Below are 57,671 nucleotides of genomic sequence, written 5' to 3'. Positions count from 1 at the left end.
CGACTCCATCGACGCCGCGCACTGCGCCGAGCGGACCGTGGACGAGGACGTCGTCGCGGTGGTCGGCTCCTACAGCCAGCACAGCACCTCCTTCTTCTCGCCGCTGGAGAGCGCGGGCATCCCGTACATCGGCGGCTACGGCGTCACCGACGACGAGTTCACCAGTCCGCTCTCCTATCCGGTCAACGGCGGCCAGCCCGCCCTGCTGGCCGGCCTCGGCGAGCAGCTCGCCGGGAACTGCGGTCCCGTCTCGCTGATCCGCCCCGACACCACGGCCGGTGACCAGCTCCCGGTGCTGCTCGACTCGGGCCTGAAGGCGCAGGGCCACCCGCAGGCCGCCGACCAGCGGGCCGCCGAGGACGCCACCGAGTACTCCCGCCCCACGCAGCAGGCGCTCCGGCACGCGACCTCCGACCAGGCCAGGCGCGGCTGCGTGGTGCCCGCCCTCGGCGACCGCACCGACACCTTCATGGACTCCTTCCGGCGTGACAGCACGAACTACCCGAGGGTCCGCACCGGCACGGTCGTCGGCAGCATCGACCAGTCGCGGATCGACGCCACCGGCGGCAGGTCGGGCCCCTACGAGGGTTCGTACGTCACCGGCTGGTACCCGGCCGCGGACGACGCGCGCTGGAACGAGATGCGCTCGGTGATCAAGGAGCAGGCGTTCGGCGACAACCGGATCGACCCGGCCGACGTCGGGGTGCAGACCACCTGGATCGCCTACACCGTGCTGAAGAAGGCCGTCGAGTCGCTCGGTTCGGGCGACGTCACCCCGCTGGCCATCCGGCGGGCGCTCGACAACGGCCTCAAGGTGAGCACGGACGGCCTCACGCCGACGCTGCGCTGGCGCTTCGAGGACCTGATCGGTGCCATCGACTTCCCGCGCCTGGTCAACGGGGACGTCACCTTCCAGGTCGTCCGCGACGGCCGGCTGACGCCCGCGCGCCGCGGGTTCGTGAACATGTCGAAGACGCTGGAGAGCGCCGAGTAGGAACCTCCCGTCCCGTCACGACGAACGCCGGCCCGGCCCCCTGAACGGGGGGCCGGGCCGGCGTCTCGGTCGCGGGGGCCGGTCCCGCGGCGCCGCCGGAGCGGGGGCCGCGGGCCGTCAGAACCGGGTGCGGGCCGTCAGAGCTGGGTGCGGGTGCGCTGGGTCAGCCCGTACTTCGAGGCGATGGAGTTCCAGAGCCGCGCGGCCTTCTCCTTCTGGGCGGAGGCCGTGCCACTGGCCTGGTTGCCCGCCAGGGTCTGGCCGGTGGTGCGGGCCTGGCCCTTGTGGCAGCCCTTGCCGCCCTTGGCCTGGTCGGCCCAGGCCGCGTAGTGGTTGTCGGCCGACGCGGAGGCCTTCCAGCCGCTGGTGAGCGCGGCGGTCAGCTGGGCGTTGTTCGGCAGCTTGTCGACGGTGAGGGCGGAGAGCCGGGTGACCAGCTCGCCGCGCTGCTTGGCGGCGTCGCGCAGACTGCCCGCCGCCTGGTCGAGGTTCTGGCACGCCTTCACGTCGCCCACGGCCTTGATCACGGAGTCGCGGCTGCTGGTGCTGTCGGCGAGGAGCTTGTCCAGCTCGACGGCCTGCGCCTTCACCGGGTCGGCCGCGGCGGCCGAGGAACCCTCCGTCGCGGGCGCCGTCGCGGACACCGTCTTGCTGGTGTCGCCCTTCGCGTCGTCGTCCCCGCCGCCGCTGAGCAGGGCGCCCGCGCCGATACCGAGGACGACGATGCCGACGCCGACCGCGGCGATCAGCGGGACGCGCGAACGGCCCCTGCCGCCGCCCTGGCCGTCGTGGTCCGAGGGGCCGGCACGACGGGCGGCGGCCCTGCCCGCGGGGGCGTACGCGCCCGGCGCGTCCGGCGCGGACTGGGTGCCGTACGGGTCGTGCGCGCCGCGCGGGGCCGGTGCGGCGGGATCGAAGCGCGGCAGCTGCTGCGTCGAGGGGGGCGCGTCCGGCTCGCTGCGGAAGAGGTTGTCGAACTCCGCCGGGGGCTGCCGCTCCTCCGGTGCGCCGGGGCGTACCCCGTAGGAGTCGGCGGGCTGGGCCGGCACGGGAGCCATGAACTGGGTGGGGTCGGCGTCGGAGCCGCCGGCCGGGGGCAGCGATCCGGGCCCGTCCTGCGGAGTGTGCCCGAGATAGGGCGTCGGGCCGGCGCCCTGGACCTCGGGCGGCAATGCGCCCGGTCCGACGGGCGGTATGTACTGCGTGGCGCCCTCGTCCGGCGCCGCGGGGACGGGCGGGATGAACTGGGTCGCCCCTTCGTCACCACCGGGTCCGGCCGGTATGTACGGAATGTACTGCGTGGCACCCTCGTCCGCGGCGGGCGGCAGCGGCGCGGGCTGCGCGTCGGACCGGCCGTGCCGGGCGTGGGAGCCCTGCTGCCGGCCCGCGTCCCCGTATCCGTCGTACCCGTCGTAACCGCCGGCCGCCCGGGCGCCGTGCGTGCCGTGGCCGTAGCCGTTCTGCTCGCCGTAGCCGTTCTGCTCGCCGTACGAGGACTGGGCGCCCTCGGGCGGCAGCGGGCCCGCGCCGGACGGCTGCTGCCAGCTCTGCGCTCCGTGGGAGTCCGCGGAGGTGGCGGTGTCCCACTGCTGGGCGGAGGGTGCGGGTCCCGGCTGCTCGGGGGCGGACCACGTCTGGCCGCCGTTGCCCTGCGCTCCCCAGCCGTCACCGGGCTGCGGGGGCGGACCGGCCGGCTGGTCGGGGCCCCACGGGCGGCCCCAGGCCTGACCGCCCGCCGGGGTGGCACGGTCACCCGTGGTGCCCGGCAGCAGCGGTTCGCCACCGTCCGAGGGCAGCACGATGCCTTCGCGCGCGGGCCGCGCCGAGGGCTCCTCGCCCTGTCCACTCTGCGTCACCGGGACTCCTACGAATGGGGGACCTTCGGAATCGTCGGCTCACGCTACCGGGTCCCAACAGGCCGGTGCCACGCAGCACGGGACGCGACCCGGGCACCCTGTGACACGGGTAACGAAACCGCCCCCGAATGCGCTGTATCTCACTCGCTTCCCCCACGACGCCCGCGTTCTCCCGGTGTTCACGCGGACACGGCCCGAAAGTTCACGCACGGGGCCCGCGCGCCGCGGCGTGACGCACACCGCACCGGACCGGGGGCGCACACACCGTGCGCCCCCACCGCGTCCCCCGCGGCACCGGCCCTTCGGGACGCCTCCCCCAACCCACCTGCCCCAACCGTCCGTTCAGGCCGCCGACTGCAACTCCATGCGCGCCCCGAACTCCCGCACCACCGCCTCGTCCCGGAACGGCTCCAGGCGCTGCTGGAGGTCGTCCAGGTACTCGGCGCCCCGGTTGGAGCGGAGGGTGCCGAGGAGTTCGACGGCGCGCAGTCCGGTGGTGCAGGCCTGCTCGATCTCACGCTGCTGGACCTGTGCCGTGGCCAGCAGGACGTAGCCGATGGCACGGCGGCGGGCGCGCGACTCGGGGTGCCCGGCCAGGGACTGCTCGGCGCACCGCGCGGCGGCCTCGGCCTGGCCGAGGTCGCGGTGGCAGTGAGCCAACTCGTCGGCCAGGTAGGCCTCGTCGAAGTGCGCGATCCACGTCGGGTCGTCCCCGGAGGCCGCGTCGGCGCCCTCCAGCGCGGTGACGGCCCGTCCGGACGCCGCCTGCGCGGCCCGCGCGTCGCCCATCAGCGCGTGCCCGCGTGCCTCGGCGGCGAGGAACATCGCCTCGGCGCGCGGGGTCACCCGCCCCCGCGCTCCCTCCTGGGCCGCGCGCGCCAACTGCGCGATCTCCCGCGGGTTGCCGAGCTGGGCGGCCAGGTGGCTCATGGACGCGGCCAGTACGTAACCGCCGTATCCGCGGTCGCCGGCGGCCTGCGCGAGCCGCAGGGCCTGGATGTAGTACCGCTGGGCGAGACCGGGTTGGCCGGTGTCGACCGCCATGTAGCCGGCGAGTTCCGTCAACCGGGAGACCGCGGCGAACAGTTCGCGGCCGACCGCCTCCCGGTAGGAGCCGGCCAGCAGCCCGGAGACGACGCTGTTCAGGTAGTGCACGACGACCGGGCGCACATGCCCGCTGCCGTACTGGTGGTCGAGTTCGACGAGGGCCTGGGTCATCGCGCGGACCGCCGCCACGTCGGAGTGCCCGACGCGCGGGCCCGCCGAGCGCGCCACCTGCGCGTCCGGCCCGGAGATCAGCCAGTCGCGGCTCGGCTCGACGAGCGCGGACGCGGCGACGGACGACCCGGACAGGAAGTCGCGCCGCCCGACGTCGCTGCGCCACAGCTCACAGACCTGCTCGATGGCGCCCAGCACGGTCGGCGAGAACTGGAGGCCGACCCCGGACGCCAGGTTCTTGCCGTTGGCCATGCCGATCTCGTCGATCGTGACCGTCCGGCCGAGTTTGCGGCCGAGGGCCTCGGCGATGATCGCCGGAGCCCGCCCCCGCGGCTGCTGGCCGCGCAGCCAGCGCGCGACCGACGTCTTGTCGTACCGCAGGTCGAGCCCGTGTTCCGCGCCGCACATGTTGACGCGGCGGGCCAGCCCCGCGTTCGAGCAGCCCGCCTCCTGGATGAGCGCCTGGAGCCGTTCGTTCGGCTGCCTGGCGATGAGCGGCCTTGCGGCCATGGCGTACCCCCTGTGGCTGCGGTGCCTGCCCACGCACCGAGTTGACGTGTCTTCGCCGGCCCACCCACCGAAAGAAGTCGGCCAGGAAGATCAATGCCCCGCAGACATACCGAAGATGCGGGACATGTGAGGATTGCCGGGGTAAGGGCGGTTGCCCCGACCCCACCCCTGGTTACCCACTCCCGGCTGCCGTTCCTCCCGCGCGCCCCCGCACGTGCATCCATGCGCCCCGGGCGGGGAATCGATGCCCCGCCCCCGCGCGCGTGTCCCCCGTAACCCGAGGTGGGCCGGGGAGTTGAGTTCCACGTGGAAGAGACCATCGCAGGCACCGAGACCGCACAGATCCCCCAGCAGCGCGGCGAGTCGCTGCAGGAAACCGCCGTGCGCTATGCCGAGGAGCGCCACTGGGACGTGTTCCCCGGCACTTGGCTGGAAGCAGTCGACGGGGTGCAGCGCTGCTCCTGCGGCGAGCCGGCCTGTGCCGTACCCGGGGCGCATCCGGCGCGCGACGACTGGGCGACCCAGGCGACGGGCAGCGCGACCGTGGCGCGGCGGCTGTGGTCGAAGCAGCCGACGGCGTCGATCCTGCTGCCCACGGGGCGTACGTTCGACGCGATCGACGTGCCCGAGTCCGCCGGGTTCCTGGCGCTCGCGCGGATGGAGCGGATGGAGCTCACCCTCGGACCCGTGACGTGCACCCCGGACCGGCGGATGCACTTCTTCGTCCTTCCCGGTGCCACGGCGAAGGTCCCCGACCTCGTCCGCCGGCTGGGCTGGCCGCCCGCCTCCCTGGACCTGGTCGCGCTCGGCGAGGGCGCGTACGTGGCGGCGCCGCCCACCCGCTTCGGCTCCCGGGGCGCCGTGCAGTGGGCGTGCCGCCCGACGCCGGCGAACCGGTGGCTGCCGGACGCGGAGGAACTGATCTCCCCCCTCGCCTACGCCTGCGGCCGGGACCGCTAGGTCCCCGTCCCCGCCCCGGGCACGGGGTCCGGCCGCCGGGGCGGGTGTCCCGGCGGCTTCGGCGCGGCATCTCCACCTTCTCGGCCGGCCGCCCTGCTCTCGTGAGCCCCGGCTGGGGCGGATGGGCCCTAGGGTGCGTGTATGAGCGAGGGAGCGAAGGACGACGGGGTGCCCGCCGTGCGGGTGCGCGGGCTCTGGAAGCGGTTCGGGGAGCAGATCGCCGTCGCCGGCATCGATCTCGACCTGCCCGCCGGTCAGTTCATCGGGCTCGTCGGACCGAACGGGGCGGGCAAGACGACCACCCTGTCGATGGTGACCGGGCTGCTGCGGCCCGATCAGGGCGTCGTCGAGGTCGTCGGGCACGACGTGTGGCGCGACCCGGTGGCGGTGAAGGCGCGGATCGGGGTGCTGCCGGAGGGGCTGCGGCTCTTCGAACGGCTCTCCGGACGCGAACTCCTCGCGTACACGGGCCGGTTGCGGGGGCTGCCGGGCCCCGAGGTCGACAAGCGCGCGGGGCAGCTCCTCGACGTCCTCGACCTGGCGGGCGCCCAGCACAAACTCGTCGTCGACTACTCGACCGGCATGCGCAAGAAGATCGGCCTCGCCTGCGCCCTGCTGCACAATCCCGAAGTCCTCTTCCTGGACGAGCCGTTCGAGGGGGTGGACCCGGTCTCCGCGCAGACCATCCGCGGCGTCCTGGAGCGGTACACCGCCTCCGGCGCGACCGTCGTCTTCTCCTCCCACGTGATGGAACTCGTCGAGTCGCTGTGCGACTGGGTCGCCGTCCTGGCCGCCGGACGCATCCGCGCGCACGGACCCCTCGCGCAGGTCCGCGGCGACGCGCCCTCGCTCCAGCAGGCGTTCCTGGAGCTGGTCGGCGCCCACGGCCGCGACACGGTGGCCGACCTGGACTGGCTCGGCGGCGGGGCCGCGCGATGAGCACCGTCCCGGACGTCTCCGCCGCGTCGATCACCCCGGTCGTCGTCCGTCTGAAGCTCTCCCTGCTGCGCAACGGGCTGCGCCAGTCGGGCGGGCGGCGGGCCGCCTACATCGTCTCCGTCGTCGTCGCCCTGCTCTTCGCCGCGCTCCAGCTGATCGGCCTGATCGCGCTGCGCGGCAACACGCACGCCATCGCCGTCTCGCTGCTGCTGGTCGCGGTGCTGGCCCTCGGCTGGGCGGTGATGCCGCTGTTCTTCCCGAGCGGCGACGAGACCCTCGACCCGACGCGCCTGGTGATGCTGCCGCTGCGCCCGCAGCCGCTGGTCCGCGCGCTGCTGGCCGCGTCCCTGGTCGGCGTCGGACCGCTCTTCACACTGTGCCTGCTGACCGGTTCGGTGATCTCGGTCGCGCACGGGGCCACGGCCTGGGTGACGGCGGTCGTCGCCGTCGCCCTCGCGCTGCTGGTCTGCGTGGCCCTCGCTCGGGCGGTCGCGGCCGCCAACATCCGGCTGCTGTCCAGCCGCAAGGGCCGCGACCTGGCGGTCCTCAGCGGCCTGGTCGTCGCGGTCGGCGCGCAACTGGTCAACTTCGGTGCGCAGCGCCTCGGTTCGTCGGGCGGACTGTCGACCCTCGATCCGGCGGCGGACGTGCTGCGCTGGGTGCCGCCGGCCTCGGCGATCGGCGCGGTGGACTCCGTGAGCGACGGTGCGTACGGGAGCGCGGTCGTGCAGCTGGCGCTGTGCGGGGCCGCCCTGGCGGGGCTGCTGGCCCTGTGGTCCCGTCATCTGACGCGGCTGATGACCTCTCCGGACGGGTCGACGCTCCAGGCCGCGGAGCCCGCCGCGCGGGAGCGGGGTTCGTCGGGGCTCGGGCGGCTGCTGCCGGCCGGCCGGACCGGCACGGTCATGGAACGCAGCCTCAGATACGTGTGGCGCGACCCGAAGACCAAGGCGGCCTGGGTGACGTCGCTGGCCATCGGGCTGATCGTGCCGGTGTTCAACGCCCTTCAGGGCACCGGCTCGGCCTATTTCGCGTGCTTCGCGGCGGGCATGCTCGGGATCCAGATGTACAACCAGTTCGGGCAGGACACGTCCGCGTTCTGGATCGTCGCGATGACGATCTCCTCGACCCGGGACGCCTACGTCGAACTGCGCGGGCGGGCCCTGGCCCTGCTGGTGATCACCCTGCCGTACGCGACGCTGGTGACCGTCCTGACGACCGCGCTGCTCGGCGCCTGGCGGCAGCTGCCGGAGGTGCTCGGCCTGTCGTTCGCGCTGCTCGGGGCGATGCTGGCGACCGGGGCCTGGTCCTCGGCCCGTTTCCCGTACTCCATCCCGCAGGAGGGCTACAAGAACGTGGCTCCCGGGCAGGCCGGTCTCGCCTGGATCGCCATCTTCGGCGGGATGGTCTCGGCCGCCCTGCTGTCCGCCCCCGTCATCGCCCTCACGATCTGGCTGAACGTGAGCGCGGACGGGGACCGGTGGAGCTGGCTGCTGCTGCCTCTGGGCGCCCTGTACGGCGCCCTGGTCACCCTGCTGGGGCTGCGCCTGGCGGCGCCCCGGACGGCCCGCCGGCTGCCGGAGGTCCTGGCCGCGGTCAGCAAGGGGTAGCCGACGGTCCGGACGCGCGGGCCCGGTCCGGTGAGGACGTGAGGTCTAGCTGGTGAGGACGCCGTCCAGAAACGGCTCGATCGCGCCGCGCCACGCCTCGGGCTGGTCGTAGTGCACGAGGTGCCCGGCGTCGGCGACCTCCGCGTACTGGCCGCGGGGCAGGACGCGGACCATCTCCTGGGCCTCGGCCCGGCCCAGCTCGCCGTCGAGGCCGCGCACGACCAGTGCGGGGCACCGGACCTGGGCGAGCTCCTCCCAGTGCGCGTCGTACACCCACGTCTGGCGGGACTTGAGCATCTGGCGGGGTTCGAAGACCGGGCGCCAGCCGTCCGGGGACTCGTGCATCACCTCGGCGTAGAACTCGCCGCGGGAGGGGGTGCGGCGCTCCACCCAGGGGTCGTCCTCGCCGAACCACTTCCGGACGTCGGCGAGGGTGGCGAAGGGGGCGGGCCAGGCTCTGAACCAGTCCTCCCACTCGCGCTGCGAGGCGGCACCCAGTGCCGAGGCCCGCATGTCGCAGATGATCAGGGCGCGGACGAGGTCGGGGCGCTTGGCGGCGAGCTGCCAGCCGGTCAGGGCGCCCATCGCGTGGCCGATGACGACGGCCGGTCCGAGACCGAGCTGGTCGAGGGCGGCCTCGGCGTCCTCCACGTAGGCCTCACGGGTGTACTCGGCCTCCGGGGCCTTGTCGCTCTGGCCGTGTCCGCGCTGGTCGAGCGCGACGGCGCGGTGCCGCTCGGAGAGCCAGCGGGCGGTGGACGCCCAGTGCGAGGCGCGGCCCATCAGGCCGTGCAGTAACAGCACGCCGGGCGCCTCGGAGGCCCTCGGCTGGTCGGTCTTGGGAGGATCGGCGAACTCCCAGGCAGCGAGGCGTACTCCGCCCGCTCCCGTCACGTCGATGCGCCGCACCATCGGTAATGGCACCCCCCTAGCTCGCTCGGACCCGCCCGCTCCCGCTCGACCCGGCCGGTCCACTCGTACCGCTTCCTGCCGCTGCTCCTGCTGGTCTGCTGCTCGGTGTGTCCCTGGGGTCTCTCCCGGTCCTCCCGCCACGACGCCACGTTATCGAATGGGGTTTCGAAACTGGCCTTTCCGGCCACAACACCCCTCGTTCGAGTGACCACCCCGGGGGATTGGCCGCCGCCCTCGCGGGGAGATCTTCAGCGGGGGGCGGACCGCTCGGGGAAACCGGTCCGAAGGAACCGACCCTGGGAGCTCGGGGCTCCGGGTCGGTACGGGGGAGGACAGGCCCCGGCGCCATGCGGCGCCGGGGCCCTCTCCACGTCTGCGGCACATCCTTGCGCCCCCTCCCCGACCGCACACCGTCGCTCTCGGACACGGTCAAGAGCCCTCAGGTCATATGCCTCACGCGACAGCCTCGCACGCAAACGGTCCCGGCGCTGCGATTCCGCACACTGAATCTTGGTTTCGGCCGGCCCACCCAGGCGTCACAACTACCCCTGCCGTCCCAGCAGTTGGCATCTCCGGTGGCTGCCCGGGCGGAGGGGCGGCAGGTCGCGCGGCGGGCACCCGGGCACCGGCGTCGAGACCGGCGCACGCCGGTCCCTCGGCCGGTACCCGGGACCTGCCCCTCGCGGGTACCGGAAGCCCGGGAGCGCCGAAGGGAACGGCGCGGCCGGGACGGCGGTGGGCCGGCCCGGGGGCCGGCGCCTGCGCGGGCGGGGTGTCAGCGCTTGGCGACGAACACGTGGGAGGCGACCTCGGCCTCCAGCTCCGCCGCCTCACCGCCGCTGCCCACCAGCACACCGCCCGCCGACTCGGTCACGCTGACCACGGAACCGGGCTGCACGCCCGCCCGTCGCAGCGTGTACATCAACTGCGCGTCCGTCTGGATCGGCTCACCGATCCGCCGGACGACGACCGTCTTGCCGTCCAGACCCGGGTCCAGCTCGGCCAGGGAGACCATGCCGGCGTCCAGGAACGGGTCCGCGCCGTCCTTCTCGCCCAGCTCCTCCAGGCCCGGGATCGGGTTCCCGTACGGCGACTCGGTCGGGTGACGCAGCAGCTCCAGGACGCGGCGCTCCACCGCCTCGCTCATCACGTGCTCCCAGCGGCAGGCCTCGGCGTGCACCTGCTCCCACTCCAGACCGATCACGTCGACGAGGAGACACTCGGCGAGCCGGTGCTTGCGCATCACGCGCGTGGCCAGCCGCCGGCCCTCGTCGGTGAACTCCAGGTGCCGGTCGCTGGCGACCGCCACCAGGCCGTCGCGCTCCATGCGCGCCACCGTCTGGCTCACCGTCGGGCCGCTCTGGTCGAGCCGCTCCGCGATGCGGGCGCGCATGGGGACCACACCTTCCTCCTCCAGCTCGAGGATGGTGCGGAGATACATCTCCGTGGTGTCGATCAGTCCGGACATTCATGCCCCTTGATTAGCTCTGCCGGAGACTCGACATCCACCGGCGTGTGCGCTGGCCCTGAACTCAATTCTGACGCATAGCACTGACAAGCGTGCCTCGCCGTCGCAACCGCACGCTGCCGGATGCCCCGCGAGGGCCGCCGTCCCGGCATCCGGACGCCCCTACGCACCCCGGCCGCAGCGCCCCGGCCCGCCCCGCAGGCCGTATTGACAGGGCACTGGTCCAGACCGCAACGTGATCCGCGACACGACGGGAGTACGGCCGCACCGGCGCACCGGTTCAGCCGCGCGACCGCCCGGTGCCGACACCGCCCGGCACCGAACCGCCGCCGGCGGGACGTCCGGGACTTCCGAGCCGACGAGACTTCTAAGGGGCTTCGCCGATGAGCGACAGCAAGCTGGCCGGGCAGTTCTTCGACGCCGCGATCGGTCTGCTGCAGCGGGTGCGCGACGAGGGCGCCGCGGACATCGAGGCGGCCGGAACGCTCGTCGCCGACACCGTCACCGAGGGCGGCCGGCTCTTCGCGTTCGGCGCGGGCCACTCCTCGCTCGCCGCCCAGGACATCGTCTACCGGGCCGGCGGGCTCGCCCTGATGAACCTGCTGACCGTGCCGGGCGTCGTCGGCGTCGACGTCATGCCCGCCACGCTGGGCTCCGCCCTGGAGCGGGTCGACGGTCTGGCGAGCGCCGTCCTCGACTCCAGCCCGCTGCGCTCCGGCGACCTGCTGGTGATCATCTCGCTGTCCGGCCGCAACGCGCTGCCCGTGGAGATGGCCATGAACGCCCGCGCCCTCGGCGTCCGGGTCATCGGCGTCACCTCCGTCGCCTACGCCACCGAGACGAAGTCACGGCACGTCTCGGGCACCTACCTCAAGGACCACTGCGACATCGTCCTCGACTCGCGGATCCCCGTCGGGGACGCGGAGCTGACCGTGGACGCCATCGAGGCACCCTTCGCGCCCGCCTCCACCGTCGTCACCACCGCACTCCTCCAGGCCGTCATGGCCACCGCCGCCGGCGCGCTCGCCGACCGCGGCATCGAGCCGCCGCTGCTGCGCTCGGGCAACGTCGACGGCGGCCACGAGTGGAACGGCCGGGTCATGACCGAGTACGGCGACCGGATCTTCTACCGCCGCTGACCCGGCGCCACCGGCCCGCGCGGGCCCGGCCCCGAGGGGTCGGGGCCGCCCGGTCCCGCTCATCGAGGTCGGGGTTGGTCAGGGCCGTGCGATCCGGTCCGCCAGATCCAGGGCGGCCGCGATCCGTACGGCCACGTCCTCCGCGTACCGCGCGTCGGCGCGCTCGAAGCGGCCGCGGCCCTCGCTGCGCAGGAACGTCACGACACCCAGCGTCCGCCCGCGGCTGCGCAGCACCGTGCACAGGGAGTGGACCGCGTCCGGCGGCCACTGCCGGGCGAGCGCCCAGCCACGCGCCTGCTCGGCGTCGGCGGTGCCCGCGCTGGCCCGCACCGAGCCGGCGCGCTCCGCGCACTGCAGCGCCGGGTGCCCGTCCGCGTACCTGACCGGCAGTCCGGCCTTGCCGGTCAGCAGGCTCGGCCCGGGCGCCCCGGCGGGGGTGGCGGCGGCGCGGACGAGCCGCACCGGCACGTCGTCGTCCTGGAGCCACCCGCCGGCCACCCGGTCGACCAGGGCGTGGTCGGCGAAGCCGGCGAGGGAGAAGTCGAGGTGGACGGTGGCGGCCTCGCCGGGGTCCTCGCACTCGGCGGCGGCGCGCGCGGCGCGGTGCAGCTGGTTGGCGCGGAAGCGCAGCAGCGCCGCCTCCTGCTCGGTCTGCTTGGCCTCCGTCACGTCCTGGAAGAGCCAGCCGACGCCGAGCGGTACGGGTTCTTCCGCGAGCGGGGAGGAGAGCCGCAGGAAGCCGCTGCGCCAGCACCGCCGACTGTCGCCCTCCGGGGACCGCACGCTCACCCACATCTCCGCGGGGGCCGGGGGCGCGCCCTCGGCCAGCACGTGCGTGAGGGCGCTCTCCAGCTCTTCCACACCCTGGGAGAGCAGCTCTCCCAGGGGACGGCCGAGGACGGAGGTGCGTCCGGTGCCGAGGGCCTGCGCGGCGTGCGCGTTGACCACGGCGGGCCGCAGGTCGGCGTCGACGAGGACGACGCCCCAGCTGGCGTTCTCGAACAGGGCCTCGCTCAGGGCTATGGACCGTTCCAGGTCGATCTGCGCGTGGACCTCGCTGAAGGCGCAGTACACCCCGGCTGGCTTGCCGTCCGGGCCGCGGACGGCGGCGGACTGGGTGCGCACGAGGACGCGGCCGCCGTCCTTGGTGAGCAGCGCGAACTCGTGGACCTGCCGGCCCGGGGCCTCCATCGCGGACAGCAGCCGGGCCTCGACCTCCTCGGCGTCCGCGGTCCGCACGGCCCAGCCGGCGAACCCGTGCCGCCCCACCGCCTCCGCGGCGGTCCAGCCCAGGATGCGTTCGGCCTCGCGGTTCCAGTGCGTCACGACTCCGTCGGCGTCGAACGCGCACAGCGCCGCGTCCATGCCGTCCAGCAGCGCGGCCAGGAGATCCGAACCGTCCCGCTCGGGCTCGTCGGGCCCCAGCTCGTCGGTGGTCCCACTACGCCGGGAAGCACTCACCTGGACCCCCTGCAGGCTGCGTCCGCGTGTACGGCTCGACAGTTCGCTCGCCGACTCTCATTCAACTCGAACGTGACCCAGCCCACATCGACTTCCCCGAAGATTGGACGAAATCGTTGCACCCCGGATTCCCGCCCCGCCCGCCCCAACAGCCCCCGGCCCACCCCTCCGGACAACCCCTGCCCACCCGGCTCACGACCCTGAACACGCAGCTCACCACGTTGCACAGCACGCTCTGTCACAACCGTCCCCTCCTCGACGTCCCCGGCGCCTACCCACCGCGTCCGGGACCAACGGGCGCCGTCCCGGCCCCTCTTCGAATAAATCGCTTGAGCCCGTCCCGATGTGTTCCTAAAGTGATCTGCACGTAGGAGAGGAGGTGGTTCGGCTCATGACGGAAACCCGGACAGACGAGGTGGCTGCGGGCTAGCGGCCCGTTGTCGGACTCGGTTCGGCGCCGGACCCGCATGTGTGTTGTGCATGCAGCCGGCCCAATCCAACGCAGTCACCCGACCCGCGAACTCGCCGGTACGTCCGGCCCGGCTCCCCCGCCGTCAGGCGCAGGGAACCCGAGTTCGCGGGTCGTTCGCGTTCACGGGGTCGCCGCTTTCCGCGTAGGGACCGGTGAAGTGACGCGGGCCACTGGTGGATCGGGTGGGGCGCAGTAGGCTGTGGCCATGCTTCCGATGCTCGTCCGACGCCGCCACGTGGACTACGTGCGCGTCACGAGCATGGGCTGTCGGCCTTCCGCCTGACCCAGCCCCCGTATGTCTCGCGCTGCTCGCGAGTCCCGCACTGCTCGCACCGCCTCTTCCTCCACCTGGCACCCGTGGCCCCCGCCCCACCCCCGGCGGCCCGCCCGGGCACCCGTACACCCCGCGGACGCATCCCATGACGACGAACACGTCTCTGCCGAACCCGAACCCGAACCCGACGCCCCGCCTCAGCCGGCCGGCGTTCCCCTCCTACCAGCAGCTCCCGATCATCGACCTGTCCGCCGCCGACCGCGGCCCGCAGGCCCGGGCCCTGCTGCACGCACAGCTCCACAGCGCCGCCCACGACGTGGGCTTCTTCCAGCTCACCGGGCACGGCGTCACCGACGCCGAGACGCATGCGCTGCTCGACGCCATGCACCGCTTCTTCGCCCTGCCCGAAGCCGACCGGCTCGCCCTGGACAACACCGGCTCCCCGCACTTCCGCGGCTACACCCGCACCGGCGACGAACGCACCGGCGGCAGCCGCGACTGGCGCGACCAGCTCGACATCGGCGCCGAGCGGCCCGCCCGCGCACCCGGCCCCGGCGAGCCCGCGTACTGGTGGCTGGAGGGCCCCAACCAGTGGCCCGGCGCCCTGCCCGAGCTGCGCACCGCAGCCCTCGCCTGGATCGACCGCCTCAGCGCCGTCGCCGAACGCCTGCTGCGCGAACTCCTCACCGCGATCGGCGCCCCCGCCGGCTTCTACGACCCGGTGTTCGGCGAGCACGCACACCCGCACCTCAAGCTCGTCCGCTACCCCGGCAGCGCCTCCGACGGCGCCGACCAGGGCGTCGGCGCGCACAAGGACTACGGATTCCTGACGCTGCTCCTCCAGGACCAGGTCGGCGGCCTCCAGGTGCAGCGCGCGGACGGCCTCTTCCACGACGTGCCGCCCCTGCCGGGCGCCTTCGTCGTCAACCTCGGCGAACTCCTCGAGGTCGCCACCGACGGCTATCTGCTCGCCACCAACCACCGCGTGGTCAGCCCGCCCGGCGCCACCGAACGGTTCTCCGTGCCGTTCTTCTACAACCCGCGCCTCGACGCCCGCGTCGAACCGCTGCCCTTCCCGCACGCCTCCACCGCCCCCGGCATCACCGACGACCCCTCGAACCCGCTCTTCGCCGAGTACGGCTTCAACGAACTCAAGGGCAAGCTGCGCGCGCACCCGCTGGCCGCCGCCCGCCATCACGCGGAGCTCCTCACCCCCGCGTGACGGCCGACGGCACCCATCGACCGACGCCCCTACGAGCGGGTCAGCGCGCGATGTTCCCGTAGCCCTCGATCTCCTGCGGGCCGCGCGTGCCGGGGCCCACGTAGGTGGCGGAGGGCCGCACCAGGCGGCCGGTGCGCTTCTGCTCCAGGATGTGCGCCGACCAGCCGGCGGTACGGGCGCACGTGAACATCGACGTGAACATGTGCGCCGGGACCTCCGCGAAGTCCAGGACGATGGCCGCCCAGAACTCCACGTTCGTCGCCAGGACCCGGTCCGGACGGCGCGCGTGCAGCTCGGCCAGGGCGGCCTTCTCCAGCGCCTCGGCCACCTCGAAGCGGGGCGCGCCCAGCTCACGGGCCGTACGGCGCAGGACACGGGCCCGCGGGTCCTCCGCCCGGTACACGCGGTGCCCGAAGCCCATCAGGCGCTCCCCCTTGTCGAGGGCCTGCCGGACGTACGCCTCGGCGTCACCGGTGCGCTCGATCTCCTCGATCATGCCGAGGACCCGGGAGGGCGCGCCACCGTGCAGCGGACCCGACATGGCCCCCACCGCACCGGACAGCGCCGCCGCCACGTCCGCGCCCGTCGAGGCGATCACCCGCGCGGTGAACGTCGACGCGTTCATGCCGTGCTCGGCTGCCGACGTCCAGTAGGCGTCGACCGCGGCCACGTGCTTCGGGTCGGGCTCGCCGCGCCAGCGGATCATGAACCGCTCGACGACGGACTGCGCCTTGTCGATCTCGCTCTGCGGAACCATCGCGTGGCCCTGCCCGCGAGCGGACTGGGCGACGTACGACAGCGCCATGACGGCGGCGCGCGCGAGGTCCTCACGGGCCTGCCGCTCGTCGATGTCGAGGAGCGGTTTGAGGCCCCAGACGGGCGCGAGCATGGCGAGCGCGGACTGCACGTCGACACGGATGTCGCCGGAGTGGACGGGGATCGGGAACGGCTCGGCGGGCGGCAGGCCGGGATTGAAGGCGCCGTCGACGAGGAGCCCCCACACGTTCCCGAAGGAGACGTGTCCGACCAGGTCCTCGATGTCGACGCCCCGGTACCGGAGTGCGCCGCCCTCCTTGTCCGGTTCGGCGATCTCCGTCTCGAACGCGACGACTCCTTCGAGTCCGGGTACGAAGTCGGACATCAGGCGGCTCCTCGTGACGTGTTCGGCAGATGGTGTTGTCGGGGCGCGCACGCCCCGGTCCCACCGGGTGGGTGCCGGTCGGCGGTCGTGCGGTCCGCGCAACGGATCCACGGTCGTCCCCGAAGACTCTCGAATGCGCTTCGAAGAGCCCTCGCCGACTCGCGGTCCGCGGCGGACACCCCGGTCATGCCCCGTGCGGCCGGTCATCCAACCGGAACGGCCCCAGCACGATATCCCCGGGTGCCGGCTTTGGGGAGAGTCCGCGGCACTCAGTGCCACCACGTGACGAAGCACACCCACCCCCGGGGGCGGCCCCGCATACGGCAGGATGGCCGCGTGAACGATCGTTTCCCGGACGACTCCGCAGCCGAACCCCTCATCCGCCACGCCGCCGAGACGGCCGAGGACGCCATCGCCGCCCCCGACCCCGCCGCGATGCGCGCCCACTACCGCGCCGAGGGCCTCGACGAGAGCGACCTCGCCCCGCACCCCATGGAGCAGTTCGCCCGCTGGTTCCGGCAGGCCGCCCAGGCAGCCCTGCACGGCTTCGTCCACGAACCCAACGCGATGGTCGTCTCCACCGCCGACGCCGAGGGCCGCCCCAGCTCCCGCACCGTCCTGCTCAAGCAGTACGACGAACACGGCTTCGTCTTCTACACCAACTACGGCTCCCGCAAGGCCCGCGAGCTGGCCCAGAACCCGTACATCTCGCTGCTGTTCCCCTGGCACCCGCTCGCCCGGCAGGTCATCGTCACCGGTACCGCCCGCCGCACCGGACGCGACGAGACCGCCGCCTACTTCCGCACCCGCCCGCACGGCTCCCAGCTCGGCGCCTGGGCCAGCACCCAGTCCACCGTCATCGCCTCACGCACCGAACTCGACGCCACCTACGAGGAGTTGAGCGCCCGCTACCCCGAGGGCGAACAGGTGCCGGTGCCGCCGCACTGGGGCGGCTTCCGCATCGCCCCACAGAGCGTCGAGTTCTGGCAGGGCCGCGAGAACCGCCTCCACGACCGGCTCCGCTACGTCGCCGAGCCCGACGGCAGCTGGCGCCGCGAACGCCTCAGCCCCTGAATCCGGACGACCGGACGAGCCCCTACGAGCGGACGGGACCGGACGACGGACGAGCCCCCCTGCGACCGGGCGGGGCCGGACGACGGACGGGGCCGGATCGACGGACGGGTCTGACGACCGGCACGCCGGCTCCGGCCGACAGGGGTGGCGCAAGGCCGCGTGCCGTCAGCCCAGTGCCTCGTCCACGATCACGCCCCACTGCGCCACCACCCGCTCCCGACGCGCCCCGTCGTCCGTGAGCAGGTTCGCCAGGCCGAGACCCCGCGCCATGTCCAGCAGACCCTGCACCGTCTCCCGCACCCCCGGCCGCGACTCGTCCGCGCCCAGCAGATCCACCGCGATCCGGTGACTCTCCCGGCCGACCCGCGCCTCCAGCTCGGTGACCCGCGACCGCAACTGGTCCTCGTCGGACGCCGCCACCCACAGATGCAGCGCCGCCCGGAACAACGGCCCCGTGTACAGGCCGACCAGCGCGGCGACCACGACCCTGCGATCGGCCGCGCCCTCCGGGAACAGGGCGCGCAACGCCGTCGACCGCTCCTCCGCGACGTACTCCACCGCCGCCGTGAACAAGTCCTCCCGCGTCGGGAAGTGATGCTGCGCGGCGCCCCGTGACACACCGGCCCGCTCCGCGACGACGGACACCGTGGAACCCGCCCAGCCGTACTCGGCCAGACACGCCACCGCCGCCGCCAGCAGCCGCTGCCGGGTGGCCCGGCTGCGGTCCTGCTTCGGCTCGTGCGGCACCCGTGCCGCGGGCTCCGCCGCGCTCACACCACCCATGCGGGATCCCGTCGTTCGAGGAAGGCCGACATCCCCTCGCGCGCCTCACCCGAGGAGAACAGCCGGGCCGAGAGCGCGGTCAGATCCGCCGCGTCCCGGTCGAAGGCCTCCAGCACCTTAGCCGTGAGCAGCGCCTTCGTCTCCGCGAGACCCTGCGGCGACGACCGCCGCAGCCCGTCCAGCAGCGGCGCCAGCACCACGTCCACCTCGTCACCGGCCGCCGTCAGCAGCCCCGCACGGACCGCCTCCGCCCCGTCGAACCGCTCACCCGTCAGGTAGTAGCGGGCCAGCGCCCGCGGATCGCAGCGCGGCAGCAACGGCAACGAGATGACCGCCGGAGCGACCCCGATCCGCACCTCCGTGAACGCGAACGTCGCCGCCCCGCCCGCCACCGCCAGATCACACGCCCCGAGCAGCCCCAGACCACCCGCCCGCACATGCCCCGCCACCCGCGCCACCACCGGCTTGCGCAGCGCCACGATCTGCCGCAGCAGCCCCACCAGGGCGCCCGGATCCGGCGGATCCCGCAGATCGGCGCCCGCACAGAACGTGTTCCCGGTGTGCGTCAGCACCACCGCGCGCACCGCGTCGTCCTTCTCGCAGCCCGCGAGCGCCTCCGCCAGCTCACCCACCAGCACCGCGGACAACGCGTTCCGGTTCGCCGGCGCGTCCAGCGTCAGCGTCGCCACCGCCCGCTCGTACCCCACCGCGACCACCGTCATGACCGGCCCCGCAGCTCACGGCGCAGGATCTTCCCCGACGCCGCCCGCGGCACCCCGTCGACGAACGTCACCCGACGCACCCGCTTGTACGGCGCCACCTGCTCCGCCACGTACATCATCACCTCGCCCTCCGACAGGTCCGGCGCCGACGGCTGCCGCACCACGAACGCGTGCGGCACCTCGTTGTGCTCCTCGTTGTACGCACCCACCACCGCCGCGTCCGCTATCCCCGGATGCGTCAGCAACAGGGCCTCCAGCTCCGCCGGAGCGACCTGGAAACCCTTGTACTTGATCAGTTCCTTCACCCGGTCCACCACGAACAGCCAGCCGTCCGCGTCCACATGACCGACATCCCCCGTGTGCAGCCAGCCGTCCGCGTCGATCATCGCCGCCGTCGCGTCCGGCCGCCCCAGATAGCCCTTCATCACCTGCGGACCCCGGATGACGATCTCCCCCGCCTCACCGACCCCCAGATCCCTGCCCGGGTCCTCCAGCGACACGATCCGCATCTCCGTGCCCGCGATCAGCTTCCCCACCGTCCCCGCCGGAGGATCCACCGGGTCCAGCGGAACGACATGCGTCCCCGGCGACAACTCCGTCATCCCGTACGCCTGACCCACCGGCGGCAGACCCAACCGCGCCGAACACGCCGCCGCCAGACCCGCGTCCAGCGGAGCCGCCGAACAGATGATGTACCGCAACGACGACAGGTCGTACTCCGCGACCGCCGGATGCTTCGCCAACGCCAGCACGATCGGCGGCGCCACGTACAACGCCGTGATCCGATGCTCCTGGATCGCCCGCAGGAACTGGTCCAGCTCGAACCGCGGCAGCACCACCACCGTCGCGCCCTGCCGCAGCGGCGCGTTCATCAACGCCGTCAGACCGTAGATGTGGAAGAACGGCAGCACCGCCAGAACGCGCTCCCCCGCCTCCATCGGGATCAGCGGCGACAACTGCGCCAGGTTCGTCCCGATCGAACGGTGCGTGAGCATCACCCCCTTCGGCACACCCGTCGTCCCCGACGAGTACGGCAACGCCGCCACGTCCACCGCCGGATCGATCGCCACCTCCGGCTCCGGTGCCGAACCACCCAGCAGCTCCGCCAGCGACCGCACCCCCGGCGCCCGGTCGCACACGAAGATCTCCCGCACACCACCCGCCAGTTCGGCCGCCCGCCGCGCCACCTCCAGCAACGGCGACACCGTCACCACCCAGCGCGCCGAACAGTCCCGCAACTGCTTCGCGAACTCCTCCGGCGTCGCCAGCGGATGCACCGTCGTCACCGACGCGCCCGCCCGCGTCGCCCCGTAGAACACCGTCGGGAACGCGATCGTGTTCGGACTGTGCAGAGCCAGCACATCGCCCTTGCGCAGCCCCGCCTCCACCAGCGCGGCCGCCAACCTGCGGTGGAACAGATCCAGTTGCCCGTACGTGAGCGTGGTGCCGTCGACACCGTCGACCAGCGCCGGCACCTCGCCCCACTCACCCGCACGGCCCAGGACCGCCTCGTGGATCGGCTCCTCGACAGCCGGAACATCTGCGTACTCGCTGCGGAACACAGTTCCTCCTAAGACGCTCAGTACGACTTGGGCAGACCCAGGGTCTGATGGGAGACGTAGTTGAGAATCATCTCCCTGCTGACCGGTGCGATACGAGACACACGCGCCGCCGTAATCAGCGACGCCAGACCGAACTCCCGCGTCAGGCCGTTCCCGCCCAGCGTGTGCACCGCCTGGTCCACCGCCCGCACACACGCCTCACCCGCCGCGTACTTCGCCATGTTCGCCGCCTCACCCGCCCCCACGTCGTCCCCCTCGTCGTACAGGAACGCCGCCTTCTGCATCATCAGCCGCGCCAGCTCCAGCTCGATGTGCGCCTGCGCCAACGGATGAGCGATCGCCTGATGCGCACCGATCGGCGCCTTCCACACCGTGCGCTCCCGCGCGTACTCCACCGCCCGCGCCAGCGCGTGCCGCCCCATGCCGATCGCGAACGCCGCCGTCATCACCCGCTCCGGATTCAGCCCCGCGAACAACTGCAGCAGCCCCGCGTCCTCATGACCCACCAACGCGTCCGAAGGCAGCCGCACTTCGTCCAGTGTCAGCTCGAACTGCTTCTCCGCACCGTGCAGTTCCATGTCGATCCGCCGCCGCCCGAACCCCTCCGTGTCCCGCGGCACGATGAACAGACACGGCTTCAGACTCCCCGTCCGCGCATCCTCCGTACGGCCCACGATCAGCGTCGCGTCCGCGATGTCCACCCCCGAGATGAACACCTTCCGCCCGTTCAGCACCCAGTCCGTACCGTCCCGGCGGGCCGTCGTCGTGATCCGGTGCGAGTTCGACCCCGCGTCCGGCTCCGTGATCCCGAACGCCATCGTCCGCGAACCGTCCGACAACCCCGGCAGCCACTCCCGCTTCTGCTCCTCCGTACCGAACCGGGCGATCACCGTCCCGCAGATCGCCGGCGACACCACCAGCATCAGCAGCGGACACCCCGCCGCCCCCAGCTCCTCCAGGACGATCGACAGCTCCGCTATGCCACCACCCCCACCGCCGTACTCCTCCGGCAGGTTCACCCCCAGATAGCCGAGCTTGCCCGCCTCCGACCACAGCTCGTCCGGATGACCCCCCTCCGCGACGACCTTCGCCAGATACTCCCGGCCGTACCGCCTGCCCAGCGCGGCGACCGCCGAGCGAAGCGCCTTGTGTTCATCGGTCTCGGTGACAGCACTCATGAGGGCTCCTCAGAACGATCGGTACGGAAAACGCAGCCTGTACGTGCCTGAAAACACTTGAACGTGCCTGCCCGGCAACCGGCTTACGAGGCCGGCTCCTGCTCCGACGAATACCTACGAGGCCGTCTCCGGCGAGGCCGCGTCCTCCGCCGCCCCCTCCTGCACCACGGCCAGCAGGGCACCCACCTCCACCTGCTGCCCCACCACCACCCGCAACGCGGTCAACGTCCCCGCCGCCGGCGCCGAGATCCGGTGCTCCATCTTCATCGCCTCCAGCCACAACAACGGCTCGCCCGCGCGGACTTCGGACCCCACCGCGAGACCCTCCGCCACCCGGACCACCGTCCCCGGCATCGGCGCCAGCAACGACCCCGGCACCCGGTCCGCCACCGCGTCCGGGAAACGCGGCACCACCGTCAGCACCACGCCGTTCACGAACACCCGGCCGTCCCCGTAGGACGACACCGCGAACGCCCGCCGCACACCGTCCACTTCGAGCACCACACGCCCCGCGTCGACATGCAGCACCCGCACCCCGTCCGCCTCCGGCCCCCGACGCGAATACCGGTACGCCGCCTCGTGCTCGACACCCGCCATCCGGAACCGCTTCACCAACGGCTGCGACGCCACGTTCCGCCAGCCACCGAACCGCGACCGGCCGAACCCGTCCGCCAACGCCGCCGCCAGCGGCGCCAGCGGATCCACCACCGGCTCCGTCAACGCCCCCAGATGACGGTCGTAGAACCCCGTGTCCATCCGGGCCCCCACGAACTCCTCGTGCCGCAACGACCCCACCAGCAGATCCCGGTTCGTCACCGGCCCGTGCACCACCGCCCGCTCCAGCGCACCCGCCAGCTTCCGCACCGCCTCCGCCCGCGACCCCGCATGCGCCACGACCTTCGCCAGCATCGGGTCGTAATGCACCCCCACCACGTCACCGTCGGCGAAACCCGTGTCCAGCCGCACCCCCTCCGCAACCGCGAACCGGTGCAGCCGCCCCGTCTGCGGAGCCCAACCCGCCGCCGGATCCTCCGCGTACAACCGGGCCTCCACCGCATGACCCCGCGCCACCGGAGGATCACCCTCCAACCGCTCCCCCTCCGCCACCCGCAACTGCAGCGCCACCAGATCGACCCCGAACACCGCCTCCGTCACCGGATGCTCCACCTGGAGCCGCGTGTTCATCTCCAGAAAATGCGCCCGCCCGTCCGCGACCAGGAACTCCACCGTGCCCGCACCCACGTAGTCCACCGCACGCGCCGCCCGCACCGCCAAGTCGTACAACGTCTCCGTCAGACCACCCAGACCCGGCGCCGGCGCCTCCTCGATCACCTTCTGATGCCGCCGCTGCAACGAACAGTCCCGCGTCCCCAACGGCCACACCGTCCCGTGCGCATCCGCCAGAACCTGCACCTCCACATGCCGGCCGCCCTCCACGAACGGCTCGACGAACACCTCGCCGTCCCCGAACGCGCTCAGCGCCTCCGCCCGCGCCCCCTCCAACGCCCCGTCCAGCTCCGCCAGCTCACGGACGACCCGCATCCCCCGCCCGCCACCCCCGGCGGCAGCCTTCACCAGCACCGGCAGATCCCCCGCCGTCACCCGTTCCAACGGCGCGAGACCCATCAGCTTCTTCGCCCGCGTCTTCGACGCCATCGACTCGATCGCCTCCGGCGACGGACCCACCCACACCAGACCCGCGTCAAGCACCGCCCGCGCGAAATCCGCGTTCTCCGACAGGAACCCGTACCCCGGATGCACCGCGTCCGCCCCCGCACGCAACGCCGCCGCCACGATCAGATCCCCCCGCAGATACGTCTCCGCGGGCGAAGCACCCGGCAACCGCACCACCACATCCGCCTCACGGGCGTGCAACGCACCCTCATCGGCGTCCGAACACACCGCCACCGTCCGCACCCCCAACGCACGGCACGTACGGAACACCCGACAGGCGATCTCGCCCCGGTTCGCCACCAACAGACTCGAAATCACGGGAACCCTCACATCCGGAAGACGCCGAAACCACCCCGCGCACCCTCGAAAGGCGCCGAGTGGATCGCGGACAGACACAGACCCAGCACCGTGCGGGTGTCCCGCGGATCGATCACCCCGTCGTCGTACAACCGCCCCGACAAGAACATCGGCAACGACTCCGACTCGATCTGCTGCTCCACCATCGCCCGCAACGCGGCGTCCGCGTCGTCGTCGTACGGACGCCCCTTCGCCACCGCCGACTGCCGCGCCACGATCGACAGCACACCCGCCAACTGCTGCGGACCCATCACCGCCGACTTCGCACTCGGCCACGCGAACAGGAACCGCGGATCATAGGCACGCCCGCACATCCCGTAATGCCCCGCCCCGTACGACGCGCCCATCAGCACCGACAGATGCGGAACCCGCGAATTGCTCACCGCGTTGATCATCATCGCGCCGTGCTTGATGATCCCGCCCTGCTCGTACTCCCGGCCCACCATGTAGCCCGTCGTGTTGTGCAGGAACACCAGCGGAATGTCCCGCTGATTCGCCAACTGGATGAACTGCGCCGCCTTCTGCGACTCCGCGCTGAACAACACCCCCCGGGCGTTCGCCAGCACCCCCACCGGATAACCGTGCAACGACGCCCACCCGGTCACCAGACTCGTCCCGTACAGCGGCTTGAACTCGTCGAAGTCCGAACCGTCCACCACCCGCGCGATCACCTCCCGCGGATCGAACGGATGCCGAAGATCCCCCGGAACGATCCCCAGCAACTCCTCCACGTCGTACTTCGGAGGCTCCACCACACCCGGATCCGCGTACGCCTTCCGGTGGTTGAGCCGCGCCACCACCCGCCGCGCCTGCCGCAGCGCGTCCCGCTCGTCGACGGCGAAATAGTCCGCCAGACCCGACACCCGCGCGTGCATCTCGGCACCGCCCAGCGACTCGTCGTCGCTCTCCTCGCCCGTCGCCATCTTCACCAGCGGCGGCCCGCCCAGAAAGACCTTCGCCCGGTCCTTGACCATGATCACGTGATCCGACATCCCGGGAACGTACGCACCCCCGGCCGTCGAGTTCCCGAACACCACCGCCACCGTCGGAATCCCCGCCGCCGACAACCGCGTGATGTCACGGAAGATCGCACCCCCGGGAATGAAGATCTCCTTCTGCGACGGCAGATCCGCACCCCCCGACTCCACCAGACTGATACAGGGCAGCCGGTTCGCGAGCGCGATGTCGTTCGCCCGCAGCGCCTTCTTCAGACTCCACGGATTGCTCGCACCGCCCCGCACCGTCGGATCGTTCGCGGTGATCAGGCACTCGACGCCCTCCACCACCCCGATACCCGTGACGAGCGAAGCCCCCACCGCGTATTCGCTGCCCCATGCGGCAAGCGGCGACAATTCGAGGAAGGGGGTGTCATCATCGAGAAGGAGCTCGATCCGCTCACGGGCGGTCAGCTTCCCCCGCTTCCGATGCCGCTCCACATACTTCTCACCACCCCCCGCCAACGCCTTGCCATGCTCGGCGTCCAACTCCGCGAGCTTGCCGAGCATGCTCGCCCGGTACTCCGCGTACTCGGCACTCTTCGGATCGAGCACGGAGGAAAGCACGGTCACAGCAGGGCCTCCGGGATATCCATGTGACGGGAACGAAGCCATTCGCCGAGAGCCTTGGCCTGAGGATCGAAACGAGCCTGGGAGGCAACGCCCTCGCCGAGGATGCCCTCGACGACGAAGTTGAGGGCGCGGAGGTTGGGCAGCACATGTCTGACAACTGACAAATGACGGCTTTCAGATATCAGAGTCTGAAATCTGTCAGTTGTCAGTTCGTGGACCAGCCATCGCCAGGCGTCGTCCGTGCGGGCCCAGACGCCAACGTTCGCGTTCCCGCCCTTGTCCCCGCTGCGCGCTCCCGCGACCCGTCCCAACGGTGCCCGCCGGGTGGGCCCTTCGGGCAGCGGCAAGGGGAGGGACGGTTCTTCCGCTGGCTCCAGTACGCGCGTGTCGCCCGGCGGCGTCACCGGGATGCGGCGTCCGTCGTCGAGGACGGCGACGTGGTCGACCGCGTCCTGCGGGATGTACGTGTCCTCGAAAACACCGTACGGCGCCCCCGCCCCCGGAGGTGCCAGAACATGGAATCCCGGATAGCTGGCGAGCGCCAGTTCGATGGCGGCGCCGCTGAGGGTACGGCCGACGGCTGCCTGGTCCTGGTCGCGGACGACGAGGCGGAGCAGGGCGCTGGCGGTCTCCTCGGTGGGGGCGTCGGGGTGGTCGGTGCGGGCGAGGTCCCAGCGGATGTCGGCGGGGCGGGTCTTGGCGGCGTCGAGGGCGGTTTCCATCTGGGCGCGGACGAGGTCGGCCTTGCGTTCGATGTCGAGGCCGGTGAGGACGAAGGCGACCTCGTTGCGGAAGCCGCCGAGTTTGTTGAGGCCGACTTTGAGGGTGGGGGGTGGGGGCTCGCCGCGGGTGCCGGTGACGCGGACGCGGTCGGGGCCGTCCGGGGTGAGGGTGACGGTGTCGAGGCGGGCGGTGACGTCGGGTCCTGCGTAGCGGGCGCCCTGGGTCTCGTAGAGGAGTTGGGCGGTGACGGTGCCGAGGTCGATGATGCCGCCGGTGCCGTCGTGTTTGGTGATGACGCTGGTGCCGTCCTCGTGGAGTTCGGCGAGCGGGAAGCCGGGGCGGTGCAGGCGGGCGGGGTCGTGGTCGGTGAAGAAGGCGTAGTTGCCGCCGGTGGCCTGGGTGCCGCATTCGAGGATGTGTCCGGCGACGACGGCTCCGGCGAGGCGGTCGTGGTCGTGGTCGTGGGGTGTCCAGCCGAAGTGGGCGACGGCGGGTCCGGTGACGAGGGCGGCGTCGGTGACGCGTCCGGTGATGACGATGTGGGCGCCTTCGCGGAGGCAGGTGGCGATGCCGGCGCCGCCGAGGTAGGCGTGGGCGGCGAGGCTGCCGGGGTGGTGCGGGGTGCGGTCGTCGCCTTCGACGTGGGCGACGCGGGTGGGGATGCCGAGGCGGTCGGCGAGTTCGCGGACGGCGTCGGCGAGGGCTGCGGGGTTGATGCCGCCGGCGTTGGTGACGATGCGTACGCCGTGGTCGTGGGCGAGGCCGAGGCATTCCTCGAGTTGGCGCAGGAAGGTCTTGGCGTAGCCGCGGCGGGGGTCTTTGAGGCGGTCGCGGCCGAGGATGAGCATGGTGAGTTCGGCGAGGTAGTCGCCGGTGAGGATGTCGAGGGGGCCGCCGGTGAGCATGTCGCGCAGGGCGTCGAAGCGGTCGCCGTAGAAGCCGGAGGCGTTGCCGATGCGCAGGGGGCTTCGGGCTGCGGTCGGTGCGGCGGGGGTCACCGGTGGGTTTCCTCGGGTCGGCGACCGGGTCCGGGTGGGCCTGCGAAGGCTTGGGCGATGTCGAGCCAGTGGTCGGCGTCGGGGCCTTGGGCGTGGACGGCGAGGTCGGTGCGGTGGGCTCGTTGGGTGACGAGGAGGCAGAAGTCGAGGGCGGGTCCGGTGACGCGTTGGGGGGCGTCGGCGGGTCCGTGGGTCCAGAGGTCGCCGGTGGGGCTCTGGAGTTCGACGCGGAATTCTTCGGTGGGTGCGGGGAGGCCATGGACGGCGAAGGCGAAGTCGCGGGCGCGTACGCCGATGCGGGCGATGTGGCGGAGGCGGTCGGTGGGTTGCCGTCGTACGCCGAGGGTGTCGGCGATGTCCTGTCCGTGGGCCCAGGTTTCCATGAGGCGGGCGGTGGCCATGGAGGCGACGGACATGGGTGGTCCGTACCAGGGGAGGCGGGTGCCGGGCGGGGCTGCGCGGAGGGCGGTTTCGAGGGCGGTGCGTCCGGTGCGCCAGGTGGTGAGGAGCTGTGCGGGGGGTTGGGTGGCGCCTTCGTCGGCGCCTTGGTCGACGAAGGTGTCGGGGGCGGCGAGTGCTTTTTTGACTTCGTCGGCGAAGGCGTCGGTGTCGGTGAGGGCGAGGTGGGCGGCCCGGTCGGTCCAGGTGAGGTGGGCGATCTGGTGGGCGATCGTCCAGCGGGGTGCGGGGGTGTCGCGGGCCCAGTGGGTGTCGTCGAGTTCGGCGACGAGTCGGTCGAGTTCTTCGCTCTCGTGGTGCAGGTCGTCGATGACGGCGGCCACGGGCGTCGGGTCGGACACGGTGCGCTCCCCTCGGGACACGGCGGTGTGTGGCTGGGAGCATGGCAGCGTCCGAAGAAACAAGCAAGCATGCTTGCATTAATTGAGCCGTTGTCGCCGTTGCCGTGTTGCCGGTCCGTGGGCGGAGGGTGCGCGGGGTGGCGCGACGAGGAGCCGGGCCGCCGGGATGTGCGCGTCGGGATGTGCGCGTGGGGATGTGCTCGCCGGTCCGTGCCTACGTCGGGGCCGCGCCCTCGCCGGGTTCGTGCCGCGCGTCGGGGTCGCGGGTCGTCGGCCCGTGGTGGCGTCCGGAGGGGGTTACGCGTCCGGGGCCGGCTGGAGGGTCTTGGCTTTGCCTCGGCCGATCTGGGTGCGGACGGCGCCCATGCTCGCGGCGATGACGAGGGCGATGGCGAGGGATTCGGTGAGGGAGAGGGCCTGGTCGAGGACGAGGAAGCCGGCGGTGGCGGCGACGGCGGGTTCGAGGCTCATGAGGATGGCGAAGGTGGAGGCGGGGAGGCGGCGCAGGGCGAGGAGTTCGAGGGTGTAGGGGAGGACGGAGGAGAGGACGGCGACGGCGGCGCCGAGGGCGACGGTGGTGGGGACGAGGAGGCGGGTGCCGGATTCGGCGATGCCGAGGGGGAGGAAGGCGACGGCGGCGACGACCATGGCGAGGGCGAGGCCGTCGGCCTGGGGGAAGCGGCGGCCGGTGCGGGCGCTGAAGACGATGTAGGCGGCCCACATGGCTCCGGCGCCGAGGGCGAAGGCGATGCCCGCGGGGTCGAGGCTGGTGAAGCCTCCGCCGCCGAGGAGGAAGACGCCGCCGAGGGCGAGGCCGGCCCAGAGGAGGTTGACGGCGCGGCGGGAGGTGGCGACGGAGAGGGCGAGGGGGCCGAGGACTTCGAGGGTGACGGCGGGGCCGAGGGGGATGCGGGCGACGGCTTGGTAGAAGAGGCCGTTCATGGCGGCCATGGTGAGGCCGAAGACGATGACGGTGTTCCAGTCGGCGCGGGAGTGCCCGCGGACGGTGGGGCGGCAGATGGCGATCAGCACGATGGCGGCGACGAGCAGGCGCAGGGTGACGACGCCGAGGGCGCCGACGCGGGGCATGAGGCTGACGGCGAGGGCGCCGCCGAACTGGACGGAGATGCCGCCTGCGAGGACGAGGCCGACGGGTCCGAGGGCGCCGCGCCGGCCGGGTCCGGTGGTGGGTGCGCCGGCCGCGGGTGCGGTGGCCGGGGCGGCCGGGGCCGGGGTGGTGGGGGCGGCGCTGGGGGTGTTCACGGGGCCTTCCAGGGGTTCGACGCAGGTTCGTTCATCGTGCTGTACCTGTTGGTCCAGAGTAATGGACCGGGTCAGGCGTGTGAACCTGTTATGCAACTGTCGCAGAAGTGTCCGGGGAGTGCTTGCCGGGGGCGGTGTCGCGCGGTGGGGCCGGGGTACTGCCGCGCGGCACCGTTCGGGGCGGGCCGGCTCGGGGTCAGCGGCGGGTCATGTAGAGGTCGAGGGCCTTGTGGAGGAGGCGGTTGAGGGAGAAGTCCCATTCGCCGAGGTATTCGGCGGCCTCGCCGCCGGCGCCCGCCTTGAAGCGGAGGAGGCCGACGAGGTGGTCGGTCTCGTCGAGGGTGTCGGTGATGCCGCGGAAGTCGTAGACGGTGGCGCCGAGTTCGTGGGCGTCGGTCATCATGCGCCACTGGATGGCGTTGTTGGGCTGGACCTCGCGGCGGCGGCTGGTGGAGGCGCCGTAGGAGTACCAGACGTGGGTGCCGACGGTGAGCATGGTGGCGGCGGCGAGGATGTCGCCGTCGTGGTGGGCGAGGTAGAGGCGCATGCGGTCGGGGTCCTCGGTGGTGAGGGCGGTCCACATGCGCTGGAAGTAGGGCAGGGGGCGCGGGATGAAGCGGTCGCGTTCGGCGGTCTCCGCGTACAGCTCGTAGAAGGCGGGGAGGTCGTCGTAGCCGCCGCGGACGACTTTGACGCCGGCTTTGTCGGCCTTCTTGATGTTGCGCCGCCACTGCTGGTTGAGGCCCTTGTGGAGGTCGTCGAGGGTGCGGCCGGCGAAGGGGACCTGGAAGACGTAGCGGGGCTGGCCGGCGGCGAAGCCGTCCTCGCCGCCGGGTTCGGTCCGCTGCCAGCCCATGGCGCGCAGCCGGCCGGCGATGTCGGCGGCCGCGGGTTCCTCGGAGGTGGGGGGTACGTCGGCGAGGCGTCGTGCGGCGGGGTCGGCGATGGCGGTCTTGACGGTGTCGGCGCTCCAGCGGCGGGCGACGACGGGCGGTCCCATCTTGACGGTGAACGCGCCGCGTGACTTGAGGTGGGTGAGCAGGGGGCGGAGCCAGCGTTCGGCGAGGTCGGGGGCGTGCCAGTCGATGACGGGGCCCTCGGGAAGGTAGGCGAGGTAGCGCTTGATCCTGGGCAGGGGGCGCAGGAGGACGAGTCCGACGCCCTGGAGGTGTCCGTGTTCGTCGAACCAGCCGAGGCTCTCGGTCTGCCAGTCGGGTTTCACGTCGCCCCAGGACGGGACCTGCATGTGGCTGGCCGAGGGGCGGGAGCGGACGAAGGCGAGGTGTTCGTCGCGGGTGATCGTCTGGAGGCGGAGGGTCATGCGGGGTGCTCCTCGTGGTCCTCGGTCCGGCGGGGCCCGGTGGCGTGAGACGGCCGTGGTCGGCCGTGGTCAGCGTACTGATCAGGGGGTGCCGGAGCCGGTGTCCTGGGCGCGGGTCCGCAGGGCCTCGGCGAGGACCTCCGCCAGGTGGCGGCCGGTGCGGTCGCTGTGGTGGGCCAGTTGGGTGCGGCAGGAGTAGCCGTCGGTGAGGATCACGGCGTCGGGGGCCGCGGCGCGTACGGCGGGGAGGAGTTGTTCTTCGGCGCAGGCTGTCGAGACGTCTTCGTGGCCTTTTTCGAAGCCGAAGTTTCCGGCGAGGCCGCAGCAGCCGCCGGAGAGGGTGCCGGTGAGGCCGGCGGCGGCGCGCAGGCGTTGTTCGGCGTCGTCGCCGAGGACGGCGTGCTGGTGGCAGTGGGTCTGGCCGGCGACGGGGCGGTCGAGGCGGGGTGGTGTCCAGTGGGGGGCGTGGCGTTCGAGTGCCGCGGCGAAGGTGACGACGTTGGTGGCGAGTCGGTGGGCGCGGGGGTCGTCGGGGAGGAGTTCGGGGAGGTCGGTGCGCAGGGTGGCGGCGCAGCTGGGTTCGAGGACGACGACGGGGAGGCCGTCGATGGCGAGGTAGGGCTCGACGAGGTCGAGGGTGTGGCGCAGGACGGTGCGGGCGTGGTCGAGCTGGCCGGTGCTGATGTAGGTGAGTCCGCAGCAGGTGCGTCGGGTGGGGTGGGGCAGGAGGTGGCGGGGGTGGAGGGGGCCTCGGGTGGTGCCGTCGCCGACGGGTCCGTGGCGTTGGGGGGTGCGTGGGGGGAGGAGGACGGTGAGTCCGGCGGTTTCCAGGACGTGGACGGCGGCGCGTCCGACGGAGGGGGTGAGGTGTTCGGTGAAGGTGTCGGGCCAGAGGAGGACGGTGGGGCCGGCGGAGCCGGGGAAGAGGCCGTCGGAGCCGGGCCGGCCGGGCGGGGGTGTGGTGCGGCGGCGTTGTTCGTGGGCGCGGGCCCGGTCGCGGAAGCGTCGGGTCCACCACTGGGTGAAGGTCTGGGGTGCGAGGCGGGGGATGGTGCGGTCGGGGGCGATGCCGGCGAGGTGTTTGGCGAGGGCGGCGGCGGGGGGCAGGGCGGCGAGGGTGTTGATGATGCGGGTGGTGCGGGTGCGGGTGACGGCGGCGAGCCAGAGGGGGAGCCGTCCGAGGGTGTAGTGGGTGCGGGGGCGGGGGCGGCCCGCGTAGTGGTGGTGGAGGAATTCGGCTTTGTAGGTGGCCATGTCGACGCCGACGGGGCAGTCGGTGCGGCAGCCCTTGCAGGAGAGGCACAGGTCGAGTGCGTCGCGGACCTCGGTGGAGCGCCATCCGTCGGTGATGATCTCGCCGGCGAGCATTTCGTGGAGGAGGCGGGCGCGGCCTCGGGTGGAGTGGGTGTCGTCGCCGGTGGCGCGGTAGGAGGGGCACATGACGTCGTGGCCGGGTGGGGTGGTGGTGCGGCATTTGGCGACGCCGACGCAGCGGCGGACGGCGGCGGTGAAGTCTCCGGCGTCGGCGGGGTAGCCGAAGGTGACGTCGATGGGGCGGTGTGGGAGGGGGGCGAAGCGGAGGTTCTCGTCGAGGCGGTGGGGGCGGACGAGGATGCCGGGGTTGAGGAGGTTGTGGGGGTCCCAGAGGTCTTTGGCGCGTTCGAAGAGGTGGACGAGGTCGGGGCCGTACATGGCGGGGAGGAGTTCGGCGCGGGCCTGTCCGTCGCCGTGTTCGCCGGAGAGGGAGCCGCCGTGGGAGACGACGAGGTGGGCGACGTCCTGGGAGAAGCGGCGGAAGCGGGCGATGCCGGGGGTGGTGAGGAGGTCGAAGTCGATGCGGACGTGGATGCAGCCGTCGCCGAAGTGTCCGTAGGGGGTGCCGCGGAGGTGGTGGTCGGCGAGGAGGGCGCGGAAGTCGCGGAGGTAGGCGCCGAGGCGGGCGGCGGGTACGGCGCAGTCCTCCCAGCCGGGCCAGGCTTCGCCTGCGGGGCCGGTGGTGGCGGGGATGCGGGTGGCGGTGCCGGAGGCGTCCTCGCGCAGTCGCCACAGGGCGCGTTGGGCGGTGGGGTCGGTGACGACGAGGGCGTCGGTGACGTCGGCGGCGCGGATAACGGTGTCGGCGTGGGCGCGGGCTTCGGCGGGGGTGGTGCCGCCGGTCTCGACGAACAGCCAGGCTCCGCCGCGGGGCAGGGCGGTGTGGTCGGGGACGAGGTCGGCGGCCATGCCTTCGACGGTGAGGGGCCGGTGTGGGAGGAGGCCGGCGGCTGCGTCGGCGGCGGCGCTCTCGTCGGGGTAGCCGAGGACGGCGAGGGCGCGGGCGGGGGGTGTCTCGACGAGGCGGATCTCGGCTTCGGTGAGGATGCCCCAGGTGCCTTCGGTGCCGCAGTAGGCGCGGGCGACGTCGGTGCCGCGTTCGGGCAGGAGGGCGTCGAGGGCGTAGCCGGAGATGCGGCGGGGGAGGTCGGGGTATCCGGTGCGCAGCAGGGCGAGTTCGCCGGTGACGAGGTCGAGGAGGCCGTCGGGGGCGCCGGCTCCGTCGCGGCCGAGGTGGGCGGTGCGGCCGGTGGAGTCGATGACGGTGAGGGTGTCGACGTTGTCGGCGGTGGTGCCCCAGGCGACGGAGTGGGTGCCGCAGGAGTTGTTGCCGATCATGCCGCCGAGGGTGCAGCGGCTGTGGGTTGAGGGGTCGGGGCCGAAGCGCAGGCCGTGCGGGGCGGCGGCTTCCTGGAGGCGGTCGAGGACGGTGCCGGGCTGGACGCGGGCGGTGCGGGTGGCGGGGTCGAGGTCGAGGACGCGGTTCATGTGGCGGGTGAGGTCGAGGACGATGCCGGTGCCGGTGGCCTGTCCGGCGATGGAGGTGCCGCCGCCGCGGGGGACGACGGGGATGCGGTGTTCGCGGCAGACGGCGAGGGTGGCGGCGATGTCGTCGGCGTCGCGGGGGGAGACGACGCCGAGGGGGACGCGCCGGTAGTTGGAGGCGTCCATGGTGGTGAGGGCGCGGGCGGTGGTGTCGAAGGCGACGTCGCCGCGGACGGCACGGGTGAGGGCGGCCCGCAGGTCGGGGGTGGCTTCGTGCGCGTCCGGGGGTGTGCCGGGCGGTTGTGTGGGGTGTGGCCGGGGGTGTCGTTCCGGTCGTCGTTCGGGCTGTCCGTCGGGCCGTCCGCCGAGATCCGTCATGGGTCCAGGATGCCGCCGGGTGGCCGCGGGGGCTGCCCGGCGGGTATCCGAAAGGCCCCGTTTTGCCGGGCCGATCATGAGACCGCTTTCCGAACCTTCCCAATCCGATCACGAACTCTCATATAGTGACCGCCAGTTGAGCACCAGGTGTCGCTTCTCGCCCAGGACCCGACCGAGGACACGACCGAGGACACGTTCTTCCCCCAGGAACACGACCGAGGACCGATTGATGACCCCGCCCCTGCCCTCCGGCGAACGACCCGCCCTGCGCGCCGTCGCACCCCCCGTGCTGGCAGCCGCCGCACTGGCCGCGATCGCCGTGGTGGCCGCCGTCCTGCTCGCCCCCGCAGCCGCCCGCACCCCTCTCGCCTGGGGACTCGGCAGCGCCGCCGTGCTGCTGTGCGCGGCCGTCGCGGTGGCCGCCCGAGCCGTCCGGGCCGCGAGACTTCTGCGCGGCCGGCTCGACTCGGTGACCCAGGACGCCGGCCGGCTGCTGCACGAACGGGCCCGACAGGCCGAGGAGTTCGGCCAGGAACGGGCCCGGCTGGCCGACGAGGCCGCCCGCGACCGCGCGCACGCCGCCGAGACGGCCGGCCGGGAACGGACGCGGCTGACCGAGGACGCCGCGCGCGAACGCGACCGCCTCACCGGGGAGTTCACCGCCGAACGCGACCGCCTCGCCGCGGAGTCCGCCGCGGAGCGCGACCGGTTCGCCGCCGACCGCGCCCGCCTGACCGCCCGCAACACCGAACTCGACGCCCGCGCCCGGCAGGCCGTCGGTGAGCGTGCCGCCGCGATCTCCGCGACCGCCAACGCCGCCGGACGCATGCAGGCGCTGTCCACCGGCATGCTCGCCGACCTGCGGGCCATGGAGGAGAAGCACTCCGACGAGGACGTCCTCGCCGACCTCCTCCACCTCGACCACCGCACCGCGCAGGCCGGCCGACTCGCCGACTCCGTCGCCGTCCTGGCGGGCGCCCGCTCCGGACGCCGCTGGGCCCGCCCCATCGTCATGGAGTCGATCCTGCGCGGCGCCATGGGCCGCATCGGCGGCTACCAGCGGGTGCGCGTGCACTCCGCGAGCGAGGCCGCCGTCGCCGGACACGCCGCCGAGGGCGTCATGCACGCGCTCGCCGAACTCCTCGACAACGCCGCCACGTTCTCCCCGCCGACCGCCGAGGTCCACGTGTACGTGGAGGAGGTCCCCGCCGGCGTCATCGTCTCCGTCGAGGACAGCGGCCTGGTGATGGGCGACGTCCAGCTGCGCCGCGCGGAGCGCGCCGTCTCCGGCGAGGCCGCGGACACCGGCGGCCTCGGCGGCCTCACCGGCACCCGCCTCGGCCTCGCGGTGGTCGGCAGGCTCGCCCGCAAGCACGGCCTGAAGGTGTCGTTCCGGCCCTCCGCGCGCGGCGGCACCGGCGTCCTCGTCCTGATCCCGCAGGACCTCCTCACCCCGCCGAGCGCCGCGCCCGACGCCACACCCGGCACGGCCCCCGCGGCCACCGGAGCGGCCGCACCCGCGCCCGCCGCCGTCGACGGTCACAGCTCCGCGCCCGGCACCCGCGACCACCGGGAACCCGAGGCACGGCACAGCCCCGACGAGCAGCGGGAGACGGCCGGGCCGGCCGAGGGCCACGACGCCCACGCCTCCCGGCCCGCCCAGGACTCCGCCACCGCCCCCGTGTCGTACGCGGCGGGCCGCGCGGCCGGGGACCTCGACCCCGATCCCGTCCCGGCGCACGACTCGCCCCGGCACGAGCAGGGGCCCTCGGCCACCGGCGGCCTGCCCAAACGGCGCCGCGGCCGCACCCTCGCCCACGCCGAGCGCAGCCGATCCCACACGACACCGCAGCCCGCCCCCGAGGCCCGGGGCGGGGAGGACCCGAGGACCCGGTCCGCGGCCCGCTTCGGCAGCTTCCGGCAGGCGGTGCGCGGCACCGCGCCGGACGCCCCCGACGCCGTACGGGCCGAGGAGCCGCGGGGCGATGAGCCCGCGCGGGCCCGCGGCGAGGACCAGGTCCCCGGACAGCGGCCCGCACCCGGCGCGGACCGCGCCCGCGGCACGGACGGCACGAACGGCACCCGCGACGAGGCCGACGCACGGGCCGCCGCCCCCGCCGCTCCCCTCTTGACGAACACCCCCACCCAGCACGCGCTCCCGGAAGGCGACACCACCTCATGACCGGCACCATCACCGCCGACGAGAAGCTCTCCTGGCTCATCGAGGGCCTTCTTGAGCGCACTCCGGGCGCCCGGCACGCGCTCGTGCTCTCCCGCGACGGCCTGAAGCTGTGCCGCACCCCCGAACTGTCGGTCGACCAGGCCGACCAGCTCGCCGCGATCGCCGCCGGTATCCAGTCGCTCTCCCACGGAGCGTCCGTCGAGTTCGGCGACGGCTCCGGAGGCGTGCGCTCGGCGATGGCCGAGTTCTACGGCGGAGTGCTGTTCATCGTGGAGGCGGGCGACGGCGCGCACCTCGCCGTGGTCACCGCCGAGGACGCGGACGCCGGGCTCGTCGGGCACAACATGAGCGAACTCGTGGAACAGCTGGGCGAGTACCTGAGTGCGCCGCCGCGGACGTCATGAGCCGTCCCGGCAGGGACGACGCGCCCGACCGGCTGTACACGCTCACGGGCGGGCGCAGCCGGTCCGGGCCCGACACCCCCTTCGACCTGGTGACCCTGGTGGTCGCCGAGTGCGAGCCGGCGACGGGAATGCAGTCCGAGCACACCGCGATCCTGCGGATGTGCGAACGGCCCACCGCCGTCGTGGAGATCGCGGCGGAGCTCGGGCTGCCGGTGTCGATCACCCGCATCCTGCTGTCCGACCTGCTCGCCGCGGGCCGGGTCAGCGCCCGCCACCCGCACACCACCGTTCCCTCCGGTCTTCCCGATCCCGACATCCTGGAGCAGGTGCTCGTTGGACTCCGTAACCTCTGACGCTCGTGCGCCCCTGTCGGCGTCGGCCGACAACGGCCTGAAGATCGTGGTCGTGGGCGGCTTCGGCGTCGGCAAGACGACCCTGGTCCGCTCGGTCAGCGAGATACGTCCCCTCAACACCGAGGAGACGATGACGCAGGCCGGCGAGGCCGTCGACGACATCAGCGAGGTGCGCGGCAAGTCCGCGACCACCGTCGCCTTCGACTTCGGCCGCATCACCCTCGACGCCCGCAACGTGCTCTACCTGTTCGGGGCGCCCGGCCAGGAACGGTTCTGGTTCCTGTGGGACCGGCTGTTCTCCGGCACGCTCGGCGCCGTCGTCCTCGTCGACACCCGCCGCATCGACGACTCCTGGTACGCCATCGACCGCCTGGAGCACCACGGCACGCCGTTCATCGTGGCGTGCAACGACTTCGGCGGACCCACGCACACCCCGGCGCAGATCCGGGAGGCCCTCGACCTCGACCCGCACGTGCCGCTCCTCGACTGCGACGCCCGTTCCCGGGAGTCCAGCAAGCGCGTGCTGATCACGCTCGTGGAACACCTCCAGTCCCTGCACGCCCGCCACGGCGCCGCCACCGCGGAAGACGCCCTGACCGCACCGGAGCCCGCGCTGTGAGCCCCACCCCCGCCCCCGTCCCGCTCAGCGGCCCCCGGTTCCAGACCGAACCGGCCGAGCTGTACCGGGAGATGCGGCGCGACCACGGATCGGTCGTGCCCGTCGTCCTCGACGGCGACATCCCCGCCTTCCTCGTCGTCGGCTACCGCGAACTCCACCAGGTGACCGGCGACCCGCAGCTGTTCAGCCGCGACTCGGACCTGTGGAACCAGTGGGACCGCATCCCCGACGACTGGCCGCTGCTGCCGATGATCGGCCGCAAGCAGCCCTCCATCCTGTACACGGTCGGTGAACGGCACCGCGAACGCGCCGCGATGATCAGCGACGCCCTCGAAGCCGTCGACCCCTTCGAACTGCGCTCCCACGCCGAGAAGTTCGCCGACGAACTCATCGACGCGGTCTGTGCCAAGGGCGAGACGGACATCGTCGCCGACTACGCGGCCCTGCTCCCGGTCCGGGTCCTCGCCACGCTCTACGGCTTCTCCGACGAGCAGGGCCCCGGCCTGGTCACCGCGCTCAACGACATGATCAACGGGCGGGAGGGGGCACTCGACGGGCAGCGTCATCTCGCCTCCTCCATGGCGCAGTTGCTCGCCGACCGCAAGGAGACCCCGGCGAACGACGTCGTGTCCCGGATGCTCGCCGACCCCTCCGGTTTCACCGACGAGGAGATCGCCCAGGACCTGATGGTCATGATGGCCGCCGGGCACCAGCCCACCGCCGACTGGATCGGCAACTCGCTGCGCCTGATGCTCACCGACGACCGCTTCGCCGCCTCCCTGTTCGGTGGCCGGCACAGCGTCGCCGAGGCCATGAACGAGGTCCTGTGGGAGGACACCCCCACGCAGAACGTCGCCGGACGGTGGGCGTCGCGCGACACCCAGCTCGGCGGGCGCCGCATCCGCACCGGCGACCTCGTGCTCCTCGGCCTGCAGGGCGCCAACTCCGACCCCCAGGTCCGCACCGACAGCTCCGCGCTCACCGGCGGGAACAACGCCCACTTCTCGTTCGGGCACGGCGAGCACCGCTGCCCGTTCCCCGCGCAGGAGGTCGCCGAGGTCATCGCGCGGACCGGCATCGAGGTCGTCCTGGACCGGCTGCCCGACATCGACCTGGCCGTGCCCGCCGAGTCCCTGAGCCGGCGCCCCTCCCCGTGGCTGCGGGGCCTGGACGAACTGCCCGTCACGTTCACGCCCGTGCCCGTCCTCTGAGACCCCGACGCACCCGGCCGGCCCATCCGCCGGCCGGGCACCGGGGGCTGCCCCCGGGAAGACGCCGTACTCCTACCCCGCCCCCTGGAGGGACCCCCGCATGAGCACCGGTACCGAAGAGACCCGCATCGTCCTGGACCCCTTCGTCACCGACCTGGACGGCGAGAGCGAGGCGCTGCGCGCCGCGGGTCCCCTCGCCGCCGTCGAACTGCCCGGCGGCGTCCCCGTGTGGGCGGTCACGCATCACGCCGAGGCGCGCGCCCTGCTCACCGACCCCCGCCTGGTCAAGGACATCAACGTGTGGGGTGCCTGGCAGCGCGGAGAGATCGCCCCCGACTGGCCGCTGATCGGTCTCGCCAACCCGGGCCGCTCCATGCTGACTGTGGACGGCGCCGACCACCGCAGGATGCGCACCCTGGTCGCGCAGGCGCTCACCCCGCGGCGGGTGGAGCAGATGCGGGAGCGGATAGCGAAACTGACGGAGGGTCTGCTCGACGACCTCGACGGCCTCGGCGGTGACGTCGTCGACCTGAAGGCCGACTTCGCGTACCCGCTGCCCATGTACGTCGTCGCCGACCTCATGGGGATCGAGGAGGCGCGGCTGCCGCGGCTCAAGGAGCTGTTCGAGAAGTTCTTCTCCACGCAGACGCCGCCCGCCGAGGTCATCGCGACGCTGACCGAGCTGGCCGGGATCATGGCGGACACGGTCGCGGCGAAGCGGGCGGCACCGGGTGACGACCTGACCAGTGCGCTGATCCTGGCCTCCGAGGACGGGGACCACCTCACCGACGAGGAGATCGTCTCCACCCTGCAGCTGATGGTCGCCGCCGGCCACGAGACGACGATCTCCCTGATCGTCAACGCGGTCGTCAACCTGTCCGCCCACCCCGAGCAGCGCGCCCGCGTCCTGGCCGGCGAGGCCGACTGGTCCGCGGTCGTCGAGGAGACGCTGCGCCACTCCACGCCGACGTCGCACGTCCTGATCCGCTTCGCGACCGAGGACGTGCCGGTCGGCGACAAGGTGATCCCGGCGGGCGACGCGCTGATCGTGTCGTACGGGGCGATCGGCCGGGACGAGAACGCGCACGGCCCGACGGCGGGCGACTTCGACATCAGCCGCTCGGAGGGTCCCCGGCACATCTCCTTCGGGCACGGCCCGCACGTCTGCCCCGGTGCCGCCCTGTCCCGCCTGGAGGCGGGCGTCGCGCTGCCCGCCCTGTACGCGCGTTTCCCCGGCCTGGACCTCGCGGTCCCGGCGTCGGAGCTGCGGAACAAGCCGGTGGTGACGCAGAACGACCTGTTCGAACTGCCGGTGCGACTGATCGCCGGATGAGGTGAGGGGGCGCCCTCCCCGGAAGGCGCCCCCCCCCGAAGGGCCCGCCGGCCGAGGCCGGCGGGCCGCCCTCCCCTCCCTCGCTCCCCTCCCCCGCCGCTGTCCGCTCTCTCCGTCCGGTCTTCCTGCCGTCTCAGCCGCCGGACGACGTTTCGACCAGGTTTCCCCGACCGGCTAGGCTCCCCGCGTGGCTGATATCCAGATCCCCGCTGACATCAAGCCCGCCGACGGACGATTCGGCGCTGGCCCCTCCAAGGTGCGGACGGAGGCGCTCGACGCGCTGGCCGCGACCGGCAGTTCCCTGCTCGGCACCTCCCACCGCCAGGCCCCGGTCAAGAACCTGGTCGGCACGGTCCGCGAGGGCGTGCGCCAACTGTTCTCGCTGCCCGACGGCTACGAGGTCGTCCTCGGCAACGGCGGCTCCACCGCGTTCTGGGACGTCGCGACGCACGGACTGATCGACAACAAGTCGCAGCACCTCACGTTCGGCGAGTTCTCCTCGAAGTTCGCGAAGGCCGCCAAGCTCGCGCCGTGGCTCGCCGACCCGACCGTCGTCTCCTCCGACCCGGGCACCCACCCCGAGCCGGCCGCCGAGGCGGGCGTCGACGTGTACGCCTTCACCCACAACGAGACCTCCACCGGTGTCGCCGCCCCGATCAAGCGGGTCGCGGGCGCCGACGAGGGCTCCCTCGTCCTGGTGGACGCCACCTCCGGCGCCGGCGGCCTGCCCGTCGACATCGCCGAGACCGACGTCTACTACTTCGCCCCGCAGAAGTCCTTCGCCTCCGACGGCGGCCTGTGGATCGGCGTGTTCTCCCCGGCCGCCATCGAGCGCGCCGAGCGGATCCACGCCTCGGGGCGGCACGTCCCGGAGTTCTTCTCGCTGCCCACCGCGATCGACAACTCCCGCAAGAACCAGACGTACAACACCCCGGCCCTCGCGACCCTCTTCCTGCTCAACGAGCAGCTGGAGTGGATCAACGGCCAGGGTGGCCTCGCCTGGTCGACGGCCCGTACGAAGGACTCCTCCTCGCGCCTGTACCGCTGGGCCGAGGACAGCAAGTACGCGACCCCGTTCGTCACCGACGCCGCGAAGCGCTCGCAGGTCATCGGCACGATCGACTTCGCCGACGAGATCGACGCCACCGCCGTCGCCAAGGCCCTGCGCGCCAACGGCATCGTCGACACGGAGCCCTACCGCAAGCTCGGCCGCAACCAGCTGCGCGTGGCGATGTTCCCGGCGATCGACCCGGCGGACGTCGAGGCGCTCACCCAGTGCGTCGACTACGTGATCGAGAAGCTGTAACCACCGCTCCCCCACGGGGACTTCGGGCGGTACGGGCGAGGGGCGCCCGGCACGGGAACGTGCCGGGCGCCCCTCGCGCCGTCGTGTGCCGTAGCGCCTACACGCCTCAAGAGCCGCTCGGCGCGGGTCAGTTGCGGCGCAGCAGACGCCGCAGGCCGAAGACCACGGCGAGCAGCGCGGCGACCGCGACGGCGCCGACCTTGAGGCTGCCGCTCATCGGGCCGCCGTCGTCGCCGGAGGCGGAACCGCCGCCCCGCGAGGGGGACTTGCCGTCGGAACCGGACGCGCCGGGCGCGTCCTCGGGCTGCACGGAGCTGTTCGCGCCCTCGCTGCCGTACATGAGCTTGGTTCCGTCGGTGCTGTAGGTGACGGACTCGCCCTGCCCCTGGAGGGGCACGTTCAGGCGGCTGTCGCGTTTGATGCGGCCGCCGTTCCAGTCGTAGAGGATGCCGCCGAAGTAGCCGCGTACGGCGAGGTGCCGGCCGTCGGGGGAGAACGCGCCGTCGGTGACCCACAGGTCGACGGTGGCGACGGGCTTGAAGACGTTCGTGCCGGTCGCGGAGAGCTGGGCGGGGCCTTCGTAGAGGTGGCCGCCGTCCTCGTCCTTGTCGGCGATGTACACGCGGCCCGTCTTGGGGTGGACCATGAGCGCCTCGGCGTTGCGGGCGCCGTCGGAGTACTTCACGACGTACTGGGTGGCGCGGATCGTCTGGTCCTTCAGGACCTTCGGCTCGGGCAGCTTGTAGATCCACACGTGGTCCCACTTGCCGCCGAGGTTGTCGCCGATGTCACCGACGTACAGGTCGCCGTCGGGACCCAGGGAGATCGCCTCGACGTCCCGGGGCGCGCCGACGCCGCTCAGGGTGACCGTCGCGACGGTGCGGCCCGTCCGGCTGTCGACGGCGTACAGGTAGGCGCCGTCGTCGCTGTCGTTGTGGGTCCAGTACACGCCCGGGTGGATGCGGGAGGCGGCGAGGCCGCTGGACTCGGTGATGCGGGGGTCCTTGATGGTGAATCCGTCGTCGCCCGCGTCGGCGAGGGCCGGCGCCGCGAAGGCGACCGAGGCGACGGCTACGACAACGGCTCCGGCAAGGGCTCCGGCAGGGGTCCCGGTACGGAACGAGGGCGATCGGCGCATGGCCCAAGCCTGCCACCCCGCCCGAGCGTTCGCGTCGGCGGCGCCCGCCGAACGGCCCCGCACCGGCAACGGACCGACAGCGCACCGACGGTGGACCGGCAACGGACCCACGGTGGACCGGGCGCACAGTGGCAGGCCTCACATCGGGACGGCTCATCGCGCTCCCGTCGATCGTCCATGATGAGCGGATGCTCAGGTTCATGCCCGTCGGGGACTCCATGACGATCGGTAGCGCGGGCGAACACACATGGCGCTACCGGATGTGGCAGCACCTGCGGACGACGTACGGGGGCCCGTTCAGGATCGTCGGTCCGCGCGAGACGCTCTACGACATGGCGACGGGCGCCCCGGACTCCTACGAGTACGCCGACCCCGACTTCCCGCGCGGTCATCTGGCGGGCTGGGGCGAGGGCTGGCAGCACATGGCGCCGGTCATCGGCGAGACGGTCCGCGCGCAGCGCGCCGACGTCCTGCTGGTCTCCCTCGGCCTGATCGACCTGGGTTTCTACACCAACGCGGTGCAGACGGCCGACAACGTCCGCCTGTTCGTGGCGGGGGCCCGGGCCGCGAACCCGCGGGTGCGGATGGTGCTGCTCCCGGTGATACCGAACGTGCGCGCCACGTCGGACGCCCCCTTCGCCGCCGAGGTCGCCGCGTTCAACGAGCTGCTCGCCAAGACGGTCGCCGACCTCGACGAGCCGCGCTCCCCGCTGCTCCTGGCGTCCCCGCCCCCGTCGTACGACATCACCGTCGACACCTACGACGGCACCCATCCGAACGCGGGCGGCGAGCACAAGATCGCGGAGGGGTTCGCCGAGGCGATGCACCAGGCGTGGAGCCTGGGCGCGCCGTACGTCGCCGCGACGGTCTGAGCGGCCCGACGGCCCGGATGCCCGCATGAGGGCCCCTCCCGGGTGAACAGGGACCCCTGCCGCCCGTCGAAGCCGTGACGGGCCCAACCGGAGCCTTCTGAAGGGGTGTTGAGCCGGACGGTCCGCCGCCGGACGGCGCCTGCGCCGCCGGGGACGGGGACGGTGCCCTCCGGGCCGAGTGGCACCCTTGCTTCGAGCGGACTCCAGGGCGTTGGCTGGTGCGTCATGAAGTACACACAGCTCGGACGCACAGGGCTCAAGGTCAGCCGGATCGTCCTCGGCACCATGAATTTCGGACCGCAGACCGACGAAGGCGACAGCCACGCCATCATGGACGCGGCGCTGGACGCGGGTATCAACTATTTCGACACGGCGAACGTGTACGGCTGGGGCGAGAACAAGGGCCGTACCGAATCGATCATCGGGAACTGGTTCGCCAAGGGCGGCGACCGGCGGGAGCGGACGGTTCTCGCGACCAAGGTGTACGGGAACATGGGCGCCGAGGGCGAGCCGTGGCCCAACCAGGACAAGCTGTCCGCCCTGAACATCCGGCGGGCGGTCGACGCGAGCCTGAAGCGGCTGCGGACCGACCACATCGACATCTACCAGTTCCACCACGTCGACCGGTCGACGCCGTTCGAGGAGATCTGGCAGGCGATCGACGTCCTGGTGCGGCAGGGCAAGATCCTCTACGTGGGATCCAGCAACTTCCCCGGCTACAAGATCGCGCAGGCCAACGAGATCGCCGCGCGCCGCGGCGGCACCATCGGCCTGGTCAGTGAGCAGTGCCTGTACAACCTCGCCGAGCGGCGCGCCGAGATGGAGGTCATCCCGGCGGCGCAGGAGTACGGGCTCGGGGTCATCCCGTGGTCGCCGCTGAACGGCGGGCTGCTGGGCGGGGTCATCAGGAAGCAGGTGGAGGGCGGACGACGGGCGAGCGGCCGGTCCGCCGACGCCCTCGCCGACCCGGCCGTGCGCGACCGGATCCAGGCGTACGAGGACCTGCTCGACAAGCACGGTCTGGAGCCCGGGGAGGCGGCCCTGGCGTGGCTGCTGACCCGTCCCGGGGTGACAGGACCGATCGTCGGCCCGCGTACCGCGGAGCAGTTGGAGTCGGCGCTGCGCGCCGTGGAGCTGGAGCTGTCGCAGGAGGTCCTGGACGGTCTCGACGAGATCTTCCCGGGTCCGGGTCCCTCTCCGGAGGCGTTCGCCTGGTAGGACGGGCCGCGGGGCGCGTCCGGGGGCCGGCGGTGGCGGTCGCTACCTGACCGCCGCCAGTGCCACGACGACGAACATCAGCACGAGCACACCGGCCATGATCCGGTTTCGGGTCTTCGGGTTCACGCCATCGAGGTTAACGGGCCCGCTGCCCGGTCCTGTCGCCCGCCCCCAGCGGCCGGGCGGCGAGCGTCTCGTAGCGGGGCCGCTCACCGGGGATCCCGGAGGCCGGCAAGTTGCTGCGGACGAGACACAGCTCGCCCACCGTCCAGGTGCGTCCGGCGAAGCCGTCCAGGGCGGTGACGTACGGGGTGAAGTCGGCGGAGTCGCGGCTGCGGGCCAGGGTGAGGTGGGGCCGGTAGTGGCGGTGTTCCTCCATGGTGACGCCCGCCTTGCGGCCGGCGGCCTCCGCGCGGGCGGCCAGCAGCCGCAGGCTGTCGATGTCCCCGGTGGCGCCCGCCCACAGGGCGCGGCCGCCGAAGTGGCCGCCGCCGCGCAGGGCCAGCGGGAAGGGTGCGGTGCGGTGGGCGGCCCGGGTCAGCCGCTCGGTGAGGTCCGGCACGATGGCGTCGGCGACCTCGCCGTAGAAGGCGAGGGTGAAGTGCCAGCCGGGGCGGCCCGTCCAGCGCAGCGCGTCGGCGCCCGGTCTCCGCCGCAACAGGTCGGCCTCCGTGGCGAGTTCACGCACCGCGTCGGCGGGCGGCAGCACGGCCGCGAAGAGTCTCATGCGGCCACTTTCCCAGGCGGCGGCGCCCGCGTGGAGGGAATCCCCCGGTGGCCCGTTCTCCCCGTACGGGACGGCCGGCCCCCTCGCGGTGCGGGGGCCGGCCGTCACGTCGGGCCGGCGGATCGCCGGCGGGGTCTCACACCGTGGCCAGTTGCTCCTCGGTGCGGGTGCGCGGCACGAAGCGGACGCGGGGTGCGCCGCGGTGCCAGCCGAGGGAGACGCGCAGGCCGCCGAGACGCGCCAGGACGAGACCGATCGTGGTCGCCGCGGCCATCGAGACGAGGCCGCCGAGCGCGAAGCCGATCCGGGGACCGTAGGCGTCGGTGACCCAGCCGACCAGTGGGGCGCCCAGCGGGGAGCCGCCCATGAAGACCATCATGAACAGCGCCATGACCCGGCCGCGCATGGCGGGGTCGGTGGCCATCTGGACCGAGGTGTTGGCGGTGACGTTCACGGTCAGGCCGGCGATGCCGATCGGGACCATCAGCAGGGCGAACAGCCACAGCGAGGGTGCCGTCGCGGCGACCACTTCGAGCGCGCCGAAGGCGACGGCCGCCGCGATCAGCACGCGCAGCCGTGCCGTGCCGCGCCGGGCGGCGAGCAGCGCGCCGGCCAGTGAGCCGAGCGCCATCAGCGTGTTGAAGAGGCTGTAGGCGCCGGCGCCGGCGTGGAAGGTGTCGTCCGCGTACGCCGACAGCCAGACGGGGAAGTTGAACCCGAAGGTGCCGATGAAGCCGACGAGGACGATCGGCCAGATCAGGTCGGGGCGGCCGGCGACGTAGCGCAGGCCTTCGCGGAGCTGGCCCTTGCCGCGCGGGGTCCGCTGGACGACGTGGAGTTCGCGGGCGCGCATCAGGAGCAGGCCCACGATGGGTGCCACGAACGACAGGCCGTTGAGGAGGAAGGCCCATCCGGTGCCGACGCCGGTGATCAGGAGTCCGGCGACGGCGGGGCCGACCAGGCGTGCGGACTGGAAGTTGGCCGAGTTCAGGCTGACGGCGTTCTGCAGCTGGCCCGGTCCGACCATCTCGGAGACGAAGGACTGGCGGGCCGGGTTGTCGACGACGGTGGCGAGACCGACGGCGAACGCGGCGAGGTAGACGTGCCAGACCTGGACGTGTCCGGAGAGGGTGAGGAAGGCGAGCGCCAGGCCGGTGAGGGCCATCGCCGTCTGGGTGACGAGCAGCGTGGGGCGCTTGGGGAGCCGGTCGACGAGGACGCCGCCGTACAGGCCGAAGAGCAGCATCGGCAGGAACTGCAGGGCGGTGGTGATGCCGACGGCGGCGGAGGAGCCGGTCAGGCTCAGCACCAGCCAGTCCTGGGCGATGCGCTGCATCCAGGTGCCGGTGTTGGAGACGACCTGGCCCATGAAGAACAGCCGGTAGTTGCGGACCTTCAGCGAGCTGAACATCGAGGATGAGCGCGGGGTGCGGGGGGAGGGGCCGGCGGTGGCCGGCGAGGTGCCCGGGGTCTCCGGGCCGGCCGCGGGGGTCCCGGCGGTCGCCGAGGGGGTCGCGGGCGTGGTCTGTGCGGGGTCCTCGGCCTGTGCGGGGTTCGCGGTGGCCGGGGAGGTTCCGGCGGTGGCCGGGGAGTCGTGGGCGGCTGAGGAGTCGTGGGTGGCTGGTGCGGGGGCGGAGTGTGCTCCGGGTCCCGTACTCAAAAGGGCTCGCCTCCGGGGAGTCGTGGACGTCGGCGTCATGGGGGGCGTCGGCGCTTGCTGGGAGCGGCCCCCGCCGATCCGGGATCGGTGGGGGCCGGTGGTGCGGGTCAGATGTGGGCGAGCTTCTCCAGGACGGGGGCGGCCTCGCGGAGCTTGGCCCACTCGTCCTCGTCGAGGGCCTCGACCAGCCCGGCCAGGAACGCGTTCCGCTTGCGGCGGCTCTCTTCGAGCATGGCCTCCGCCTTGTCGGTCTGCGTGACGACCTTCTGGCGCCGGTCCTCGGGGTGCGGCTCCAGCCTGACGAGACCCTTGGCCTCCAGGAGGGCGACGATGCGCGTCATGGACGGCGGCTGTACGTGCTCCTTGCGGGCCAGTTCGCCGGGCGTGGCGGTGCCGCAGCGGGCGAGGGTGCCGAGCACCGACATCTCGGTCGGGCTCAGCGACTCGTCGACCCGCTGGTGCTTGAGTCGACGCGACAACCGCATCACTGCGGATCGCAAGGCGTTCACGGCGGCCTCGTCGTCGCCCTGGGTGAGGTCAGGCATGTTCTTTAGCGTAACTCATTACTCTCGCTAAAGACCAACGGGGGTGCCCGTGAACCGCGCCACCGAACCCCGAGGTCACTCATATGAGTGAGCCGGATCCGGAAAGCGACCCGGCGCCGCCCGGCATGCGGCGACCCTCGACTCCATGGGGACCAGCGTGCTCAGCCTGCGTATAGACGGGGAGCTGCTCGACCGGCTCCGCCACCATGCCGCCAAACGCGGAATGAGCGTCCAGGACTATGTGGTCCGGACGCTCATTCGCGACGACTTCGACGAGCGGTTCCAGACCGCGGTCGACGAGACGGAGAAGTTCTACGGGGTCACGTGAGGCCTCGTGCCCGTGTCACCGTCCCCGGCCGGCTCAGGTCAGGCCGAGGGCCGGCATCAGGTAGTAGAAGGTGAACACCGCCGAGACCACGTACATCGCGACCGGGACGTCCCGCCCGCGGCCCGCCGCCAGGCGCAGCACCACGAAGGTGATGAAGCCCATGCCGATGCCGTTCGTGATCGAGTAGGTGAACGGCATCAGCATCATCGTCACGAAGGCCGGGATGGCGATCGTGTAGTCCGCCCAGTCGATCTCCTTGATCGAGTGGGACAGGATCAGGAAGCCGACCGCGATGAGCGCGGGGGTGGCGGCCTGGGACGGGACCATCGTGGCGACGGGGGTCAGGAAGAGGGCGACGGCGAAGAGCGCGCCGGTGACCACGTTCGCGAAGCCCGTGCGCGCGCCCTCGCCGACACCGGCCGTGGACTCCACGAAGCAGGTGGTGGCCGAGGAGGAGGAGGCGCCGCCCGCGGCGACGGCGATGCCGTCGACGAAGAGGACCTTGTTGATGCCGGGCATGTTGCCCTGGGCGTCGGTCAGCTTGGCCTCGTCGCCGATGCCCATGATCGTGCCCATCGCGTCGAAGAAGCACGACAGCAGCACGGTGAAGACGAAGAGGACGCCGGTCAGCACGCCGACCTTGTCGAAGCCGCCGAAGAGGCTGACCTTGCCGACGAGACCGAAGTCCGGGGAGGCGACCGGGTTGCCGGGCCACTTCGGGGTGGTCAGGCCCCAGGACGGGACCGTGGCGACGGCGTTGATGATCAGCGCGACGACGGTCATGGTGACGATCGAGATGAGGATCGCGCCCGGCACCTTGCGGACCATCAGGGCGAGCGTGAAGAGCGTGCCGAGGATGAAGACCAGGACCGGCCAGCCGGTGAGGTGTCCGTCGCCGCCGAGCTGGAGCGGGACGGTGGTCTGGGCGACGTCGGGGATGCGGGAGACGAAGCCGGAGTCGACCAGGCCGATCAGCATGATGAACAGGCCGATGCCGATGGCGATGCCCTTGCGCAGGCCGAGCGGCACGGCGTTCATCACGCGCTCGCGCAGACCGGTGGCGACCAGCAGCATCACGACGAAGCCGGCGAGGACCACCATGCCCATGGCGTCCGGCCAGGACATCCGGGGGGCGAGCTGCAGGGCGACGACCGTGTTCACCCCGAGGCCCGCCGCGAGCGCGATCGGCACGTTGCCGATGACGCCCATGAGGAGCGTGGTGAACGCGGCGGTCAGCACGGTGGCGGTGACGAGCTGCCCGCCGTCGAGGTGGTGCCCGTACATGTCCTTCGCGCTGCCCAGGATGATCGGGTTCAGCACGATGATGTACGCCATCGCGAAGAAGGTGGCGAAACCGCCGCGGATCTCGCGCGGGATGCTGGAGCCCCGCTCGGAGATCTTGAAGTAGCGGTCGAGGGCGCTCTGCGCGGGCCGGGACTCCGGCTCCTGCGGGGCGGGGGCCTGGGTGGCGGCCGAGGTGGACATGCGGGTCCTCAAACGAGCAGGGGAATGGGGAACATGATCAGGTCTGGCCAGTGTCCGGTCACCAACGGGTTTCCCCCAGGTTTCCGTTGGTGTTTCGTACGAATACAACCGGCCAGAGTTGGACGGTTTCAGTATGAACATATGAGTCCGAAATCGCTATCTCCGCGCGTAGACCGTTGGTATACAAGGGAAGCGAGGGTGCGGGCGTCGGCCGGATCCCGCTCCTCGTAAGCTGTGCACATGGCGAAGTGGACCCCCAAGCACGAGGCGCCGGAGCCCCTGGAGGGCCCCGTCGTCGCCACCATCACGGGCGGCACGATCCTCTGGTTCGTCCTCTTCCTGGTGCAGCTGCCGTTCTACGGCTGGTTCGACGACCACGGACACCTGTGGTGGCTGTGGACCTGCCTGGCCGGCGCGGGCCTCGGCCTGATCGGCATCTGGTACGTGCGCAGGCGCGACGCCGCCATCAAGCGCTCCCTGGCCGCGGGCACCCCCTCCCCCGTGACGGAGTAACCGACACCCCCCTCGGGCCCTCCCCTACGCCCACGGCAGCATTCCCCGCCGTCCCGTCCTCCCCAGGTCGGATCTTTCGGGCGCTCGGCGGGTGAAGCCGTTTATCCGCACGTACCGTCGAATGCATGACCCACATCGACGCGGGCGCCGGACTCGATCCCGTTCACCCCGTGCCCATACCCGTGGCCGGGCGGGCGGAGGGGCTGACCGCCGCCGAGGTGGCCGAGCGGGTCGCGCGCGGCGAGGTCAACGACGTCCCCGTCCGCAGCAGCCGGTCCATCGGGGAGATCGTCCGGGCCAACGTCTTCACCCGGTTCAACGCGATCATCGGCGTGCTCTGGCTGATCATGCTGGCCGTCGCGCCGTTCCAGGACAGCCTGTTCGGCTACGTGATCATCGCCAACACCGGCATCGGCATCATCCAGGAGTGGCGGGCCAAGAAGACCCTGGACTCCCTCGCGGTGATCGGCGAGGTGAAACCGACGGTCCGCAGGGACGGGGAGGCCACCGAGGTCAGCACCTCCGCGATCGTGCTCGGCGACCTCATCGAGATCGGGCCGGGCGACAAGGTCGTCGTCGACGGCACCTGCGCGGAGGCCGACGGACTGGAGATCGACGAGTCGCTGCTCACCGGCGAGGCGGACCCGGTGGTCAAGCACCCCGGGGACGAGGTGATGTCGGGCAGCTTCGTGGTCGCCGGCGGCGGCGCGTTCACCGCGACGAAGGTGGGCCGGGAGGCGTACGCGGCGCAGCTCGCGGAGGAGGCCTCGCGCTTCACCCTCGTCCAGTCCGAGCTGCGCACCGGTATCTCCACGATCCTCAAGTACGTGACGTGGATGATGATCCCGACCGCCATCGGCCTGATCATCAGCCAGCTCGTCGTCAAGCAGCACGGATTCAAGGACTCGGTCGCGCGCACCGTCGGCGGCATCGTGCCGATGGTCCCCGAGGGGCTCGTCCTGCTCACCTCCGTGGCCTTCGCCATCGGGGTCGTCCGGCTCGGCCGGAAACAGTGCCTCGTGCAGGAGCTTCCCGCCATCGAGGGCCTCGCCCGCATCGACACCGTCTGCCTCGACAAGACCGGCACCCTCACCGAGGGCGGCATGGACGTCACCGAACTGCGGCCCCTGGACGGCGCCGACGAGGAGTACGTGCGCAAGGTGCTCGGCGCGCTCGGCGCGTCCGACCCGCGGCCCAACGCCTCCCTCCAGGCGATCATCGCCGCCTACCCCGACAGCGAGGAGTGGCGCTGCACCGAGGCCCTGCCGTTCTCCTCCGCCCGCAAGTACAGCGGCGCCGGGTTCAGCGAGGGAGACGGCGAGTCGAGCACCTGGCTGCTCGGCGCCCCCGACGTACTGCTGGCCGAGGGTGACCCGGCGCTCGCCGAGACCGAGCGGCTGAACGAGGCGGGGCTGCGCGTGCTCCTGCTCGCCCGGACCACCAAGGACCTGGAGGACCCCGGCGCGAAGGAGGCCGCCCGGCCCACCGCGCTCGTCGTCCTGGAGCAGCGGCTGCGCCCGGACGCGGCGGAGACCCTGCGCTACTTCGCGGAGCAGGACGTCAAGGCCAAGGTCATCTCCGGCGACAACGCGGTGTCGGTGGGCGCCGTCGCCGACAAGCTCGGCCTCACCGGCGAGGTCGTCGACGCGCGCCGGCTGCCCTCCGACCAGGACGAGATGGCGAAGTCCCTGGAGAAGGGCACGGTGTTCGGCCGGGTCACCCCGCAGCAGAAGCGGGACATGGTCGGCGCCCTCCAGTCACGTGGCCACACCGTCGCGATGACCGGCGACGGGGTGAACGACGTGCTGGCCCTCAAGGACGCCGACATCGGCGTCAGCATGGGCTCGGGATCCGAGGCGACCCGCGCCGTGGCGCAGATCGTGCTGCTCAACAACAGTTTCTCGACGCTGCCCTCGGTGGTCGGGGAGGGCCGCCGGGTCATCGGGAACATCACCCGGGTGGCGACGCTGTTCCTGGTGAAGACGGTCTACTCGGTGCTGCTGGCCGTCCTCGTGGTGTGCTGGCAGGTCGAGTACCCGTTCCTGCCGCGCCACCTGACCCTGCTGTCCACCCTGACCATCGGCATCCCGGCGTTCTTCCTCGCCCTCGCGCCCAACAAGGAGCGGGCGAAGCCGCACTTCGTGCGGCGGGTGATGCGGTACTCGATCCCCGGCGGGGTCGTCGCGGGCGTCGCCACCTTCGTGACGTATCTGATCGCCCGTCACCACTACACCGGAGACGGCTCGCTGGACGCCGAGACGAGCGCCGCGACGCTGACGCTGTTCCTGATCTCGATGTGGGTGCTCGCGATCATCGCCCGGCCCTACACCTGGTGGCGGATCTGCCTCGTCGCCTCGATGGGCGGGGCGTTCCTGCTGGTGCTCGTCGTGCCGTGGCTCCAGCACTTCTTCGCGCTGAAGCTGGTCGGCACGACGATGCCGTGGATCGCGGTGCTGATCTCGGTGATCGCGGCGGCCGTCCTCGAAACCCTGTGGAGGCTGGTCGACCGCCGCGTCCCCGCGTGAGCGGTGTTACCGGCTACCGGGTGGGTTACTGCACGTCGACGTAGTCACCCGTGGCCTTGACGGCCGGGGTGGTCGAGGTGCCCGCGAAGTTGTAGCGGAAGTAGCCGTCGACGGTGGCCGTCGTGGTCGTCTTCAGGTTGCCCTTGGAGTCCGACTTCACCGTCTTGAGGGTGGACGTGTAGGTGGAGCTGGACTTCTTGCGGAACTGGAGGCCGACCGGCTGGACGGTGTACCCGGCGTACTTGTGGGTGTCCCAGTTGGCGCGCGACAGCAGGCCCGTGACCGTGATGGTCTTGCCCTTCTTGACCGGCTCGGGCGAGGCGTTGACCGTCAGCTTGGAGTAGCGCTGGAGCTTGGTGGTGGCCAGCGCGTCCTGCTCGGCGTAGCCGACCTTGCTCAGGTCGGCGTTCGGGTCGTTCAGGTCGACGCCGTTCAGCGCGATCGCGTAGCCGAAGGCCTTCCAGGTGGTCGCGTCCGCGTTGCGCAGCTCGTCGCGCGGGTCGATGTCGATCGTGCCCTTGCAGGTGGCGGCGGTCGACGAGGTCGCGGTGCAGGAGGGCCAGTTGTCTCCGAGCAGTTCGTTGTCGAACTCCTCGAAGGAGCCGCGGTAGATCTCGACGTCCATCAGGAAGTCATCGGCGGTGACGTCCACCGAGGCGGCGTGCTTGATGTTGTAGGTGACCGGGACGGAGACCACGTTGGTCGTTCCGGCGACGATCGGGTTGCCTCCGTTGACCTTCACGTTGGAGAAGGTCAGGTCGATCGCGTAGGGCTCACCGTCGGAGCCGGTGGAGCCGGTGAACGGGGTCTTGCCCGCGGCGGCGTGGGCGGCCTCGCGCACCTTCGCGACGTCCGCGCGGTGGTCGGCGGAGCCGACGGCGTGGGCGCCGGGCACGGCGAGGGCGGAGAGGGCCAGGGCGCCGGAGACGGCGGCCACGGTGGCACGTATACGCATGCGATCCCCAAGTGGAGAAAGGGGCCCGGCCGGTGGTCGTTCCTCGCGGTTCGTCGACACCAGGGGCCCAAGTGATCGTGGAGTCTGTTGACTCCGGTGATCAGATCAGCGACCCGTGCGAATAGTTGTACGGGTGATGAAGATTTTGTGTACGCGTTACCAAGATCACAGCGGGGTGGGCGGAGAAACCGCCCACCCCGTACGCAATCGGTCCCGGACCGCTCAGTCGAACCAGCGGTCCCGGGCCAGTTCCTCGGTGCGGGACGGGTCCTCCAGCAGGGCGGCGACCTCGAAGCGGCGCGGCCACTGGCCCGCCGACCAGGCGAGCCCGGCGGCCACGCCCTCCACGGTGGCGGCGTGCAGCACACCGTCGCGGGTGCGCCGCCAGTCCAGCTCGGTGCCGTCCACGACGAGTTCCTCGTGCTCCAGGTACGAGGCGGGCGTCGCCGGCCCCAGCAGGAGCCGTACGGACTCCGGGACGTCGTGCTCGGTGCCCTCGGAGGTGACCTCGCCGGTGACGGACTCGCTGAGCCGCCGCACCTGGAACAGTTCGGCGAGCTCCGCCGCCCGTGCCGGACGCACCGGCAGCAGCGGCACCCCGTCGGTGAAGGCCAGCAGGTCGGGCGAGTCGACGACCACGGCGTCGGCCGCGTCCACCACCCGCACCTCGCCGTCCACGACGGCCCGCAGCTCGTCCGGCAGGGTCACCCGCTCGGGATCGAGGTCGGCCAGCGCGCCGTAGAGGGCGTGCAGTTGGGCGCCGGAGACCTCGCGGTCGGGGTCGGCGAGCCGGTCGAGGAGTTCGGCGGCGCCGCCGGGCTCGTCGAGCAGGGCGGCCACCGACGTGCGGACGCCGAGGGCCCGCAGGACCTGTTCGTCGTCGAAGCCCGTCGCGTCGACCTCGTCGTACAGGCCGCGCAGCAGCGGATCGCCGCCGGCCGCGCGCAGACCGGCCGGGCGGCGTCCGTCGAGCACCGGATGCCCGCGCAGCCACCACGCCGTGTAGGGCCGGACGACCTCGAGGGTGCCGTCGGGGAGCAGGACGCGCACCTGCTGGGTGATCGCGTCCCGCAGCGGCGGCTGGGCGAGCAGCGCCAGCGCCTGCGGCCACCGGTCGTCGTCCACCAGGTCCAGGTCCCGTACGGCGACGATCTCGGTGGCGACGGGCGGTACCGGCGAGTCGGGCAACCGGTCCAGGACGTCCTCGCACCACACGTCCACCGCGTCGAGCAGACCCGCGTCGTCGGGCTGGGCGAAGTCCCCCTCGCGGGGCTCCAGTTCGTCCGGGTCGAGGACGACGTCGGTGGCCCGCACCAGGGCGAAGCCCGCGAGCACCCCGCAGGCGGCGAGCGGCTGCCCGCCCCAGCGGTCCGCCAGTTCCGCGTCGACGAAGGCGAGTTCGTCCTCGCGCATCACCTGGGCGAACGGGCTTCCCGGCAGCACGAGTTCACCGGCGGGCGCGAGTTCGCCCTCCTCGTCCGGCAGGGCCAGCGCGCCGAGCCAGGGCTCGTCGCCGGGTGCGAGACCCGCGTCGCGCACCAGGGCGAGCACGGTGTCCGCCAGTTCCTCCGCGTCCGGGGTGTCCTCGTCCCAGGCGCCGCCCTCGTCGTCCAGCGAGGCGGCCACCGCGGCCCGCACCTGCGGGGTGGTGAGCACCGAGCGGGGCGTCGCGGGCAGTGCGCCCAGCTTCTCCAGGAGTGGATGCGCTGCGTCCGGGTGCGCGACCTTCAGGCCGAGCCGGGCGAGGGTGTCCGGCGCGACCAGCGAACCGTCGGCGGTGGGCAGCAGCACCTGGCGCGGCCCGATCGTCGTCCGGCCGTCGGCCAGCGGCACGGGAAGCCCCGACAGCCGGTCGGGGTCGACCCCGGCGAGGCTGTCGTAGAGGCGGTGCCACCAGCCCGGTTCCTTCTCCAGACCGGCGAGCCGGTCCACGGCCTCCGTGAGCGGGACCCGGGCGACGCCCAGGGTCCGCAGTTCCACGCGCCGTTCCAGCCCGGCGGGCAGCAGGCTCGGCAGGACCTCGGCGAGGACCCGCACCGTCTCGGCGCCCGCGCCCTCCACCACCTCCGCGTCCCGCGGCCGCAGCGCGGTCGGCTGCTCCGCCGGGCTGCTGCCGGGCCAGTCGACCGGGGTGTCCGCGGCCGGCGTGTCGTCCGGCGGTGCGGCGGGCGGCAGGAACGCGGTGCGCGGGAGCCGGTCCAGGACGGCCCGGCGCAGCGCGCCGTCCAGCTCGCCCTTGCCGAGGGGTCCCGGCACCAGGTCGATGATCCCGGTGTCCACCGGCCGCCACGCGGCGAGCAGTTCCGCGTACGCGTCCGCCGCGCGCTCCACCAGGAAGTCGGTCAGCGGGCCGGGGGCCGCGTGGCGCCGGGTGGTGTCGAGCGGGAGGGACGCGATGAGCAGCGCGGGCACGCCGAGCGCCTCGTCGCTGGGGGTCGGCGCGTGCACGACGGGGCTGGTCCGGGGGCGGGCCGGGGCGCCGTCCGCGTCGACGGGGACGGCCCAGGTCACGGACCAGTGCGGCCGCAGCCGCTCCTCGACCGGCCGGTCGGCGAGCAGGGCGGCGTCGAGGGAGCCGTGCCGGGCGACGGTGCGGTAGCGGGTGGTGCCGTCGCGGGAGTCGTCGATGGTGACGAGGCCGTGGGTGGCGGCGGGCGCCCGCGGGTCGCCTGCGCCGGTGCCGTACGCGGTGCCGTACGCGGTGCCGGTGGCCGCCGGGGCGGGGGCGTGTTCGGCGTCCTCGTCGTCGCCGGGGCGGGTGCGCCGGAGGGTGCGGACCTCCCCCTCGCCGGTCTCGACGACCACTTCCTCCAGGCCGGGCAGGGCCAGCAGGAGGGCGTCGTCGACGGTGCGCAGGAGGCGCTCGGCGAGGTCCTCGGCCGCGGAGTCGCGCAGCGGGAGGATCACGGCCGTGTCGTACGGGTCGGGGGCGGTGCCCTCGGCGGCGAACGGCAGCCGGAGCAGCGGTACATGGCCGTCGCGGCGGCGGATCTCGTCACCGAGGCCCGCGCTGTCACCGGCGGTGCCGGCGGCGAGGTCGCGGGCTTCGGCGAGGGCCCAGCGGACGCCGCCGTGCCGGCCGACGACCGCGGGTTCGTCCGTGACCGCGAGGACCGCGGCGAAGCCGACGCCGAACCGGCCGACGGCCGTGTCGTGGGCGTCCCGCTTCGAGGAGGCGCGCAGCGTGGAGAGCGACTCGACGCCTGCCGCGTCGAGAGGGGCGCCGGTGTTGGCCGCGATCAGGACGCCGTCGCGCAGCGTCAGCCGGAGGCGGCCGGGGATGCCGGCGCGGGCTGCGGCGTCGGCGGCGTTCTGGGCCAGCTCCACGACGAGCCGGTCGCGGTACCCGCCGAGGACGAGGTCCTCCTCCGCGTTGGCGTCCTCGCGGAACCGGGCGGGGCTGGCCGCCCAGGCGTCGAGTACGCCACGGCGCAGGCGCGCCGTGCCGAACGGGTCCGCGCCCTCGGCCGCGGGCCGCACGAACTTACTCACGGATTCACTCTCCCTCTCGGGTGGCGCGGCCGCGCGGGCGGCGGGTCGCGGCTCGAAGGTACCCCGCGCTCTCCTGTCCTCCCGCCGGGGGCGGCGGCCGGTGGGGGTCGGGCGCGCGCCGGACGCCGGCTGCGGGTCGTGCAGGGCGGGGGTTCAGGGCGCAGTCCGTGCGGCCGCGGGTTTCAGCCCCTCCGGCGGGGAATTCAGCCCTCACGCCGGACGCCGGAATCCAGTCCCTCCGACGTTTGAGGAGCGGGGTACGGGGCGGAGCCCCGGGTACGGGGCGGAGCCCCGGGTACGGGGCGGGTAGGGGCGGAGGAGGCGAGAAAAGCTGTGACCCGTCCCGGGGAAAGGGGCCGAAAGTGGCCCCCGCCCGGGACAGCGGGCCGCTACGAGTGGCCGAGTTCCGCCGTGGACTCGTCGGGGGCCGCGGAGACCGACCCGGAGTCGGGCGACGGCCGCAGGGGGAACGGGTCCACCCGGGTCTCGTCGATCACCGGCTGAGGCGGCCGCGGAGGCGCCGGCATGACGGCGGCCTCGGAATGCCCTCCGCACCCGTACGCGAGGGACACCACATGACCGTCGGCGGGCGAGAACTCGTTCGCGCAGACCCCGAACGCCTGTCCGAGCGTCCCGCCGATCCGGTTGAGGAAGCCACAGCTGACGCAGGTCGCGGGCGCGGCCTGCGCCATCGCGGTCTTGGGCCCGTACGCCTCTTCCCAGCGGTCGGCGGCGACGTGCAGGCCGTAGCGGGACAGGACCCGGGCCCGGCGCAGGCCGAGTTCCTCGGCGACCGCGGCGATCGAGCCGCGGCGCGGGGCCATCGGGAGGTTCGCGGGGGTGCCCGCGGTCACCTCGATGTCCTCGGCCTCCACCAGCTCGGCCATGTCGTCCGAGACGGCGGAGTTCGGCGCGGGCTCGTCCTCGCCGGAGAAGCCGGGTTCGAGCCGCAGGTCCTCGGCGTCCGTGGGCAGCAGGTCGCCGGGCCCCATGTCACCGGGGCGGAGCCGCTCGCTCCACGGCACCCACTCGGGGGCCAGCAGCGCGTCCGTCCCCGGGAGGAGCACCGTCTCGTCAAGGGTGACGAGCTTCGCGCGGGAGGCGCGGGCCACGGTGGACGCCCAGCGCCAGCCGCGGTAGCCCGGTTCCTTGCACTCGAAGTAGTGCGTGACAACACGGTCCCCCTCGGAGACCATCCCGAGGTGCTCGCCGACGATGCCGGGATACGCGACCTCCTCGGCGGCCGTACGGGCGAGGTCGATCGCCTCGGCGCACAGGCGGTCAGGGGTGCGGCTTCGCGTTGTCGCTGCGCTCACAGGTATCGCTTCTCTCCTACGCCGTCTCACGGGTGCGCCATTCCTCCGGCGGGGGTGCGAACGGAGCGGACCGGTGGGCCGCGTCGACGTCCGCGCCCGATCGCACTCGGGCG

44 protein-coding genes (1 of these 44 cut by a window edge) are annotated in these 57,671 nt (G+C 72.6%); 19 read left to right on the top strand and 25 right to left on the bottom strand.

Annotated elements, in window-relative coordinates:
- Positions 1-994, top strand: the 3' portion of a protein-coding gene (locus tag AB0C62_RS11090; protein WP_362971758.1) for an ABC transporter substrate-binding protein. The gene continues 308 nt to the left of window position 1, outside the view; the window shows 994 of its 1,302 coding nt (coding positions 309-1,302); the start codon falls outside the window, past its left edge; the stop codon is at positions 992-994.
- 137 nt (positions 995-1,131) lie between these two features.
- Here AB0C62_RS11090 and AB0C62_RS11085 read toward each other — a convergent pair whose 3' ends face one another.
- Both AB0C62_RS11085 and AB0C62_RS11080 read right to left on the bottom strand, forming a co-directional pair.
- The gene (locus tag AB0C62_RS11085; protein ID WP_362971756.1) at positions 1,132-2,850 is read right to left on the bottom strand and encodes a hypothetical protein; all 1,719 of its coding nucleotides are present in this window, start codon (positions 2,848-2,850) and stop codon (positions 1,132-1,134) included.
- 342 nt (positions 2,851-3,192) lie between these two features.
- Positions 3,193-4,578, bottom strand: coding sequence for a transcriptional regulator (locus tag AB0C62_RS11080; RefSeq protein ID WP_355880051.1), 1,386 nt, complete (start codon positions 4,576-4,578; stop codon positions 3,193-3,195).
- Between the two features lie 306 nt (positions 4,579-4,884).
- On the opposite strand from AB0C62_RS11080, the gene AB0C62_RS11075 reads away from it, so the two are divergent.
- The 3 genes from AB0C62_RS11075 (at position 4,885) to AB0C62_RS11065 (ending at position 8,087) form a co-directional block, all read left to right on the top strand.
- Positions 4,885-5,538 carry a bifunctional DNA primase/polymerase gene (locus AB0C62_RS11075; protein ID WP_081217868.1) on the top strand — a complete coding sequence of 218 codons (654 nt, stop codon included), beginning with the start codon at positions 4,885-4,887 and terminating at the stop codon, positions 5,536-5,538.
- A gap of 141 nt (positions 5,539-5,679) precedes the next feature.
- On the top strand, positions 5,680-6,477 hold the full coding sequence (locus AB0C62_RS11070) for an ABC transporter ATP-binding protein (RefSeq protein WP_362971754.1): 798 nt from the start codon (positions 5,680-5,682) through the stop codon (positions 6,475-6,477).
- Complete coding sequence (locus AB0C62_RS11065) at positions 6,474-8,087, top strand: transporter (RefSeq protein WP_362971752.1); 1,614 nt, start codon at positions 6,474-6,476, stop codon at positions 8,085-8,087. The genes AB0C62_RS11070 and AB0C62_RS11065 overlap by 4 nt, the downstream gene beginning before the upstream one ends.
- A 45-nt stretch (positions 8,088-8,132) precedes the next feature.
- Here AB0C62_RS11065 and AB0C62_RS11060 read toward each other — a convergent pair whose 3' ends face one another.
- Both AB0C62_RS11060 and AB0C62_RS11055 read right to left on the bottom strand, forming a co-directional pair.
- A complete protein-coding gene (locus tag AB0C62_RS11060) occupies positions 8,133-8,999 on the bottom strand; it encodes an alpha/beta hydrolase (RefSeq protein ID WP_362971750.1) in 867 nt (288 codons plus the stop codon).
- 775 nt (positions 9,000-9,774) lie between these two features.
- A complete protein-coding gene (locus AB0C62_RS11055; protein WP_358822590.1) occupies positions 9,775-10,467 on the bottom strand; it encodes a metal-dependent transcriptional regulator in 693 nt (230 codons plus the stop codon).
- A 383-nt stretch (positions 10,468-10,850) separates the two neighbouring features.
- Here AB0C62_RS11055 and AB0C62_RS11050 point away from each other — a divergent pair, with 383 nt between their 5' ends.
- The gene (locus AB0C62_RS11050; RefSeq protein WP_362971748.1) at positions 10,851-11,606 is read left to right on the top strand and encodes an SIS domain-containing protein; all 756 of its coding nucleotides are present in this window, start codon (positions 10,851-10,853) and stop codon (positions 11,604-11,606) included.
- A 78-nt stretch (positions 11,607-11,684) separates the two neighbouring features.
- Here the strand turns inward: AB0C62_RS11050 and AB0C62_RS11045 are convergent, their stop codons facing one another.
- Positions 11,685-13,067, bottom strand: a complete 1,383-nt coding sequence (locus tag AB0C62_RS11045; protein WP_362971746.1) for a PAS domain-containing protein — start codon at positions 13,065-13,067, stop codon at positions 11,685-11,687.
- An 891-nt stretch (positions 13,068-13,958) separates the two neighbouring features.
- Between AB0C62_RS11045 and AB0C62_RS11040 the strand changes: the two genes are divergently transcribed.
- Positions 13,959-15,035, top strand: coding sequence for a 2-oxoglutarate and iron-dependent oxygenase domain-containing protein (locus AB0C62_RS11040; RefSeq protein ID WP_362971744.1), 1,077 nt, complete (start codon positions 13,959-13,961; stop codon positions 15,033-15,035).
- A gap of 40 nt (positions 15,036-15,075) precedes the next feature.
- Here AB0C62_RS11040 and AB0C62_RS11035 read toward each other — a convergent pair whose 3' ends face one another.
- The gene (locus AB0C62_RS11035) at positions 15,076-16,176 is read right to left on the bottom strand and encodes a citrate synthase 2 (RefSeq protein ID WP_362971742.1); all 1,101 of its coding nucleotides are present in this window, start codon (positions 16,174-16,176) and stop codon (positions 15,076-15,078) included.
- A gap of 435 nt (positions 16,177-16,611) precedes the next feature.
- On the opposite strand from AB0C62_RS11035, the gene pdxH reads away from it, so the two are divergent.
- Positions 16,612-17,250 (top strand): pyridoxamine 5'-phosphate oxidase, encoded by a 639-nt coding sequence (gene pdxH, locus AB0C62_RS11030; RefSeq protein WP_362971870.1) that lies wholly within the window; start codon positions 16,612-16,614, stop codon positions 17,248-17,250.
- Positions 17,251-17,415: 165 nt separating this feature from the next.
- Here the strand turns inward: pdxH and AB0C62_RS11025 are convergent, their stop codons facing one another.
- The 11 genes from AB0C62_RS11025 to AB0C62_RS10975 all read right to left on the bottom strand — a co-directional run bounded on the left by AB0C62_RS11025 (position 17,416) and on the right by AB0C62_RS10975 (position 33,376).
- Positions 17,416-18,033: a TetR/AcrR family transcriptional regulator gene (locus AB0C62_RS11025; RefSeq protein ID WP_362971740.1), complete on the bottom strand. Its 618-nt coding sequence runs from the start codon at positions 18,031-18,033 to the stop codon at positions 17,416-17,418.
- The gene (locus AB0C62_RS11020) at positions 18,021-18,755 is read right to left on the bottom strand and encodes an enoyl-CoA hydratase family protein (RefSeq protein ID WP_362971738.1); all 735 of its coding nucleotides are present in this window, start codon (positions 18,753-18,755) and stop codon (positions 18,021-18,023) included. Before AB0C62_RS11020 ends, AB0C62_RS11025 begins: the two co-directional genes overlap by 13 nt.
- The gene (locus tag AB0C62_RS11015) at positions 18,752-20,317 is read right to left on the bottom strand and encodes a 4-coumarate--CoA ligase family protein (protein ID WP_362971736.1); all 1,566 of its coding nucleotides are present in this window, start codon (positions 20,315-20,317) and stop codon (positions 18,752-18,754) included. Before AB0C62_RS11015 ends, AB0C62_RS11020 begins: the two co-directional genes overlap by 4 nt.
- A 17-nt stretch (positions 20,318-20,334) precedes the next feature.
- Complete coding sequence (locus tag AB0C62_RS11010) at positions 20,335-21,495, bottom strand: acyl-CoA dehydrogenase (RefSeq protein ID WP_362971734.1); 1,161 nt, start codon at positions 21,493-21,495, stop codon at positions 20,335-20,337.
- A gap of 114 nt (positions 21,496-21,609) precedes the next feature.
- Positions 21,610-23,487: a biotin carboxylase N-terminal domain-containing protein gene (locus tag AB0C62_RS11005; RefSeq protein ID WP_362971732.1), complete on the bottom strand. Its 1,878-nt coding sequence runs from the start codon at positions 23,485-23,487 to the stop codon at positions 21,610-21,612.
- A gap of 8 nt (positions 23,488-23,495) precedes the next feature.
- Entirely contained in the window at positions 23,496-25,094 is a 1,599-nt protein-coding gene (locus AB0C62_RS11000) for a carboxyl transferase domain-containing protein (RefSeq protein ID WP_362971730.1), read from the bottom strand.
- Positions 25,091-26,815: an acyclic terpene utilization AtuA family protein gene (locus AB0C62_RS10995; RefSeq protein ID WP_362971728.1), complete on the bottom strand. Its 1,725-nt coding sequence runs from the start codon at positions 26,813-26,815 to the stop codon at positions 25,091-25,093. The genes AB0C62_RS11000 and AB0C62_RS10995 overlap by 4 nt, the downstream gene beginning before the upstream one ends.
- Positions 26,812-27,615, bottom strand: coding sequence for a TIGR03084 family metal-binding protein (locus AB0C62_RS10990; RefSeq protein ID WP_362971726.1), 804 nt, complete (start codon positions 27,613-27,615; stop codon positions 26,812-26,814). Before AB0C62_RS10990 ends, AB0C62_RS10995 begins: the two co-directional genes overlap by 4 nt.
- Positions 27,616-27,912: 297 nt before the next feature.
- Entirely contained in the window at positions 27,913-28,878 is a 966-nt protein-coding gene (locus AB0C62_RS10985) for an EamA family transporter (RefSeq protein WP_362971724.1), read from the bottom strand.
- A 196-nt stretch (positions 28,879-29,074) separates the two neighbouring features.
- Positions 29,075-30,199 carry a peptidoglycan bridge formation glycyltransferase FemA/FemB family protein gene (locus tag AB0C62_RS10980; RefSeq protein ID WP_362971722.1) on the bottom strand — a complete coding sequence of 375 codons (1,125 nt, stop codon included), beginning with the start codon at positions 30,197-30,199 and terminating at the stop codon, positions 29,075-29,077.
- A gap of 81 nt (positions 30,200-30,280) precedes the next feature.
- Complete coding sequence (locus tag AB0C62_RS10975) at positions 30,281-33,376, bottom strand: FAD-binding and (Fe-S)-binding domain-containing protein (protein ID WP_362971720.1); 3,096 nt, start codon at positions 33,374-33,376, stop codon at positions 30,281-30,283.
- Positions 33,377-33,605: 229 nt separating this feature from the next.
- Between AB0C62_RS10975 and AB0C62_RS10970 the strand changes: the two genes are divergently transcribed.
- The 7 genes from AB0C62_RS10970 (at position 33,606) to serC (ending at position 40,784) form a co-directional block, all read left to right on the top strand.
- On the top strand, positions 33,606-35,558 hold the full coding sequence (locus tag AB0C62_RS10970; protein WP_362971718.1) for an ATP-binding protein: 1,953 nt from the start codon (positions 33,606-33,608) through the stop codon (positions 35,556-35,558).
- On the top strand, positions 35,555-35,962 hold the full coding sequence (locus tag AB0C62_RS10965; RefSeq protein WP_081217889.1) for a roadblock/LC7 domain-containing protein: 408 nt from the start codon (positions 35,555-35,557) through the stop codon (positions 35,960-35,962). Before AB0C62_RS10970 ends, AB0C62_RS10965 begins: the two co-directional genes overlap by 4 nt.
- Complete coding sequence (locus tag AB0C62_RS10960; RefSeq protein WP_362971716.1) at positions 35,959-36,315, top strand: DUF742 domain-containing protein; 357 nt, start codon at positions 35,959-35,961, stop codon at positions 36,313-36,315. The genes AB0C62_RS10965 and AB0C62_RS10960 overlap by 4 nt, the downstream gene beginning before the upstream one ends.
- Complete coding sequence (locus AB0C62_RS10955; RefSeq protein WP_239155265.1) at positions 36,296-36,934, top strand: ATP/GTP-binding protein; 639 nt, start codon at positions 36,296-36,298, stop codon at positions 36,932-36,934. Before AB0C62_RS10960 ends, AB0C62_RS10955 begins: the two co-directional genes overlap by 20 nt.
- Positions 36,931-38,145: a cytochrome P450 gene (locus tag AB0C62_RS10950; RefSeq protein WP_362971714.1), complete on the top strand. Its 1,215-nt coding sequence runs from the start codon at positions 36,931-36,933 to the stop codon at positions 38,143-38,145. Before AB0C62_RS10955 ends, AB0C62_RS10950 begins: the two co-directional genes overlap by 4 nt.
- A 100-nt stretch (positions 38,146-38,245) precedes the next feature.
- On the top strand, positions 38,246-39,478 hold the full coding sequence (locus AB0C62_RS10945; protein WP_362971712.1) for a cytochrome P450: 1,233 nt from the start codon (positions 38,246-38,248) through the stop codon (positions 39,476-39,478).
- A gap of 187 nt (positions 39,479-39,665) precedes the next feature.
- The gene (serC, locus tag AB0C62_RS10940; RefSeq protein WP_362971710.1) at positions 39,666-40,784 is read left to right on the top strand and encodes a phosphoserine transaminase; all 1,119 of its coding nucleotides are present in this window, start codon (positions 39,666-39,668) and stop codon (positions 40,782-40,784) included.
- A gap of 127 nt (positions 40,785-40,911) precedes the next feature.
- Here serC and AB0C62_RS10935 read toward each other — a convergent pair whose 3' ends face one another.
- Positions 40,912-41,922 (bottom strand): WD40 repeat domain-containing protein, encoded by a 1,011-nt coding sequence (locus AB0C62_RS10935; RefSeq protein ID WP_362971708.1) that lies wholly within the window; start codon positions 41,920-41,922, stop codon positions 40,912-40,914.
- Positions 41,923-42,110: 188 nt separating this feature from the next.
- Here AB0C62_RS10935 and AB0C62_RS10930 point away from each other — a divergent pair, with 188 nt between their 5' ends.
- Together AB0C62_RS10930 and AB0C62_RS10925 are read left to right on the top strand one after the other, a co-directional pair.
- Complete coding sequence (locus AB0C62_RS10930) at positions 42,111-42,794, top strand: SGNH/GDSL hydrolase family protein (RefSeq protein ID WP_362971706.1); 684 nt, start codon at positions 42,111-42,113, stop codon at positions 42,792-42,794.
- Between the two features lie 225 nt (positions 42,795-43,019).
- A complete protein-coding gene (locus AB0C62_RS10925) occupies positions 43,020-44,012 on the top strand; it encodes an aldo/keto reductase (protein ID WP_362971704.1) in 993 nt (330 codons plus the stop codon).
- 136 nt (positions 44,013-44,148) lie between these two features.
- On the opposite strand, the gene thpR is transcribed toward AB0C62_RS10925, so the two are convergent.
- From thpR to AB0C62_RS10910, 3 genes are all read right to left on the bottom strand, one after another.
- The gene (thpR, locus tag AB0C62_RS10920) at positions 44,149-44,739 is read right to left on the bottom strand and encodes an RNA 2',3'-cyclic phosphodiesterase (RefSeq protein ID WP_362971702.1); all 591 of its coding nucleotides are present in this window, start codon (positions 44,737-44,739) and stop codon (positions 44,149-44,151) included.
- Between the two features lie 136 nt (positions 44,740-44,875).
- Entirely contained in the window at positions 44,876-46,399 is a 1,524-nt protein-coding gene (locus AB0C62_RS10915; protein ID WP_362971700.1) for an MFS transporter, read from the bottom strand.
- A 107-nt stretch (positions 46,400-46,506) separates the two neighbouring features.
- Positions 46,507-46,944, bottom strand: a complete 438-nt coding sequence (locus AB0C62_RS10910; protein WP_081217896.1) for a MarR family transcriptional regulator — start codon at positions 46,942-46,944, stop codon at positions 46,507-46,509.
- A gap of 145 nt (positions 46,945-47,089) precedes the next feature.
- Here AB0C62_RS10910 and AB0C62_RS10905 point away from each other — a divergent pair, with 145 nt between their 5' ends.
- The gene (locus tag AB0C62_RS10905) at positions 47,090-47,272 is read left to right on the top strand and encodes a ribbon-helix-helix protein, CopG family (RefSeq protein WP_081217897.1); all 183 of its coding nucleotides are present in this window, start codon (positions 47,090-47,092) and stop codon (positions 47,270-47,272) included.
- Between the two features lie 33 nt (positions 47,273-47,305).
- On the opposite strand, the gene AB0C62_RS10900 is transcribed toward AB0C62_RS10905, so the two are convergent.
- Complete coding sequence (locus tag AB0C62_RS10900) at positions 47,306-48,757, bottom strand: NCS2 family permease (RefSeq protein WP_362971698.1); 1,452 nt, start codon at positions 48,755-48,757, stop codon at positions 47,306-47,308.
- A gap of 240 nt (positions 48,758-48,997) precedes the next feature.
- Here AB0C62_RS10900 and AB0C62_RS10895 point away from each other — a divergent pair, with 240 nt between their 5' ends.
- Together AB0C62_RS10895 and AB0C62_RS10890 are read left to right on the top strand one after the other, a co-directional pair.
- A complete protein-coding gene (locus AB0C62_RS10895) occupies positions 48,998-49,270 on the top strand; it encodes a DUF2530 domain-containing protein (protein ID WP_362971696.1) in 273 nt (90 codons plus the stop codon).
- A 125-nt stretch (positions 49,271-49,395) separates the two neighbouring features.
- Positions 49,396-51,795, top strand: a complete 2,400-nt coding sequence (locus tag AB0C62_RS10890; protein WP_362971694.1) for a cation-translocating P-type ATPase — start codon at positions 49,396-49,398, stop codon at positions 51,793-51,795.
- 25 nt (positions 51,796-51,820) lie between these two features.
- Here the strand turns inward: AB0C62_RS10890 and AB0C62_RS10885 are convergent, their stop codons facing one another.
- The 3 genes from AB0C62_RS10885 to AB0C62_RS10875 form a co-directional block, all read right to left on the bottom strand.
- A complete protein-coding gene (locus AB0C62_RS10885) occupies positions 51,821-52,750 on the bottom strand; it encodes a hypothetical protein (protein ID WP_362971692.1) in 930 nt (309 codons plus the stop codon).
- Between the two features lie 222 nt (positions 52,751-52,972).
- On the bottom strand, positions 52,973-56,242 hold the full coding sequence (locus AB0C62_RS10880) for a molecular chaperone Hsp90 (protein WP_362971690.1): 3,270 nt from the start codon (positions 56,240-56,242) through the stop codon (positions 52,973-52,975).
- A gap of 389 nt (positions 56,243-56,631) precedes the next feature.
- Positions 56,632-57,558 carry a DUF3027 domain-containing protein gene (locus AB0C62_RS10875; RefSeq protein ID WP_362971688.1) on the bottom strand — a complete coding sequence of 309 codons (927 nt, stop codon included), beginning with the start codon at positions 57,556-57,558 and terminating at the stop codon, positions 56,632-56,634.
- Positions 57,559-57,671 lie beyond the last annotated feature (113 nt).

The organism is Streptomyces sp. NPDC048643 (assembly GCF_040650615.1).
Taxonomy (GTDB): Bacteria; Actinomycetota; Actinomycetes; order Streptomycetales; family Streptomycetaceae; genus Streptomyces.
Note: the sequence above shows the minus strand (reverse complement) of the source record. Positions and strands in the feature narration are given on the sequence as shown.

Excerpts from the sequence above, each read along its gene's own strand:
- AB0C62_RS11040 (WP_362971744.1), top strand. The coding sequence starts at position 13,959 with ATGACGACGAACACGTCTCTGCCGAACCCGAACCCGAACCCGACGCCC.
- AB0C62_RS11080 (WP_355880051.1), bottom strand. The coding sequence starts at position 4,578 with ATGGCCGCAAGGCCGCTCATCGCCAGGCAGCCGAACGAACGGCTCCAG.
- AB0C62_RS11060 (WP_362971750.1), bottom strand. The coding sequence starts at position 8,999 with ATGGTGCGGCGCATCGACGTGACGGGAGCGGGCGGAGTACGCCTCGCT.
- AB0C62_RS10930 (WP_362971706.1), top strand. The coding sequence starts at position 42,111 with ATGCTCAGGTTCATGCCCGTCGGGGACTCCATGACGATCGGTAGCGCG.
- AB0C62_RS10890 (WP_362971694.1), top strand. The coding sequence starts at position 49,396 with ATGACCCACATCGACGCGGGCGCCGGACTCGATCCCGTTCACCCCGTG.
- AB0C62_RS10885 (WP_362971692.1), bottom strand. The coding sequence starts at position 52,750 with ATGCGTATACGTGCCACCGTGGCCGCCGTCTCCGGCGCCCTGGCCCTC.
- AB0C62_RS10945 (WP_362971712.1), top strand. The coding sequence starts at position 38,246 with ATGAGCACCGGTACCGAAGAGACCCGCATCGTCCTGGACCCCTTCGTC.
- AB0C62_RS11070 (WP_362971754.1), top strand. The coding sequence starts at position 5,680 with ATGAGCGAGGGAGCGAAGGACGACGGGGTGCCCGCCGTGCGGGTGCGC.
- AB0C62_RS10910 (WP_081217896.1), bottom strand. The coding sequence starts at position 46,944 with ATGCCTGACCTCACCCAGGGCGACGACGAGGCCGCCGTGAACGCCTTG.
- AB0C62_RS11050 (WP_362971748.1), top strand. The coding sequence starts at position 10,851 with ATGAGCGACAGCAAGCTGGCCGGGCAGTTCTTCGACGCCGCGATCGGT.
- AB0C62_RS11010 (WP_362971734.1), bottom strand. The coding sequence starts at position 21,495 with ATGAGTGCTGTCACCGAGACCGATGAACACAAGGCGCTTCGCTCGGCG.
- AB0C62_RS11025 (WP_362971740.1), bottom strand. The coding sequence starts at position 18,033 with ATGGGTGGTGTGAGCGCGGCGGAGCCCGCGGCACGGGTGCCGCACGAG.
- AB0C62_RS11020 (WP_362971738.1), bottom strand. The coding sequence starts at position 18,755 with ATGACGGTGGTCGCGGTGGGGTACGAGCGGGCGGTGGCGACGCTGACG.
- AB0C62_RS11065 (WP_362971752.1), top strand. The coding sequence starts at position 6,474 with ATGAGCACCGTCCCGGACGTCTCCGCCGCGTCGATCACCCCGGTCGTC.
- AB0C62_RS10975 (WP_362971720.1), bottom strand. The coding sequence starts at position 33,376 with ATGACGGATCTCGGCGGACGGCCCGACGGACAGCCCGAACGACGACCG.
- pdxH (WP_362971870.1), top strand. The coding sequence starts at position 16,612 with ATGCGCGCCCACTACCGCGCCGAGGGCCTCGACGAGAGCGACCTCGCC.
- AB0C62_RS10895 (WP_362971696.1), top strand. The coding sequence starts at position 48,998 with ATGGCGAAGTGGACCCCCAAGCACGAGGCGCCGGAGCCCCTGGAGGGC.
- AB0C62_RS10960 (WP_362971716.1), top strand. The coding sequence starts at position 35,959 with ATGAGCCGTCCCGGCAGGGACGACGCGCCCGACCGGCTGTACACGCTC.
- AB0C62_RS10905 (WP_081217897.1), top strand. The coding sequence starts at position 47,090 with ATGGGGACCAGCGTGCTCAGCCTGCGTATAGACGGGGAGCTGCTCGAC.
- AB0C62_RS10965 (WP_081217889.1), top strand. The coding sequence starts at position 35,555 with ATGACCGGCACCATCACCGCCGACGAGAAGCTCTCCTGGCTCATCGAG.
- AB0C62_RS10935 (WP_362971708.1), bottom strand. The coding sequence starts at position 41,922 with ATGCGCCGATCGCCCTCGTTCCGTACCGGGACCCCTGCCGGAGCCCTT.
- AB0C62_RS10925 (WP_362971704.1), top strand. The coding sequence starts at position 43,020 with ATGAAGTACACACAGCTCGGACGCACAGGGCTCAAGGTCAGCCGGATC.
- thpR (WP_362971702.1), bottom strand. The coding sequence starts at position 44,739 with ATGAGACTCTTCGCGGCCGTGCTGCCGCCCGCCGACGCGGTGCGTGAA.
- AB0C62_RS11035 (WP_362971742.1), bottom strand. The coding sequence starts at position 16,176 with ATGTCCGACTTCGTACCCGGACTCGAAGGAGTCGTCGCGTTCGAGACG.
- AB0C62_RS10980 (WP_362971722.1), bottom strand. The coding sequence starts at position 30,199 with ATGACCCTCCGCCTCCAGACGATCACCCGCGACGAACACCTCGCCTTC.
- AB0C62_RS11055 (WP_358822590.1), bottom strand. The coding sequence starts at position 10,467 with ATGTCCGGACTGATCGACACCACGGAGATGTATCTCCGCACCATCCTC.
- AB0C62_RS10970 (WP_362971718.1), top strand. The coding sequence starts at position 33,606 with ATGACCCCGCCCCTGCCCTCCGGCGAACGACCCGCCCTGCGCGCCGTC.
- AB0C62_RS10900 (WP_362971698.1), bottom strand. The coding sequence starts at position 48,757 with ATGTCCACCTCGGCCGCCACCCAGGCCCCCGCCCCGCAGGAGCCGGAG.